We start from the raw sequence: 56,672 nt of genomic DNA on the forward strand, positions 1-56,672 counted from the left end.
GGGCTCGTGGTCAGCGAGCCACCGCAGCTTCGTGACGGTGAAGGACGCCACCGGCACCGAGCCGGTGGCCGCCGCCCACGCGGCCCGGCCGGCCGCGAGGTCCACCGCGCGGTCCGGTGCACGGCCGGCGCCGGCGGTCCGGCCCGCCGCCCGGCCGGACCCTCCGCCCCGGTCCGCCGCGGTGGGGCCGGGCCGGTGGGCGTCGCCCGGCTCGAGCTCGGCGATCAGGTCCTCGGCCGCACGGGCGCTGCGGGTGTCGTTCCACAGCAGGGCGGGGCGGATCACCTCGCCGTCGGCGTCGAGGACCACCATGCCGTGCTGCTGTCCGGCGACCGAGACCGCGGCGACGTCGTCGAGCCCGCCCGCCGCCGCGACCGCGGCCTGGAGCGCGTCCCACCAGACCTCGGGGTCGACCTCGGTGCCGTCCGGGTGCGACGCCCGGCCGGTGCGGCGCAGCGCCCCGGTCCCCGCGTCGCGGACCACGACGGTGCAGGACTGCGTCGAGGAGTCGACGCCCGCGACGAGGGTGGGCTTGCGCACCATAAGGGCCTCCGGTCCTTGACCACGCCGTCGTGCTCGCTCGTCCGACCTTAGGGCTCGGGCACGACGTCGGAACAGGTCCCGACGCCGCCGCAAGCGGACGCGCGAGACCCGCAATTCCGTGGACATCCTCGATCATTGACATCGACAACGGTTGTTCCTAGTGTCTGCGGGGTGAGCGAGAACCAGGGGCCGGTCGGCGAGCAGCCGCGGGACAACATCGGCCTGCTGCTCTCTCTCGCCAGCGCGCGCGGCGTCCTGGCCGCCAACGCCGGGCTCCGGCCGATGGACCTGAACCACAGGACGTACTCCGTGCTGGACGTCCTCGAGCTGCGTGGCGGGATCAGCCAGCGTGAGCTCGCGGACGAGCTGCGTCTCGACCCCAGCCAGATCGTCGCCCTCGTCGACTCTCTCGAGGGGCGCGGCCTGGTGGAGCGCCGGCCCAACCCCCAGGACCGGCGCCAGCGGACGGTCGTGCTGACGACCGCAGGCCGCACGCTCTACCGGCGGGCCCGCCAGCAGGTGGACGGCTCGCTCGACGAGGTCCTCGGGGGCCTCCATGCCGCGGAGCGCGACACGCTCCGCGAGCTTCTCCAACGGATCGTCCGGCCGACGGCCGGCGCGACCACCCCCGCCGGCTAGGCCGGCCCCAGATCCCGCACGCGGGAACACACGAAGGGACCAGCAATGCGCACAAGGATGTGTGTCACCCTCACGGCAGCGGCGCTCCTCACCCTGTCCGCCTGCTCGGGCGGGGGCACGACCGACGACGGCGCAGCCCCGGCCACGGGCGGCGCCACCGGTGGCGGCGGCGAGCTGACGCCGATCACGATGGGCGTGCTCCCCATCGTGCCGAGCGCGGCGCTGCAGCTCGGCATCGACGAGGGCATCTTCGAGGACCATGGCTTCGACGTGACCCTCGAGACCGGCCAGGGCGGCGCGGCCCTGCTCCCCGCCGTCGTCTCCGGTCAGATGCAGTTCGCGATCAGCAACCCGCTGAGCATCATGCTGGCCCAGGGCGAGGGCCTCGACGTCCGGCTGATCACCGGCTACTCCCACTCCCTCAAGGAGGGTGACGACATCACCTCGGTGTGGGCGTCGGCGGACTCGGGCATCGCGTCCCCCAAGGACCTCGAGGGCAAGACCGTCGCGGTCAACACCCTGCGCACCATGGGCGAGGTGTCGATCAAGAAGATCGTCAGCGACGACGGCGGGGACCCGAACGGCGTCGAGTTCGTCGAGCTGGGGTTCCCGGACATGCCGGCGGCGCTGTCGGCCGGGAACATCGACGCGGCCTGGGTGCCCGAGCCGTTCCAGACGATCCTCAAGGACGGCGGCAACGAGCTGATCTCCTACAACTACCAGGAGACCATGCCGGGAGTGCCGACCATGTCGGTCATCACCGCGGGCACCCTGGCGGAGCAGGACCCGGAGATGGTCGACGAGTTCGTCGCGGCCGTCGACGAGGTGACGGCCTTCGCCCAGGAGAACCCCGACAAGGTCCGCGAGACCCTGACGACGTTCCTCGAGATGGACGACGCCCTGGCGCAGAAGGTGCTCATCGAGGACTTCGGCGCACAGATGGACGAGGAGGCCATGCAGGAGCTGGCGGACCTCTCGCTGGAGTACGGCCTGGTCACCGAGCCGGTCGACATGGAGAAGCTGATGCCCTGAGGGCACGGCCACGGTGGGTGGCGGGACGGCAGGACCCGCCCCGCCACCTGCCGGGGACAGGCGTTAGGATGGGGACTCACCGCTACCTGCCGGGCCCGCTCGCGACGACGACGTGCTCCGGCGTCGGTGGCCGGCCCGCGTACGGTGGGCCGGAGTTGCAGGGTGAGCGGGCCGCTTCCGTCCGACGCGTCGATCTCTTCGTGGATCCGTGGGGCCGGCTCACCTCCCGGACGGGCAGTCCAGGCCGCCCGTCCGAGTCCATCGTCCCGGCCCCGGGGCCGTGTGCGGATCGTCACCGCCACGGTGACCGGACGGGAGCGCAAGAGGAGGACCCCGTGGCTCGAGGAGCCCAGCGCCAGCCCGGCGCGCGCCGTTCAGCCCCCCGCGACCAGCGGCGAGCTCGCACCCGCCCCCGCGACAACGACGGCATCATGCCCGTGCTGGCCCAGGTCGTGCGCGACGTCGAGGCCGCCGTCCAGCGCGGCCGCGTGGTGCCTTCGGTGAAGACGAAGTTCCAGGTCGTCGCGCTGCTCGTCCGCGAGGAGCGTGCCCGCCTGAAGGCGGACACGTCCATCGGTGAGGCTCGCCGCGGGGAGCAGCTCAAGCGCCTCGACGGCATCGCGGTCATCCTCGCCAAGACTGCGGCCCGCAACACCTCCTTGCTCGCGCTGCTGGACGACGACGCCGTCATCTCCGACGCCGCCAGGTCGCTCCGGCGGGAGCTGCTGCACGCGGCGGGCGTGGAGGTCGCCCCGGACGAGGTCGAGCCGCCCGAGCCTGTGGCCGCGTCCGGCCCCTCCCCTCGCCAGGTGGTGCCGCAGTCGGTCGTGTCGCGCCAGCTCGCCAACCCCTTCCTCGCACCCGACTACTCCTCCGTCGCGAAGCGGCAGGCGCGGCCGCGCCGCCTCGCCGGCTGGGAGCTGCTCGGGCCGCTGTTCAAGTCGTTCGAGATGGGCGGGGACTCGTCCTGCATGGACCTGCCCGAGCCGTCGTCGGTCCGCGTGGCGGGCGGGCTCGAGCTGATGCCCCACCAGGCCCGGGTGGTCGCCGCCGCGGCGGCGGGGCACCGGACCTTCCTGCTCGCCGACGAGCCCGGCCTGGGCAAGACCGCCCAGGCGCTGCTCGCCGCGCAGGCTGCGAACGCCTACCCGCTGCTCGTCGTCGTGCCCAACGTCGTCAAGACGAACTGGGCGCGCGAGGTGGGCCTGTGGACACCGCACCGCCGCCCGACCGTGATCCACGGCGACGGTGACACCGTCGACGCCTTCGCCGACATCGTCATCGTCAACTACGAGGTGCTCGACCGGCACGTGGGGTGGATCGGCGAGCTCGGTTTCCGCGGCATGGTGGTCGACGAGGCGCACTACATCAAGAACAAGAAGTCGCAGCGCTCCCAGCACGTGCTGCAGATCGCCGACCGGATCCGATTCCGCACGGGCAACCCGCTGATGGTGGCCCTGACGGGGACGCCGCTGATCAACGACATCGAGGACTTCCGCGCGATCTGGCAGTTCCTCGGCTGGATCGACGACAAGCGGCCGCTCGGCGAGCTCATGGAGGCGCTCGAGGAGACCGGCCTGACTCCCGCGGACCACGCCTTCTACCCGGCGGCACGCTCCAGCGTCGTCGAGCGGGGGATCGTCCGGCGGCGCAAGATCGACGTGGCGGCGGACATCCCGGCCCGCCGCGTCGCCGACCTGCCCGTCGAGCTCGACGACGCCGCCGCCAGCTCGATCCGGGCGTCCGAGCAGGCGCTCGCCCGCCGCCTCGTGTCGTACTACGAGCGGGCGCTCGAGGCCCGCGGTCCCGACGTCCCCGCGGGCATCGACCTCGAGCTCGCGCGTCAGGTCGCCCGGCGGGAGCTCGCGGCCAAGGCCACGAAAAAGTCCGACGAGAACGTCTTCAGCATGATGCGGCGCATCGGCCAGGCGAAGGCAGGGCCCGCGGCGGACTACGCCGCACAGCTGGTGCGCAGCGTCGGCAAGGTGGTCTTCTTCGCCAAGCACGTCGACGTGATGGACGCGGCCGAGGAGGTCTTCGCCGGGCGCGGCATCCGGTTCGTGTCGATCCGTGGCGACCAGTCGTCGACGGCACGCCAGAAGGCCATTGACGCGTTCACCAACGATCCCGAGGTCGCCGTCGCGGTGTGCTCGCTCACCGCCGCCGGCGTGGGACTCAACCTGCAGGCGGCGTCCAACATGGTCCTCGCGGAGCTTTCGTGGACCGACGCGGAGCAGACCCAGGCGATCGACCGCATCCACCGCATCGGTCAGGCGGAGCCCGTCACCGCGTGGCGGATCATCGCGGCCCAGACCCTCGACGCCCGGATCGCGGAGCTGATCGACAGCAAGGCGGGGCTCGCCGCGCGGGCGCTCGACGGGTCGGACGAGGAGATGTCCTCGTCGACCGACGTGCAGCTGGACGCGCTCGTCGCACTGCTCACCGACGCGCTGTCGGAGCTGCAGATCACCGCCTAGGCACGGACGAGGCCCTGACCGGCGACCGCCGGTCAGGGCCTCGTGCGCGTCCGGGACGCGGCCGCCTCAGGACGCGGCTACCACTTGATCATCGTGCCGTGGGCGATGTTGTAGTACATACCGATGTGCGTGTAGTAGTTCATCGCGCCGAAGAGTGCGAACGCGAGCCCGCCGACGGCCCAGGCCCGAACCGCCCACCGCAGGAGGCCCGGACGGTCCGTCCAGAGCGCGACGGCGAAGAGCAGCGCGCCCACGGCGACGACGCCCCACAGGCCACCGAGGAACAGCGCCTCCAGGAGCGGCAGGTGGCCGAAACGGCCGGTGATCGGCTCCTCCGGCGGGGCCGCACCGAGCTGGTAGCGGACGAACGACACCGCGAGGACGGCCATCCCCAGGCCGAGCACGCCGACAAAGATGCCTGTGGGCCGGAGAGAGTCCAGCGTCCTGGCGTTCGCGGCGTCGATGTCACCGTCATAGAGCGACCGGTGACGCCACAGGTACACCGAGGCCCCGAGCAGCAGCGCGCCGAAGCCTGCGGCCGGCTGACCGAAGGCGAGGTTGGCGTACTCGAACCCGTCACCGCCGTAAGGCCAGGTCACCGTGGTGTGCAGCCCCAGGACGAACAGGAGCAGACCAGCAACTCCGAAGAACGCCGCCCACCCCTCGCTGTTGATCCGCTCCTTGCGGGTCAGATGCGAGAGGAACTTCGCAAAGCCGAGCAACCCTGCTCCCGCCGTGATGGCGATGAGCTCGTTGTAAACGACCACGTCTGTACTTCCTTTCTCGTGCCGGCGACCATCCACGCCGGTAATTGAATGCTCAACCACTATAGGCACGGTCGGTGCCACAGCCCTATTTCTCGAGGACCCTCGGCGGACGACTGGCCGCACCGAGGCGCGAGCGGGCCCCGGAGCCCACACCGGCGGAGACTCCACTCGTGCGTCCGCCGCCCGAGCGCGCACGTGTGCACCTGGCGGTGGCGGGGAACGAAGAAGGCCCGGAACCGTTGCGGTTCCGGGCCTCTCTCTGTGCGCCCGAAGGGACTCGAACCCCCAACCTTCTGATCCGTAGTCAGATGCTCTATCCATTGAGCTACGGGCGCGTGGCCTTGTGGGCCGAAGAAGACTCTAGCGCGCCGGGCGCGGCGGTCCAAACGCGGGGACGGTGAGCCGCGTCACCGGAGGACGCACCAGCACTCACCTGCCGCCCCGGTCCCGCACCGTCCCGCCCCGGTCCGTGCCACGCTCGGAGCACGCAGGTCCGCGTCCGCCGGAAGAGGTGACGACGATGGGGTTCGAGGTCGAGGTGCGCAACGTCGACGGGCAGGTCACCGCCCTGGGCAGCGCCGGTCCGCACACCGTGGTGGTCGACCGGCCGCCGGAGGCCGGCGGTGGAGGCAGGGGGTTCAGCGGCGGCGAGCTGCTGCACCTCGCCGTAGCCGGCTGCGTGTCCAACGACCTCTTCCGGGAGGCGGCCGCGCGCGGGATCGCCCTCGAGCGCGTGGTGGTGCGGGTCGACGGCGGCTTCGCCGGCGAGCCGGCCCGCTCCACGGGGATCAGCTACGACGTCGAGATCTCCGGCGGCGCCGACGACGAGGCGCTCCGGGCGCTCGTGGAGCACGTCGAGGCCGTCGCCGAGATCCCCGCGACGCTGCGTGCCGGCACCCCGGTCACCCTGGCGCACGTCGCGGTCACGGCCGGGACGCGCAGACGGCCGGGGCACGCTGTGGGACGCCAGGATGATCTCGGCCGCGACGGGGGATGAACTCGCTCCCGCACGGCACCGGAGCCTTGACCGGGCACGGCACCAGATCTAGCGTCGAGTCGCCGGTCGGTCGATGGTCGCCCGACCCGCACGGGAGGCCGCCATGCTCTCCGCCTACAGCCCGGTTCCCGCCCTCGCCGTCAAGGACCTCTCCGCCGCGCGGTCCTTCTACGAGGGCACGCTCGGCTTCGCGCCCGGGAGGGAGGAGGTCGGCGGGATCATGTACACCGCCGGGTCCGGGCAGTTCCTCGTGTACGAGTCGTCCTACGCGGGGACCAACAAGGCCACGGCCATGGCCTTCGAGACTCCGCAGGCCGACTTCGACACAGAGGTCCAGAGCCTTCGCGACAAGGGCGTGAAGTTCCAGACCTTCGAGATGGAGGGCATCGAGTGGGACGGCGATGTCGCGACGTTCGGCGACGGGCGCGGCGTGTGGTTCGACGATCCCGACGGCAACATCATCAGCCTGGGCACCGGGATCATGTGAGCACTCGTCGCCACGCCCGACAGCATGACCGCGCTCCGGACATCGCCGTCCGTGCCAGCGCGGAAGAAGCCCGGCCCCTCGAGCTGAGGGACCGGGCTTCTTCCTGACGTCCTGCGACGTCACACGAGCGGAGACGGTGGGATTTGAACCCACGGACGGGTTACCCCGTCACATCCTTAGCAGGGATGCGCACTAGACCAGACTATGCGACGTCTCCAGGTCACCGAACAGGTTACCCGGCCACCGGCTCACGGGCCAAAACGGGCCGGACGGCGGAGGGCAAGGGATTCGAACCCTTGGTGGGTCGCCCCACAACGGTTTTCAAGACCGTCACATTCGGCCGCTCTGTCAGCCCTCCCTGCCCCGGCGTCCACAGGGCAGCCGACGGCGCCCACCAGTGTAGGCGAGCCGGACGGCAGGCCCGGCGCAGGGCCTGCCGGTCAGCCCCGGGCTCCGCCCCTCCCACCGCGTCCGGCACGATGGGGCCATGCGCGCCATCACAATCACCGACGACTCAGACCTGCTGCTCAGCGACGTCCCCGACCCCCGACCGGGCCCCGGCGAGGTGCTGGTGCGAGTGTCCGCCGCCGGCGTGAACCGGGCTGACCTGCTCCAGCGCGCCGGGCACTACCCGCCCCCGCCGGGTGCCAGCGAGCTGCTCGGCCTCGAGGTCTCCGGCACGGTCGCCGCCGTCGGCGGCGGCGTCACCGGCTGGGCCGAGGGCGACGAGGTGTGCGCCCTGCTCGCTGGCGGCGGCTACGCCGAGCTGGTCGCCGTGCCGGCCGGTCAGCTGCTCCCGGCACCCGCCGGCATGGATCTCGTCGACGCCGCCGCGCTCCCCGAGGCCGTGTGCACCGCGTGGTCGAACCTGGTCGGCACCGGCGGGCTGCGCGAGGGCGAGACGGTGCTGATCCACGGCGGCTCCGGCGGCGTCGGGTCGGCGGCGATCCAGCTCGCCTCCGCCGTCGGGGCCCGGGTGCTGACGACGGCCGGCGGGCCGGATCGGGCGGCGCGGTGCCGGGAGCTCGGTGCCGACGTCGCCATCGACCACCGCGCGCAGGACGTCGTCGCCGCCGTGGAGGAGGCGACGGACGGGAGGGGCGTCGACGTCATCCTCGACGTCCTGGGTGCCGGCGGTCTGGACCAGAACGTGCGCAGCCTCGCGACCGGCGGCCGGCTCGTGGTCATCGGCACGCAGAAGGGTCGCAAGGGCGAGATCGACCTCGGCCGGCTCATGACGAAGCGGGCCAGCGTGCACGCCACCACGCTGCGCGCCCGGCCGCTCGCGGAGAAGGCGGCGATCGTCGCGGACGTCCGCGGGCGCGCCTGGCCCCTGCTCGACGACGGACGCCTGCGCCCCGTGGTCGCCGAACGGCTCCCGCTCGCCGAGGCGGCCCGGGCTCACGAGCTTCTCGACTCCGGGGCCGTGTTCGGCAAGGTGCTGCTCCTCCCCTGACCGAGGTGGGCCGGGGTGCCACGAGGGGGACGTCACGTTGCGCCGAATACCCCCTCGGGTATCGTGGGACCGGCAGGCGCCGGACGGCGCCGTCTTGTCCCCCAGCTCAGGAAACGGATTCGTGACAGCGCTCAACACCGACATGACGACCCCCGCCCGCTCGGCCGTGCTCGACCCGCAGACGCTGGCCGAGCGGCTGGGCTCCGCGACGCCGCCCCGGCTCATCGACGTCCGCACCCCCGCCGAGTTCGAGACGGTCCACATCCCCGGGGCGTACAACGTGCCGCTGGACACCCTCCGGGAGCACCGGGAGGAGATCGCCCGGCGTCTGGACGAGGACGTCGTCCTGATCTGCCGCTCGGGGCAGCGTGCGAGCCAGGCCCGCGAGGCGCTGGCCGCCGCCGGGCTGCCGAACCTCCACCTTCTCGAGGGCGGCATGCAGGCCTGGCAGTCCGCCGGCGGGGAGGTGAACCGGGGGCGGAGCAGGTGGGACCTCGAGCGGCAGGTTCGCCTCGTCGCCGGATCGGTCGTGCTCACCAGCATCCTGGCCAGCACCCGCGTCCCCGGGGCCAAGTGGCTCGCCGCCGCCCTCGGCGGCGGGCTCACGGCGGCCGCGCTGACCAACACGTGCGCCATGGGCGCGGCGCTGTCCAAGCTGCCGTACAACCGCGGCGCCTCCCTGGACCCGGCCGACGCCGTCGCCCAGCTCAGCCCGTCCGGCCCCGCCGGCCGGTGAGTGCCCCCGCCGCCCGTGGGCGGCGGTGACGAGCAGGAGCCGCCCCGTTCCCCCGCGGGGCGGCTCCTCCGTGCGTGAACGTCAGCCGGCCCACGTCCCGCGGACCGCGGGAGCCACGGCTCCCACGGGTTCGCCCGCGAGGAACCGCAGGACGTCGGCGCGGACGCGACCGCTCATGAACGGGCCGACGTGCCCCATGCGCGGGTACAGCCGCAGCCGGCCGCCCGGGATGCCGGCCGCCGTGCGGCGGAACAGTTCGGGGCTGTAGAAGCCGTCGCGGGCCCCGGCGACCACGAGCGTCGGGGCGCGGACGGCGCCGAGCCGGTCGCACACGTCGAACGCGTCCTCGGCGTCGATGGTCCTGAGCAGGTCGGTCGGGTCCGCCGGCACCATGGAGCGCCCGGCGAGCCGGAGGACGGCACCCATGACGAGGGCGCCCGCCGCCGTCGCCGTCATCACCGGTGCGAGCTCCGCGACGCCCCGCGCGTACTCGCCCGCCGCGGCGTGCTCCGCGAGACGCCGCTGGGCGGCGCGTCCACGGTCGGAGAGGCGGCACGCCGCCGACTGCAGCACGAGCCGGCGCACTGCGTCCGGATGGTCGACCGCCAGCTGCAACGCGACCGAACCGCCGGTGGAGGAGCCGAGCACGTCGACGGGCTCGCCGAACCGGTCCGCGAGCGCCCGGGCGTGCAGGTCCGCCAGGCCCGCCATGGTGACACCGGCAGTCAGGCCGGGCGGGCGCCGCACCACGTGCACCCGGAAGTGCTGCGCGTACCCGCGCAGGCCGCGCAGCTCCTGGGCACGGGTCGCCCCGGTGGGGTTGGCGTTCTCGGCCTCCAGGCCGGCCAGCACGACGAGCGCCGGTCCCCCGCCGAACGCCAGGTACGGCAGTCCACCGGTCAGCGTTCCCTCGACGATCTCCATCGTCACTCCCGTCCCCGCGGCTCGGGCCCGCCGCGTCCCGGGCGCCCGCGACGTCGCGTTCCGCCACGCCGAGCATCCCGCGCACGAGGGGGCCGGGCAAGGGCCGCCGGTCCCGGCTGACACACTGTCTGGGTGCCGGCCGGTGCCTCCGCGACGCTCAGCAACCAGGTGCTGGGCCGCTCCACCCTGCAGCGCCAGCAGCTGCTCGCGAGGGCAGCGATCCCGGTGCCGGAGCTGCTCGAGCACCTTCGTCGGACCGCAGGGGCGAGCTGCTCGACCTGCCGCAGGGCGGCCCGGGCGGGGCGGTCGGCACGCCGGTCGACGCGGCCGTCCGCGCCGCCTGGACGCTGCGGCGGTGAGGGGACGGCTTCATACTGACGGTCCGCCCGAGGTCCGCGTTGCCGCGGGGCCACGACGACGACGTCGTCGCCGAGGCGACGGCGCTCGGCGTCTTCCTGACGGTGGACGCGCACGTCCGTGTGGAGATCGCCCCGCCCGCTGCCGGCTGACGGACGACGACGGAGCGCGCCGGCACCGGGACGAGCGCCGTCCCCGGGAAGAGGCCGCCGTTCCCGGCAGGAGACATCGCCGTGAGCAGGCCGAGGGCCCGCCCGACCACGAAGGTCGGACGGGCCCCGGGGTCCCGGCTCAGCCCTTGACGGACCCCGCGAGGAGGCCGCGCACGAAGTACTTCTGCAGGGCCAGGAACACGATCAGCGGCACGATGATCGACACGAACGCCCCGGAGGTGAGCAGGTGCCAGTCCTGCCCGCGGGAGCCGGCCATCTCCGCCAGGCGCGCGGTCAGCGGCTGGACCGCGTTGTTCCCGCCGGTGAAGGTCAGGCCGACCAGCAGGTCGTTCCACACCCACAGGAACTGGAAGATCGCGAAGCTGGCGATCGCCGGGACGAGCAGCGGGAGCATGACCTTCAGGAACACGGTCACGTGCCCGGCACCGTCCACCCGCGCCGCCTCGATCAGCTCGCGCGGCACCTCCGCCATGAAGTTGTGCAGGAGGAACGTGGCCAGCGGCATGGCGAAGCACGCGTGCGCCACCCACACGGCGAGGTACGGGAACGCCTCGAGCGCCGCCGAGCCGGCGAAGATCCGCAGCAGCGGGATCAGCGCCATCTGCAGCGGCACGATCTGCAGGGCGAAGACGATGACGAAGACGGTGTCCCGCCCGCGCCACTTCAGCACGGAGAACGCGTACGCCGCCATGGTCGCCGCGACCAGCGGGATGAGGGTGCCCGGCACGGTGATCACCAGCGAGTTGACGAAGAACGTCGACAGCTGCCCGGAGGAGGCTCGCCCGAACAGCACCTCCTGGTAGTTCGCGGTCGTGAAGGCGGGGTTCGCGAAGAACGTCCACCAGCCCGAGGTGCGGATGTCCCCCTCGGGCCGCACGGAGCTGACCAGCATGCCGACGATCGGAACCGTCCACAGCAGGGCGATGACGATGGCGACGGCGGAGCCCACGCGCGAGCTGAGCATCTGCCTCGCCCTGGCCGGGCCGCCGAGCCGCGGCTCGGCCGAGCCCATCGGGTCCGGCAGGGTGCGGGAACGGCCCTCGACGGCGACGGCCGGGTTGGCCGGCGTGGTTCCGCTCATGCTCCTCGCACCTCCCGGTTCTTGATCATCTGACGCACGTTGAACACGACGATCGGGATCACCAGCAGGAAGATGACGACGGCGAGCGCCGAGCCGGTGCCGGTGTTGCCGAACGTGAAGGACTGGTCGTACATCATGTTCGCCAGCACCTGGGTGTCGAACCGGGCGCCGGTCATGGCCCGCGGGATGTCGAAGATCTTCAGCGTCGCGATGGTGATGGTGGTGACCACCACGACCAGCGTGGGCCGGATGCTCGGCACCGTGATGTTGCGGAACATCTGCCAGGCGTTGACGCCGTCGAGGCGGGCGGCCTCGACGATGTCGTCCGGGATCGCCTTGATCGCCGCCGAGAGCAGCACCATGGCGAAGCCGGCCTGGATCCAGATCATCACGATGATGAGGAAGAACGTGTTCCACGGCGCGTCCTGGAGGAAGCGCAGCGGCTCGAACCCGAGGCCGACGATGATCGCGTTCAGCAGGCCGATCTGGTCCTGGGCGGCGCCGCGGTACTCGTAGACGAACTTCCAGATGATCCCCGCGCCGACGAACGAGATGGCCATCGGCACGAACAGCAGCGTCTTGGCGATCTTCTCGAAGCGCGCCTTGTCGACGAGGATCGCGTACAGCAGCCCCACGGTGGTCGACACGGTGGGCACGAGCACCACCCACCAGAAGGTGTTGATGAACGACTGCAGCGAGTCGGGGTTCGTGAAGACCCACTCGTAGTTGGCCCAGCCGACCCAGTTCTGGCTGGTGCGGTCCATGAACGACATGACCGTCGTGCGGATCGCGGGGTAGATGAGCCCCAGCGTCAGCAGGAACGCGGCCGGGCCGCCGAAGCAGAGCACCATCCAGAGCGTGCGCGAGCGGCCGGCGAACCGGTCCGCCAGGCTCGCGAGGAAAAGAATGATCCCGACGACCACCGCGAGCACGATGACGGCGAAGATCATCTGCCCGAACTTGGAGTAGAGGAAGAAGTCCACCCCTGGTACCTCCCTTGATGCCAAGACGGGGGCACGGCGTGAGCCGTGCCCCCGTCGTACGGTCAGATCAGCTGGCCGGCCAGGCGGCCTCGATCTGGTCGAGCACCGCGGAGGTCTCCGCGCCGTTGATCCAGTCGACCATGCCGGTCCAGAACGCCCCGGCGCCGACCTCGGAAGGCATGAGGTCCGAGCCGTCGAAGCGGGCGACGGCGTCCTCCTGCTGGAGCAGCTCGATCGCCAGGCGGAGCACGTCGGACGAGGCGAGCTCGGGGTCGACGCCCTTGTTCGCGGACGTCACGCCGCCGATCTCGACGCGGGTGTTCGCCCACTCGGAGGACGCCATGAACGTCTGGACGGCGTCGATGGCCTCGCTCTCGTTGAACTTGGCGACGAACTCGCCGGCCACCAGAAGCGGGGTCTCGTCCGCCGTCTCGCCCGGCAGGTAGAACGCGAAGACGTCACCGTCGGGGCCGACCTCCGTGCCCTCGGGCCACTGCGCCTCGTAGAAGGAGGCCATGCGGTACATGAAGCACTCACCGTCGAGGATCGGCAGGCCACCGTCGTTGAAGGACGTCGTGGCGATCGAGCGGGAGTCGCCGATGCCACCGTTGACGTAGTCCTCGTTCTTGAGGATCGCGCCGGCCATGTCCACGGCCTCGACGATCTGCGGGTCGTTGAACGGGATCTCGTGGCCCACCCACTGGTCGTAGACGTCGCCGCCGCCGGTGCGCAGGACCACGTCTTCGATGAAGTCGGTGGCCGGCCAGCCGGTCGCGCCGCCGGACTCGATGCCGGCGCACCAGGGCTTGACGGTTTCGGAGCCCTGCTCGTCGGCGATGGTCTGCGTGAGGGTCATCAGCTCGTCCCACGTGGTGGGGACCTCGTAGCCGTTGTCCTCGAACGCCTTCGGGGAGTACCAGACGAAGGACTTCACCGACGCCATGAGCGGGGCGGCGTAGAACTCGCCGTCCACGGTGCCGTAGCCCTTCCAGTCCTCGGACCAGCCCTCGTCCACGTTGGCGACGACCGACTCGGCCGGGGCCTTGACGTAGCCGTCACGCACCATGCGCTGGAGGAGACCCGGCTGCGGGATGATCGCGAGGTCCGGGGCGTTGCCGCCCTCGGCCTGCACCACGAGCTGCTGCTCGAACTCGCCGGAGCCGTTGTGCACGACCTCGATGCCCGTGCACTCGCTGAACTCGGCGAAGGAGTCCTGGAGCTGGTCGGCCTCGACCTCGCGGATGGAGGAGAAGATGTCGACGCTCTCCCCCTCGAACGTGCCGTACTCCTCGAACGCGGAGCAGTCGGTCCCGCCGGCGGTGCTGTCGCCGCCGCCACCACCGCCGCCACCGCCGCCGAGGTCGTCGGCGCCGCCGCACGCGGCCAGGGTCAGGGCGAGCGCAGCAGCGCCAGCCAGGCTCGCCGTCATCCGGCGTCGGTTCGTCATCGTCACTGAAGTACTCCTCGTCACCTCATCGTCACGAGCGCTCGGGCGCTCCCACACCCCACTCAAGACCTCCGCGGCGTGAGATTCAACATATCGGGGGGCGCTGACGGTAACGATCCTGCAACGTTTGCACGTCGTTGCATCGACGTGACGGCCGTCGACGACCTCGGGCCGGCCCGACGCCTCGGAGCGCACCAGGCCATGGCCCGGAGGCGGCGGCGCCTCGACCGGACCGGCCCTGCCGACGGCCCCTGCCGGGCGACCCCTTTGACAGGTCCGAAGCTCCGGTGCCAGAGTTTGCCGAATCGATTCGGCAACTCGACGTGGAGGAACCAACATGCGCAGCAGAATCATCGCGGCGGCCCTGGCCGCGCCTCTTCTCGTGCTCACGGCGTGCAGCGACGCCGGCGGGGACAGCGGCGACAGCGGCGGTGCGGCCGCGGACGAGATCACCGTCTGGGCCCACCAGGGCCAGGAGGCGGAGGTCGAGGCGCTGCAGCAGGCGATCGACGAGTTCAACGCCCTCGGTGAGGGCACGGTGAGTCTCCAGTTCGTCCCCGAGGCCGACTACACCTCCACCGTGACGACGACCTCCCCCGAGGATCTGCCGGACGTCCTGGAGTTCGACGGACCGATGATGGCCTCGCTGGCCTACGCCGGGAAGCTCGCCCCGCTGGGCGACGTCGTCTCCGCCGAGACCGTGGAGAACCAGACGGACTCCGTGCTCGCGCAGAACACCAACCCCGCCGACGGCGAGCTCTACGGCGTCTCCCAGTTCGACGCCTCCCTGGGCGTCTACGGCAACAAGGCCCTCCTCGACGCCGCCGGGGTGGAGTACCCCACCGGCCTGGACGACGCCTGGACCGCCGAGGAGTTCGAGGCCGCGCTCCAGGCGCTCGCCGCGAAGGACGACGACGGCAAGGTACTCGACATCAAGGAGAACTACGGCGCGGAGTGGCCCACGTACGGCTTCCTCCCCGTCGCCTGGTCCGCCGGTGAGCAGATCATCGTCGACGGCGCCGCCGACGGGCACCTCAACAGCCCGGCCGTCGTCGAGGCGGTCGAGCGCTTCGCCGGCTGGCGCGACCTCATCGACCCGAACACCGACGACGCCGCGTTCGTCGACGGCCGCGTCGCCCTGAGCTGGGTGGGGCACTGGGTCTACAACCCCTACTCGGAGGCGCTCGGCGAGGACCTCGTCGTGCTGCCGCTCCCGGACTTCGGGTCCGGCCCCAAGAGCGGGCAGGGCTCGTGGGCCTGGGGCGTCAGCCCCGAGAGCGACAACCCCGAGCTTGCGGGCCGCTTCCTCGACTTCCTGACCTCGGACGACGCCGTCGCCGCCATGACGGACGCCAACGCCGCACCGCCCGCCACCCGCACGGTCACCGAGTCCTCGACGCTGTACGGCGCCGACGGGCCGCTGGCGATCTTCGCCGAGTCCCTCGCACGCACCTGCGGCGACGCCGCCCCGACCACCGACTGCGTGGCCACGCCGCGGCCGATCACCCCGGCCTACCCGGTGATCAGCCAGCAGTTCTCCGAGGCGTTCTTCGGTGCGTACGAGGGCGGTGACGCCCAGGAGCTTCTCGACCAGGCGGCACGGACCATCGACCTCGACTTCCAGGACAACGACGGTTACGGCCAGAGCTGACGGCACCGCCACGAGCCCGGGGCGCGCCGCCCGCCGGCGCGCCCCGGGCACCGCTCTCGAGGGGACCAGTCATGACCACCACCACCCAGACACCACAACAGGCTCCACCGCTGGCACCGACGCGCCGACGCCGGAGGCTGCGCCGGGACGACCGCGCCGCCTGGGCGATGTTCCTGCCGGCCGCGGCCGGGCTGCTCATGTTCGTCGTCGTCCCCTTCGTGATGGCCGGCTGGCTCTCGCTGCACAACGTCAGGCTCGACTCGCCGACCCCGCCGAACTGGATGGGCCTGGAGCAGTACCGGCGGATCCTGCTCGACCCGGACTTCCGCGGAGAGTTCTACCGCGGCCTGCTGAACAACGTGATCTTCGCCGTCGTCGTGGTCCCGCTCCAGACGGCGCTGGCCCTCGCCCTGGCCCTGCTGCTCAACCGCCCGCTGCGCGGCATGCCGGTGTTCCGAACCTTCTTCTTCATGCCGGTCGTCTTCCCCATGGCCCTGGTGGCCGTGGTGTGGAAGGTCATCTACGCGCGCGGTGAGCTGGGCATGCTCAACGCCGTCCTCGACACCGTCTCCTTCGGGCACCTCGGCCCCTACGACTGGCTGGGCGACACCGCCACAGCGCTGCCGGCGATCATCATCATGTCGATCTGGCAGGGCGTGGGCCTGCAGATGGTGATCCTCCTGGCGGGGCTCCAGGGCATCCCGAAGGACCTGTACGAGGCGGCGTCGCTCGACCGCGCGGGCCGGTGGCTCCAGTTCCGGCACGTGACGCTCCCCGGCCTGCGCAACACGCTCATCTTCGTCGTGATGGTCACGACGATCCTCGCGTTCCGGCTGTTCGACCAGATCTACATCATGACCCAGGGTGGCCCGCAGCAGGCGACCACGACGGTGATGTACCAGGCCGTCACCACCGCCTTCGACGCCAACAACGTGGGCCGCGCGTCCGCGATCACCGTCCTGTTCTTCCTCATCGTGCTGGCGATCACCCTCGTCCAGCGCCGGCTGCTGCGCGAAGACCGGGAGATCTCATGAGACAGCTGCGCACCACCCTGACCTACCTCGCCCTGACCCTGCTGGCGCTCGTCTTCGTCGCGCCGGTGGCCTACCTCGTCGTCGGCAGCCTCAAGCCCTCCGGCGACGTCATCGACGGCCTCGCCGGTTTCGTCCCCAAGGACGCGTCGCTGGACAACTACACCGGGATGCTGGACCGCTTCTCCAGCCCGGCCACCGGCTACTTCAGCGACTTCTACCTCACCTCGCTGCTCGTCACGGCCGTCGTGGTGCTGGCGGGCCTGCTGGTGAACTCCATGGCCGCCTACGCCCTGGCCCGGCTGCGCTGGCGCGGGCGGGACGCGGCGCTGCTGACCGTGGTGGCGCTGACGATCCTGCCGTTCGAGGCGATCGCCGTGCCGCTGTTCTACCTCCTCAACGACCACCGCAACACGTACTACATCCAGTTTCTGCCGTTCGTGGCGAGCGCCTTCTCGATCTACCTCTTCTACTCCTTCTTCGTGGGCCTGCCCCGCGAGCTCGAGGAGGCGGCCCGCATCGACGGGGCGGGGACGTGGCGGACGTTCTTCCGGATCGTCGTGCCCATGTCGAAGCCCGTCTTCGCGACCGTGACGATCCTGACCTTCCTCACCACGTGGGGGTCGTTCCTGTGGCCGGTCATGATGGTCGACCAGCCGCAGCGACGACCGCTGCCGCTCGCGATCGCCGTGTTCCAGGGCCAGCCGCCCTACGACTGGGGGCAGATCTTCGCCTTCGGCGTGCTCATGGTCCTGCCCGTGCTCGTGGTGTTCCTCGCCTTCCAGCGCTGGTTCGTCCAGTCGCTGGCCTCCTCCGGACTGAAGGGCTGATCCTTGGGACTGCGACTTGACGACAGGTGGCTGTGGGACTTCTGGTTCGCCGTCGACGGACCGGACGTCCACGTCTTCTACCTCCAGGCGCCGCGCTCGCTCGGCGACCCGGACCTGCGCCACCACCGCGCCACGGTGGGCCACGCCGTCTCCCGCGACCTGGTGTCCTGGCGGGTGCTGCCCGACGCGCTGAGCGCCGGGCCGGCCGGGGAGTTCGACGACCTCGCCACCTGGACCGGGTGCGTCGTGCGGCACGGCGACCGCTGGCAGATGTTCTACACCGGGGTGTCGCGCGCGGAGGAGGGACGCGTCCAGCGGGTCGGCCTGGCCAGCTCCGCCGACCTCGTTCACTGGGAACGGCAGGGGGTGGTGCTCGAGGCCGACCCGCGCTGGTACGAGCTGCTCCACCCCGGTGTGCGCGAGCAGGCGTGGCGCGACCCGTGGGTCTTCCGTGACGAGGCCACCGGCCTGTACCACATGCTCCTCACGGCCCGGGTGCCGCACGGCCCGGTGGACGGGCGCGGCGTCGTCGGGCACGCCACCTCCGCCGACCTCGTGACCTGGGAGGCCGGGCCGCCCCTGTCCGAGCCGGGCGACTTCTACCACCTCGAGGTCCCCCAGCTCGTGAGCGTCGGCGACGCCTGGCAGGTGCTCTTCTGCGCCACCGCCGCCGACCAGAGCGCGGCGCGCACCGCGCGCGGCGTCGCACCCCAGGGCGGCACGCACTACCTCCGGGCCGAGACCCCGACCGGCCCCTACACACTCGCCGACGGGCCGTTCCTGCTCGGCGACGACGTGGCCAGCCGCTACGCGGGCCGGATCCTGCGGCACGACGGCGAGCACCACTTCTTCGCCTGGGAGAACGTCGGTGCCGACGGCCGCTTCGTCGGCGCGCTGAGCGACCCCCTCCCGGTCTCGGCCGCGCCGGGCGGCGGTCTGGCGGTCCTGCGGTCTGCTGCGGCACGATGAGTGCTCCCACCGCCCCCACCGGGTCGCCCGGCCCCGCGACGAGCAGGAGAGCGTGAGTCCTCGAGCCCGCATCAGCGACGTCGCCCGGCTGGCCGGCGTGGCCCCGTCCACCGTCTCGGCCGTCCTCAACGACGTCCACGGGGCCCGGGTGAAGGAGAGCACCCGTGACCGGGTGCGCCGCGCCGCCGACGAGCTGGGCTACGCCCCGAACGCGCTCGCCCGCGGGCTCCGCACCCGGCGGTCGGGCACCCTCGCGCTGATCAGCGACGTCATCGCGACGACCCCGTACGCGGGCCAGCTCATCCAGGGCGCGCAGGACGCGGCGTGGGAGGCCGGGCACGTGCTCATGGTCGTCAACACCGGCGGGGACGCGGCCATCGAGCGGCGCGCGATGGCGGTCCTGCGCCAGCAGCAGGTGGGGGGCGTGCTCTGGGCGACGATGTCCCACCGCGTGGTGCCCGCCCCGGTCCCCCCGAACGGCACCCCCCTCGTCCTCCTCGACGCGCGCGACGAGGCGGGGGCCGTGCCGTCCGTGGTCCCCGACGAGGAGGCCGGCGCCCGGGCCGCCGTCGCGGAGCTCGCCTCGCACGGCCACCGGCGCATCGGGTTCGTCCTCGACCGGAACGACAGCCCGGCCTCCGAGGGCCGGACAGCCGGGTACCGGGACGCGCTCGCCGAGCGGGGCCTCCCCGTGGAGGACGCCCTGGTGGCGCGCGCGCAGTCCGACTCCACGGGCGGCGAGGCCGCGGCCGGGGTGCTGCTGGACCGGCCCGACCCCCCGACGGCGATCTTCGCCTTCACCGACCAGATGGCCGTGGGGGTCTACCGCGCCGCCGCCGCGCGCGGGCTGCGCATCCCCGCCGACCTGTCGGTGGTCGGGTTCGACGACCTCGCCGTCCTCGCCCAGGAGCTACGGCCCGGCCTGAGCAGCGTCGCGCTGCCCCACTACGCGATGGGCGAGACCGCGGCGGCGACCCTGCTCCGGCTGGTCGAGGACCCGGCCGCGGAGGTCCCCGCCCTCCAGCGCGTGCCCACCCGGATCGTGCGGCGCGCGTCCGTGGGGCCCGCCCCGCGCGCCTGACCCCGGCGCCGGATCGGTCGACGTCCCGCCCGGCCCCGGCTACCGTGCCGTCCACCTGCCCCCGGCGAGGAAGGACGTGCGCGGTGGACATCATCCTGGTGCCCGGGCTGTGGCTGGACGCCTCCTCGTGGGAGCGGGTGGTGCCCGCGCTCGAGGCGGCGGGCCACCGTGCCCACCCGCTCACCCTGCCGGGCATGGGGTCCGAGGACGCCGACCGCTCGGGCGTCGGGCTGCGGGACCACGTCGACGCCGTCGTCGCCGCGATCGACGCGTGCGGCCCCGCGAAGGTGCTGCTCGTCGGGCACTCGGCCGGGTGCGGCATCTGCCACGCCGCGGTGGACGCGCGCCCGGACCGGGTGGCGCGGGCGGTGTACGTGGGCGGCTTCCCGACCGGTGACGGCGGCACCCTCGCCGAGGACTTCCCCGCCGAGGACGGCGACGTGCCGCTCCCGGACTGGTCCGCCTTCGGGCCGGAGGACCTCACCGACCTCGACGACGAGGCGCTGGCCCGGTTCCGCGAACGGGCCCTCCCCTCCCCGGCCCGGGTGGTCCGCGAGCGCCAGCGGCTCTCCGACGAGCGCCGCTACGACGTCCCGGTCACCGCGGTCGCGACGGAGTACACGACCGAGACGCTCCGGGGGTGGATCGCATCGGGGGCGGAGCCGGTGCGAGAGTTCACGCGCCTCAGGGTCGACCACGTCGATCTGCCGACGGGGCACTGGCCGCAGCTCACGCGCCCCGACGACCTCGCGCGCGTGATCCTCGACGCCGCGGCGAGCGGGTGACGCCCGCTCAGCGCTCCAGCAGCGCCCGCAGGACGACGGCGGCGCCGTCCTCCAGGACCTCGCCGGTGACGGCGTCGGCCACGGCGTGCACGTGCGGGCCGGCGTTGCCCATGGCGACCCCGTGGGCGGCCCACTCGAGCATCTCGAGGTCGTTCCCGCCGTCGCCCATGGCGACGGTCGCGCCGGGGTCGATGTCGAGGCGGCCGCGCAGCATCTCCAGGGCGCTGGCCTTGTTCACGCCCTCGGGCGAGATGTCGAGCCACGCCGTCCAGCCGACGGCGTACCCCACCCCGTGCAGTCCGATCCGGTCGACGAGGGCGTCGAAGTCCGAGGAGTCGAGGTGCGGGGCGCGTAGCGTCACACGGGTGGCCGGGGCGTCGAGCAGCTCCTCGAACGGGACGATCTGGACCTCACCGGTCAGCTCCCCCATGGGGAACGGCGCGGTGACCTTGTAGCCCCTGCCGAGGTCCTCGACGGCGAAGAGCCCGTCGGGCAGCTCCTGGCGCAGCAGCCGCAGCGCGGGGCCCGGGTCGAACGTGACGACGTCGGTGATCTCGTACCCGAGCTCCTCCTGCGGGTCGATGCGCACGCAGACGGCGCCGTTGGAGCACACCATCATCCCGTCGGTCAGGCCGAGCTCGACGGCGACGGGGATCGTCGCCTGCACGGAGCGGCCGGTCGCGAGGACCACGTGCGCGCCGGACGCGCGCAGGTCCGTGACGGCGCCGCGCACCTCCTCGCCCAGGCCGCCGTCGTGGGTGAGGAGCGTGCCGTCGATGTCGAGGGCCACCATCAGGTCCGGGCCGGCGGCCGGCACGGAGTCGGGCACGAGGCGCCGCCAGCGGGCGGCGCGCTCGGCCACGGGCGCGAGGCGGTCGGTCTCCCTCATGCGGGCTCGATGACCTCCAGGCCCCCGAGGTAGGGCCGCAGGCCGGCCGGCACGCGCACGGAGCCGTCCGGCTGCTGGTGGTTCTCGAGGATGGCCACGATCCACCGCGTGGTCGCGAGGGTGCCGTTGAGCGTGGCCACCGGACGCGTCTCCCCCGACGCCGTCCGTTCCCGGACCCCGAGCCGGCGGGCCTGGTACGTGGTGCAGTTCGAGGTGGAGGTGACCTCCATGAACCGGTTCTGGGTGGGCAGCCACGCCTCGCAGTCGAACTTCCGCGCGGCGGACGTCCCCAGGTCCCCGGCCGCGGTGTCGATGACCCGGTACGGCAGCTCGACCTTGGCGAGCATCTCCTCCTCCCAGGCGAGGAGGCGCTCGTGCTCGGCCTCCGCCTCCTCGAGGGGGACGTAGGAGAACATCTCCACCTTGTTGAACTGGTGCACGCGGATGATCCCGCGGGTGTCCTTGCCGTGGGAGCCGGCCTCGCGCCGGTAGCAGGAGGACCAGCCGGCGTAGCGCAGCGGGCCGTCGGAGAGGTCCAGGATCTCGCCGGAGTGGTACCCCGCCAGCGCCACCTCCGAGGTGCCGACGAGGTAGAGGTCGTCGGCCTCGAGGCGGTAGATCTCGGCGTCGTGGGCGACGTCGAACCCGGTGCCCTGCATCGTCTCCGGGCGCACCAGGGTCGGCGTGATCATCGGGACGAACCCGGCCGCGGTGGCCTGGTCCATGGCCGCGTTGAGCAGGGCGAGCTCCAGGCGGGCGCCGATGCCGGTGAGGAAGTAGAACCGCGCCCCGGAGACCTTCGCGCCGCGGGGGACGTCGATCGCGCGCAGCGACTCACCGAGGTCCAGGTGGTCCTTGGGCTCGAACCCCTCGGCGGCGAAGTCGCGTGGGGTCCCGACGTGCTTGAGCACGGCGTAGTCGTCCTCGCCCCCGACCGGCGCGGCCGGGTGGACCACGTTCGGCACCGTCCGGGCGACGTCGTCGAGCGTGGCCTGCGCGGTGCCGGCCTCGGCCTCGGCGGCCTTGACCTGCTCGGACAGCTCCTTGGCCCGCGCGAGCACCGTCGCCCGCTCCTCGGGGGAGGCCTTGCCGACGGACCGGGAGACCTGCTTCTGCTCGGCGCGCAGCTCCTCGAACCGGGCCAGGGAGGCACGGCGGCGGGCGTCTGCCTCCAGCAGGGCGTCCACCAGGGTCTCGTCCGCGCCGCGGGCGCGCTGGCTGGCGCGGACCTGCTCGGGGTCCTCGCGCAGGGCTCGAAGGTCGATCATGCGTCCGAGCCTAACGGCCGCCCGTCGGCTCACCCGCCCGGCCGGGGCCGTCCGCGCCGCGTGCCCCGTCCGCCGGCCCGGCGGGCGGGGTGCGCCCGCGCGCCGGTAGGTTGCGCCCATGACGTTGGAACAGTGGGTCGCCGTCGCGGCGGTCGCAGCGCTCGTCCTCGCGCTCGCCGCGGTGATCATCGGCCTGCTGGCCTGGCGCGCGGTGAAGCAGCGCACGCCGTCGTTCTCCGCGGAGGAGGAGGCCGAGAAGCTGCCGCCGGCGCCGCGCTCGGGCCCGCCCGCGGTGATCGTCAACCCGTCGAAGTCCGTGGACGTGGAGTACCTGCGCGACCTGGTCCAGCAGACCGCCGCGGAGGTGGGTCTCGAGCAGCCGCTGTGGTTCGAGACCACCGTGGAGGACCCGGGACTCGGCCAGGCCCGTGAGGCGGTCGAGAAGGGCGCGTCCGTCGTCGTCGCCGCGGGCGGCGACGGGACGGTGCGCGCGGTGGCCGAGGCGCTGGCCGGCACCGGCGTCCCGATGGGGCTGATCCCGCTCGGGACGGGCAACCTCCTCGCCCGCAACCTCGACCTGCCCCTCGGCAGCCAGCGCGAGCTCGTCGCGACCGCGCTGACCGGACGGGACCGGCCGATGGACCTCGGGTGGCTGCGCACCGAGCCGCTCTCCCCCGAGGACGAGGAGAAGGTCCGCGGCCGCGCCGACGCCTCGACGGCGAGGTCGGCCGAGAAGACCGACTCCGGCGAGGCCGCCCGTGGTCCCGAGCTGGACGCCGCGATCCCGGAGGAGGGCGCCGCCGCCAAGGGGGTCCAGCCGCCGGACGCCGGCGTCATCCCGGACGACGACCCGGACAAGGAGCACGTCTTCCTCGTCATCGGCGGGCTGGGGTTCGACGCTGCGATGGTCTCCGCCGCCGACGACGAGCTCAAGGCGAAGCTGGGCTGGATGGCCTACTTCGTCGCCGGCGTGAAGCACCTGACCGGCCGGAAGATCCACGCCTCCACCAAGCTCGGGGACTCCGAGGCAAGCGAGCCGTTCACCGCCCGGACCATCCTGTTCGCCAACTGCGGCCGCCTGCCGGGCAACATCGTCCTGTTCCCCGACGCCCAGCTCGACGACGGCTGGCTCGACATCGCCGCGATCGACACCCGCGGCGGCCTCATCGGGTGGGCGGACCTGCTGCGCAAGGTCACCCTGCAGGGGCTGGGGATCCGCAAGGACCTCGTGCCCTACAGCACCGGCACGATCGAGTTCCGCCGCGCCCGCTCCGTCATGGTGCGCACCGAGGAGCCCGAGCACGTCCAGGTCGACGGCGACCTCGTCGGCTTCGCGACGACGATCCACGCCCGCGTCGAGAAGGGCGGCCTGGTCGTCCGCACCATGTGAGCGGCCGTCAGTCGCCCTCGACGCGCGAATAGCCGGACAGCAGGCTGCCCACCCACTCCCGGGCGGCGCGGAAGTCCGCGTCGTACGTGCCCGGCCGCACGTGCGGGCGCTGGCCGTCGGCGCGCGGGTAGGACCCGAGGAAACGCACGGTCGGGCACACGCGGTGCAGGCCGATGAGGGTGGCCTGGACGCGCTCCTCCGCCACGTGCCCCTCCGCGTCGATGCTGAAGGAGTACCGGCCGAGCGAGTCCCCGATCGGCCGGGACTCGATGCGGGAGAGGTTCACCCCGCGGGTGGCGAACTGCTCCAGCATGTTCAGCAGGGCGCCCGCCTCGTTGTCGGCCAGGTGGACCATCAGGGTCGTCTTGTCGGCCCCGGTCGGTTCCGGCAGACGGCCCGGGCGCGCGACCAGGACGAACCTGGTGACGGCGTGCGGGTTGTCCGCGACGCCCGCGGCGAGGACCTCGAGGCCGTACTGGCGGGCGGAGAGCTCGGAGCACAGGGCGGCATCGAAGCCTGGCTCCGGCTCTCCCGACGCCAGCAGGGCCGCGGCGGCGGCCGTGGACGTGGCCGGGACGTGGACCGCGCCGTCCAGGTGCTCGGTGATCCAGCGCCGGCACTGCGCCCAGGCGTGCGGGTGGGTGGAGATGCGCCGCACCTTCTCCAGCGTCATGCCCGGCCTCGCGCACAGGGTGAAGGTGACCGGCACGAGCATCTCGCCCACGATCACCAGCGGCGCGCCGGTGGAGAGGGTGTCGAGAGTGACGTTCACCCCACCCTCGACCGAGTTCTCGATCGGGACGACGGCGAAGTCCGCGTCGCCGGAGCGCACGCGTTCCAGCGCGGTGACGACGTCGCTGCACGGCTCGAGGTCTGCCTCGTCCGCGCTGGTGACCTGCAGCAACGCGGCCTGGGTGAAGGTGCCCTCGGGGCCGAGGTAGGCGTAGCGGGGGCGGCGCGCCTGCCCCTCGTCCGGCCGGGCGGTCCCGGCCACGTCGTCCGGTCTGGGTTCGGCTTCCACGCCCCGCAGCCTATCCGCGCGGCCGGGGCGGGCCGGGCGCCGCCCACGGCGGGCCACGTAGGCTGCCCGCGTGGGAACCAGGCGCAGCAGGAGGCAACGGCGGATCGTCCTCGTGCTCGCGGTCGTGGTGGTATTCGGCCTCTTCCTGCCGCTGATGCTCCCGATGCTCACCGCGCCCGCCGCCTCCCACGAGCCGGTCACCGGGACCGCAGGCGCCGCCGCCCCCGGGGCGGTCACCGGGACCGCCACCGCCACAGCCGGCGCGGCCACCCCCGGGGCGGTCCCGGCCGACGAGGAGCGGCCGCTCGTCGTCGTGGGTACCACCGGGCTGCGCTGGGAGGACCTCTCCGCCCTGGCCACACCGCACCTGTGGGAGTTCTCCGGCGGCGGCGCGGCCGCGAACCTCGTCGTGCGCTCCGTCCGCTCGACCACCTGCCCGGCCGACGGCTGGCTCGCCCTCTCCGCCGGGCGCCGGGCCGCGGACGTCCCCATGGAGGAGTACGGGGCCTGCCGCCGGCTCGAGAGCGCCGGCGAGGACGGCACGGTCCCGGCGTGGGAGACCTACGTCGACGCCGCGGCGGACGCCTCCTACGACGCCACACCCGGGCTCCTCGGCGACCTCCTGACCTCCTCGGGGACCTCCTCCGTCGCGGTCGGGCCGGGAGCCGCCGTCGCGCTGGCGACCTCCGACGGCACGGTGGCCGGGGACCACGCCTTCGGCTACTCCAGTCCGGCGCAGCTCGGGGCGCAGGTGGCCGACGCCCTGCCCGGCCACGCGCTCGCCGTCGTCGACGTCGGCTCCGTCCGGGACCGGAACCGCCCCCTGGTCGGGGCGGAGACGTTCACCCAGGAGCCGGCGCCGGAGCCGGACCCCTCCGAGACCCCCAGCCCCTCCACGGGCGAGGCGTGGCTGCTGCGCTCCCCCGCACGCAGCCAGCAGGTCTCGGCCATCGACCAGCGCGTCGGGGCCGTGCTCGAGGCCGTGCGGGACGTCGCCCCGGACGCCACCGTCCTCGTCGCCTCGCTGGCGGACTCGGGCACCCGCTCGCTCCTCCAGCTCGCCGTCGCCGACGGTCCCGCGCTGGGCGACGTGCCGGCCGACGGTGCGCTCCTCGGGAGCCGCTCGACCCGCCAGCCGGGCATGATCCAGTCCACCGACCTGACCCCGACGATGCTCGCCATGCTCGGCGTCGAGGCCCCGAACAGCCTCGTCGGGTCCCCGCTGGACGTCGTGCCGGACGGGCGCACGGGTGCGGCCCGGTTCTCCTACCTCACCGACGTCAGCGACCACGCCGTCGCCGTCCGCCCCCTCAAGGGCCCCTTCCACTCGGCGCTGGTGCTGGTGAACCTGCTGCTGTACGCGACGGTCACGGTCGGCCTCAACCGCCGCAACCTCGACCGCGCCGCCGGCTGGCTCGGCCGGCACGAGTCCCCCACCGCCCGCCGGGCCGCCACCGCCCTCCGCTCGCGGCGGCCCGCGACGGCGCTGCGCGCGATCCGCGCCGTCGCCGTGACGGTCGGGTCGATCCCGATCGCCTCCTACCTGGCCAACCTGCTGCCGTGGTGGCGCGGCTCGAGCCCGGGGGCCTTGCTGCTGACCGCGACGGCGCTGCTCGCGGTGGCGGTCGCGGCCGCCGCGCTCCTGGGCCCGTGGCGCAGGAGCCTGCTCGGCCCCGTCGCGGTGGTCGCCGGGCTGACCGCGGTGGTGCTCGCCGTCGACGTCGTCACCGGGGCGACGCTCCAGATCTCCTCGCTCATGGGCGTCGAGCCGCAGGTCGGCGGGCGCTTCTACGGCTTCAACAACTCCTCGTTCTCCCTCTTCGCCGCCTCGACGATCCTGGTGGCCACGTGCGTCGCGGACCCGCTCGTGCGTGCCGGACGGCGCCGCCTGGCCGCCGCCGCCGTGGGGGTGATCGGGCTGATCGCCGTCGTGCTGGACGGCGCGCCGACCATCGGCGCGGACTTCGGCGGGCCGCCGGCCCTCATCCCCGGGTTCCTCGCCCTCGCCCTGCTGGCCGCCGGGGTGCGGCTCACGTGGCGGCGGATCCTCCTCGTCCTGGGCGTCACCGGCGTCCTCGCGCTGAGCTTCTCCGTCATCGACTGGCTCCGCCCGCCCGCCGAGCGCTCGCACCTGGGCCGGTTCGTCGAGACCGTCCTCGACGGCGGGCTGTGGTCCGTGGTGGGACGGAAGGCCTCCCAGAACCTGGCGAACCTGTTCGGCTCGACGCTGACGCTGCTGGCGATCGGCGGGATCGTCGTCGTGGTGGTGCTGCTGACCCGGCCGCTGCGCAACGCCGCGCGCCGCGGGCAGAACGACAGCTACGGCTGGCTCGTCGGCGGCGGGTCGGTCGGCCGGATCGACGGCGACATCCCGATGCTGCGGCCGGCCGTCCTGTCCCTCGCGGCGACGTTCACGATCGCGTTCCTGGTCAACGACTCGGGGATCGTGCTGCCCGCCATCGGGATCTCGCTGGCGGTGCCGCTGCTCGTCTCAGTCCTGGCGGGGTGGCTGCTCGCGCGCGGCGAGCCGGCTCAGGCCCCGGTCGCGCCCTCGTCGGTGCGGGCGGCGGGGGCCTCCGTCGTCGACCCCTCGGCGGCCGGGGCGTCGGACCAGGCGCGGTAGGGCCGCCCCGGGCGCTGCCGCGCGGGGTTGTCCCCGCGGCGGGTGGGCGGCACACGCACCCCGCGCATCTTGCGGGCGCTGACGGCGAGCGCCACGTCGCGGTACTGCGCGCCGCGGTGGAGCTGGCCGGACAGGTCGTCCGCGGAGGGCCGGTGGCGCAGGTCGCACGGGACCTCCTGGAGGGTGTACCCGGCGACGAGGAGGTCGATCGTCATGCCGGTCTCCACGCCCCAGCCGCGCGAGAGCGGGGTGGCGGTGTCGAACGCCTCGCGGGTCAGGCAGCGCTGCCCGGACAGCGGCTGCGTCGGGGACCAGCCCGTGGCCCTCAGGATCGAGCGCCGGGCCAGGCCGGTGACGATGCCGCGCCCGCCGGCGCCGGGCTGCGGGGGCAGGACGGCGATGGTGCAGTCGGCCCTGCCCTCGAGGACCGGCGGGACCAGCGGTGCGGTAGCGACGGCGGTCTCGCCCAGGTCGGCGTCGAGGAAGAGCAGCAGGCGGCGCGGGGCGCCCTCGACGTCGCGCATGGCGACGACGGACGCGCCCGTCTCCATCGCGGACGCCTTGCCGCGGTTGACCGAGTGGCGCACGACGACGGCGCCCGAGCGGCGGGCGACGTGCTGGGTGTCGTCCTCGGAGCCGTCGTCGACGACGAGCACGAGGTCCACGTGGGGGATGGCGCGTGCGGCACGGACGGTGGCGGCGATGCGGTCGGCCTCGTCCTTCGCGGGGATCACGACGGCGACCCGCTGGGACCTCGCTCCTTGCCTCACGTGGTAAAGCCTATCTACGTTCCGGACCAACCGCGTACCGAGGCCGCGACGAACCTTGACCTGGACATGACGGAGCGGGGGCGGGCCGTGACGGAGCGGGGGCGGGCCGCCGCCCCCGCTCGCCGGGTCCTCAGCGCAGGCTGACCTGGCGGGAGACGATGCCGGCCCGGGCGCGGCGCTCGTCGGCGTCGAGGGGCTCGGTCCGGGCCAGCGCCTCGTCGAGCTTCTTCTCGAAGGCGGCCAGCGGCGCGGTGAGCTCGTCTGCCTCGGTTCCGGGCGCGAGCTCCCACACCGGGATGAGGATGCCGCAGGAGCGGAAGGCTCCGACGAACTTGGCGCCGTCGTCGATGGCGGACTCGCGCGCGGCGTGCAGGCGAGCGATGGCGTCGAGGACCTTCTCCTGGTCCTCGGGCCGGGCCCAGCGCAGGAACTCCCGGCCCATGCGGCACCAGTAGGCGGACTGCACGCCGTCGACCTTCACCGTGGGGACGATGTTGCTGTTGGCCTGCTCGAGCGCGGCGGCCACCTCGCTCTCCTTCGCGGCGTCGTCGGTGAGCCAGAAGGCGAAGCTGTCGTGGACGGTGAGGTCGAAGGGGCCGTCGAGGTCGAGGACGTCCTGCAGGCGCGGCCCCGGCTCGGGCAGCCCGGTGCCGGTCAGGGCGGACCCCGGCTCGAGCTCGAGGGCGGCGAGCAGCGCCGCGGCGACGTCGCGGGAGGCGTCCCCGGAGTGGGCGGTGGTCTGGAGGGCCACGAGGAGGGTGCCGTCCTCGCGGTGCAGCGCGGGCAGCATGTCCGGCAGGAGCGTGACGAGCTGGACGTCGCGGGCGCCGTGCTCGGCCGTGGTGCGCACCGCGACGGAGGCGGCGGGGACGACCTCACGCATCGCCACGAGGTCGGTCTCGGCGGGCAGCCCCTCGAAGGGACGCTCGACGAAGGGGACCTCCTGCCGCTTCGGCTTCGGGGTGCCCTCGGGACGGACCTGGCGCTTGCTGCGGCTCTTCTTACCCATGGCGCCCAAGAGTACGGGCACCGCCGTCACCGACGCCGCCCGGGCCAGCCGCCACCCGTCGCGGCCGCCCTGCCGACCGCCACCGTCACGGCCGCCCGTGGGCGCTCCTCGCCTGGGCCGTCAGGAGGAAGTGCATCTCAGCCGGGCAAGTGCATCTGGAACGACTTCATCTGCGCAGGAGCACTTAGTAGTGCGGTCACGCGCAGCCGCGAGGCGGCGGTCGGCGCGGATCGGGGGCCGGGGCAGTCGCCCACGCGGGCCGATGCACGGGAGCACGTAGTGGTGCGGTCAGCCGAGGCTGCTGTCGACGCCTCGCGGTCGTGCACGCGGACACCGACGCCGCCCGGCGAGCCCCGGCCGGCCGGGAGGTCAGAGAACGGCGGCGGCCCCGCCGTCGTCCCTCGTCACCGGAAGGCCAGCGGCCTCCCAGCCCTTCATGCCGCTGACGAGGTTGTAGGCGTCGAAGCCGGCCTGGTTCAGCCACGCGACCGAGCGGGCCGACCGGCCGCCGGAGCGGCAGACCACGACGAGCTCGCCCTCGGGGATGTCGTCCATCCTGGCGGGCAGCTCGCCCATGGGGATGTGGACAGCGCCGGGCGCGTGGCCGGCCTCCCACTCGTCCTGCTCGCGCACGTCGAGCAGCACGTAGCCGTCGGGGATCGGGTTCGAGGCGTCGAGGTCCTCGACGGTGACGTTGGTGCCGGGGGTGTCGGGAATCGCCATGCGGCCAAGGGTAGGACGGGGCGACGGCGCCCGCGCGAGCCGTCCGGCGCGAGGCCGCGGCCGGGGACGTGGCCGCGGAGGTGGCGTCCGGCCACCGGGACGACACCCCGTGTCCATGCCCCGGTCGACCAGCGGTGGCAGGATCGGGCCATGCACGAGCGCGCCGGTACCCCAGCCCTGCCCGAGGACCTCATCGACGTCGACGAGGTCGTCTCCGCCTACTACGACCGCACGCCCGACCTCGACGACCCCTCCCAGCAGGTCGTCTTCGGCACGTCGGGGCACCGCGGCTCGAGCCTCGACGGCGCGTTCAACGAGGCCCACATCGTGGCCACGACGGCCGCGATCGTGGAGTACCGCCGGTCGCAGGGCTACGACGGCGCCCTCTACCTCGGCCGCGACACCCACGCCCTGTCCGAGCCGGCGTGGCGCACCGCGATCGAGGTGCTCGCCGCCGCCGGCGTCGAGACGCGCATCGACGCCCGGGACTCCTGGACGCCCACCCCGGCGGTCTCCCACGCGATCCTGCGGGACAACGGCGCGGGCACCTCGGGCGGCGTCCGGACCGAGGGCCCGGGACTGGCGGACGGCATCGTCGTCACGCCGTCGCACAACCCGCCCCGCGACGGCGGCTTCAAGTACAACCCGCCCCACGGCGGCCCGGCCGACTCCGACGCCACCAGCGTCATCGCCGCCCGCGCCAACGAGATCCTGCGCGAGGGCTGGGAGAAGGTCGCGCGGATCCCGTTCGAGCGCGCCGTCGCCGCCGAGAGCACCCGCCGCAACGACTACATCACCGCCTACGTCGACGACCTCGCCAACGTCCTCGACCTCGAGGCAGTCCGCCGGGCCGGCGTGCGCATCGGGGCCGACCCGCTCGGCGGCGCGGCCGTGGAGTACTGGGCCGCGATCGGCGAGCGCCACGGGCTGGACCTGACGGTCGTCAACCCCGCCGTCGACCCGCGCTGGTCCTTCATGACGCTGGACTGGGACGGCAAGATCCGCATGGACTGCTCCTCCCCCTCCGCGATGGCGTCCCTGCGCGAGAAGATGCGCGGCGACGGCGGGGCGACGCCCTTCGACGTCGCCACCGGGAACGACGCCGACGCCGACCGGCACGGCATCGTCACCCCCGACGCGGGGCTGATGAACCCGAACCACTACCTCGCCGTCGCGATCGAGTACCTCTTCTCGCACCGCCCCGACTGGCCGGCGACCGCGGCCATCGGCAAGACCCTCGTCTCCTCCGCGCTCATCGACCGGGTGGCCGCGGGGCTGGGCCGCAGGCTCATCGAGGTGCCGGTGGGCTTCAAGTACTTCGTGCCGGGGCTCATCGACGGCTCGGTCGGCTTCGGTGGCGAGGAGTCGGCGGGGGCGTCGTTCCTGCGCAAGGACGGCACCGTGTGGACCACCGACAAGGACGGCATCCTGCTCGCGCTGCTCGCCTCGGAGATCATCGCGGTCACCGGGAAGTCCCCGAGCCAGCTGCACGCCGAGCTGGTGGAGCGGTACGGCGCCAGCTCCTACGCGCGCATCGACGCCGCCGCCACCAAGGCGCAGAAGGCGAGGCTGGGCAAGCTCCAGCCCGCCGCGGTGGCCGCGACCGAGCTGGCCGGCGAGCCGATCGTGGACCGGCTCGTGGCCGCGCCGGGCAACGGCGCCGCCATCGGCGGGCTGAAGGTCACCACCGAGAACGCCTGGTTCGCGGCGCGCCCCTCAGGCACGGAGGACGTGTACAAGATCTACGCCGAGTCCTTCCGAGGCGACGACCACCTGGCCCAGGTGCAGGCGGAGGCGAAGAAGGTGGTGGACGCGGCGCTGGCAGAGTAGGGGAGGGTCCTCTCCGGATCCTCCGCCGTTCCGCGGATTTCCGACCGCGGTCGGCGGTATGGTCCCGGCACAGCGCTTGTGACCGGGAGAAGGCCAGATGCGGGCAGCGGACGTCGTCACGCACGTCCCGGCCGAGCTGTGGTCCGAGGTCCTGGCGAGCGACCCTGGAGCCACCCTCTACCAGACGCCCGCCTGGGCCCGGGCGGTACGGCGCGCGACGGGCATGACGGACGTCAGCCGCCTCTACGTCCTCGAGGACGGACGCCGGATACTCCTGCCGATGGTGCGCGCCGCTCCGGTGCCCGGTCTCGCCGTCGACGCCTCCTACCCGTCCGGGTACGGCTCCGGCGGCCTGCTGGCCTCGGGAGGACTGCGGGACTCGGACGTCCGGCTGGTGCTCTCCGACCTGCTGCGCTCGCCGGCCCTCAGCACCCGCATCCGGGCGAACCACGACACCGCCGGCCGCTGGGACGCCGGGCTGGTGCCCGGCGTGACGAGCACGCCGCGCCGCGTCGAGGTGCTGGACCTCGACGGCGGCTTCGCGCACGTGTGGTCGTCACGGTTCCAGTCCTCGGCCCGCCGCGCTGTCCGCAAGGCCGAGCAGTCGGGTCTCGTCGTCGAGAAGGACACCTCGGGCCGGCTCGTGCCGGCCTTCTACGACCTGTACCTGCGCTGGACCCGGCGCCGCGCGGAGGAGTCGGGACTGCCTACCCGTCTCGCCGAGGCGCTGGCCCGCCGGCGAGTGCCGCTGAGGACGTTCGAGGCGGTGGCCGCCGAGTGCGGGGAGAGCTGCCGCCTGTGGGCGGCGTGGCACCGCGGGGAGCTGGCCGCCGCGATCATCACCCTCGTCCACGGCGACCACGCGACGTACTGGCACGGCTACAGCCACAAGACGGTCGCTGGTCCGACGAGGGCGAACAACCTGCTCCACCGGCTCGCCATCGAGGACGCGATCGACTCCGGGTGCCGCTACTACAGCATGGGCGAGTCCGGCGGCGTCGCTGAGCTCATCAGGTTCAAGCAGACCCTCGGGGCCACGCCCCGGCGGGCGGTGGAGGTGCGGATCGAGCGGCTGCCTCTGACCGGGCTGGAGCGCCTGGGGCACCGTGGCCGGGCGTACGCCGCAGGCGCCCTGTCCCGGCTCACCCAGCTGGGGCAGACCCGGAACCCGTGACGGATCCGGCGGCGACCGCCCGGCTCACTACTCGCTCGGCATGACGATCCACAGGATCGGGTAGACGACGAGCGGGCTGCCCGGCAGCACGAAGAGCAGCACCAGGAACAGCACCCGGGCCACCCACGGGTCCAGGCCGAACCGTCGGCCGAGCCCGGCGCAGACGCCGGCGATGATCCGTCCGTTCCGGGGGCGGACGAGGCCCTGCGCCCGGAGCGAGTCGTGCACCTTCATGGTTCTCCTTCGATCGAGGGGACGCGCTTACCGACAACGTTGCCCGCAGGAGGCCGCCCGCGCATCGGGGGAAACCCTTGTTCCGCCCCTGACCTCAGCCGGCGGCACGGAGCACGGGGGCGACCTCCCCCGCGAACCGCTCGACGGAGGACTCGACCATCCCCCTGGGCATGCCGCCGAAGTCGACCTGGCCCAGGAACCGGTCGATCCCCAGCTGATCCGCCAGGTCGAGGAGCTTCGCGGCCACCTGTTCCGGTCCGCCGATCAGGAGCGCCCCGCCGCGCTCGGACAGGTCGTTCATCTGGTCGCGGCTCACGACCCAGCCGCTCGAGCGGCTCGTCGGGGAGGAGACGTACCGGCGGTAGTACGGGTAGGCGTCGTCCCGGGCCGACGCCGTGGCGGCACCCACGTAGAGGTGGGCGGCGAGGCCGACCTCGAGCGTCGCGGGATCGTGACCCGCCTGCTCACCGGCGAACCGGTAGGTCTCCACCAGGCGACGGGCGTTGTCGAGCGTGCCACCGATGAACCCGAGCATCATCGGCAGGCCGAGGTCGCCGGCGCGCAGGGCGCTGGTCGGCGTGCCGCCCACACCCACCCACACCGGCAGCCGGTCCGCGTAGGCGCGCGGCGAGATCTCCTGGTCGAGCAGAGCGGGGCGGGACGATCCCGACCACGTCACGCGCTCGTGGTCCCGGCACTGCAGCAGCAGGTCGAGCTTCTCCGCGTAGATCTCGTCGAGCCGGTCCGGATCGACCCCGAAGAGGGCGAAGGGCTCCGCGAACGCGCTGCGCCCCGCGACGATCTCCGCACGGCCGTGGCTGAGGAGGTCCAGCGTCGCGTGGTCCTGGTAGACGCGGACCGGGTCGAGCGTGGTCAGCACCGTGGCCGTCGACACGAGGCGGACACGCTCCGTGGCCCGCGCCACCGCCGCGAGCGCCACCACGGGTGACGACACGGCGAAGTCGTGGCTGTGGTGCTCCCCGATGCCGAAGAGGTCCAGCCCCAGCCGGTCGGCGAGGATCCCGTAGGCCACGACGTCGTCCATGCGCTGGCCGGGCGTGGGGCGCGTCCCGCCCTCGACGGCCGCGTGGATGTCGGTGAGCGAGAAGACGCCGAGCTCCATGGGACGCTCCGTCCGGACGACAGCGGGCCGTTGCCCGGCCCATCGTTTCCAGTATGGAATTCGGGGCCGGTCCGGCTCCTGGGTCCGAAGGCCCTTGCCCGTCCGGAGGCCGCGGACTCAGTCCGCGAGCTGGCGCACCACCCGTGCCGGGTTCCCCACCGCGACGACGTTCGCCGGGAGGTCCTTGACGACGACGGCGCCCGCGCCGACCACCGTGTTCTCCCCGATCGTCACGCCCGGGCAGACGATGACGCCGCCACCGAGCCAGACGTTGCTCCCGATGGTGATCGGCTCCGCGGCCTCCCACTTCTGCCGCCGCGGCTCGGGCTCGATGGGGTGGGTGGGGGTGAGCAGCTGGACGTTCGGGCCGATCTGGACGTCGTCGCCGATGGTGATCGGGGCGACGTCGAGCGCCACCAGCCCGAAGTTGGCGAAGGTGCGGGCGCCGACGGTGATGTGCGAGCCGTAGTCGACGTAGAACGGTGGCCGGATCTCCGTGCCCTCGCCGACCGAGCCCAGCAGCTCCTCGAGGAGCCGGCGGCGCAGCGGCCCCTGACGCACGGTCGTGGCGTTGTAGGCGTCCATCAGGTCCAGGGCGGCCCGGCTCTGCTCGGCCAGCTCGGGGTCGTCGGCGATGTAGAGGTCGCCGGCGAGCATCCGTTCGCGCATGGTCCGGGTGTCGTCGGTCATGCGCAGCAACGTACCGGCGGACGACGGCGACCCGCGCGGCGCACCCTGAGGTGCAGGACCGGAGGGCTAGCGTGGCCGCCCGTGGGCACCGTCGAGCCCGGGCGCCGGCTGACCGCCGGCGTTCACAGGCACCCTGGGTTCCGGCGTCTGTGGGTCGCAAACCTCTGCAACGAGACCGGCAACCAGTTCGCCGTTCTGGCTCTGAGTGTCACGGCGGTCGTCGTGCTCGACGCGACCCCTCTGCAGGTCGGGATCCTCACCGCCCTCGGGCACGCCGCCTATCTCGTCCTCGGCATCCCGGTGGGCGTATGGGTGGACCGGGGCCCCAAGCGTCCGATCCTGGTCGCCGCCGACGTCGTCCGTGGCGTCGCCGTCCTCACCGTGCCGATCGCGTACTGGGCCGGTGCGCTCACCGTCTGGCAGCTCATGGCGGTCGCGGCGGTCATGAGCGCGGCGACGGTCTTCTCCGACACCGCCCACACTGCGATCCTCCCGCCGCTGGTCGGGCGCTCACGGGTGTCCGAGGCCAGCGCGCGTCTGCAGACCACCGACTCCACGATGCAGGTGGTCGGGCCCTCCCTCGGCGGCGTGCTGCTCACGCGCGCGGCGGCACCGGTGCTGTACGTCATCACCTCGGTGGCGGCGCTGGTCTCGGCGCTGCTGACGGCCACGATCCGCCTCGACGAGCCACCTCCCGCGCACCGCGAGCGTGAGCCGTTCGGCCGGTCCGTCGCGTCCGGCGTGCGCTTCGTGGCGCGCCAGCCGGCGCTGCGGACGTACATGCTGACCAGCGCCGTGAACAATCTCGGCGCCGGGATGTTCATGGCCACCGCGACGGTCTTCGTCCTCCGCGACCTCGAGATGGGCCCCGCGGCCTACGCCCTGGCCGGCGCCGTCGGGGCGACGGGCGGAATCGTCGGCTCGCTGGCGGGGCTGCGGGTCCGCCGTCGTCTCGGCGAGATCCGCACCATGGTCGCCTGCTACCACCTGCGGCCGCTGGCGTTCCTGACCCTGCCCGCGGCGGTGATCACGTCCGTTCCGGCCGTGGCGCTGCTGGCCGTCAGCGACTTCGCCTTCGGCTTCCTCACCGTGGTCAGCTCGATCAGCTCCACGGGCGTGCGGGCCCGGGTCACGCCGCACCATCTCATGGCCAGGGTCTCGGCCGCCAGCCGCTTCGTCACACTCGGGATGATCCCGGTGGGCGCCGTCCTCGGCGGCTGGCTCGCGACCGTGTTCCCGCGCGCCGGTGTGCTCGTGGCCGCGGCCGCGGTGGCGGCCCTCGCGGCTCCGATCATCCTGGCGTCACCGCTGCGGCCGCACCGCGACGTCCCGCGGGAATGGGAGGAGGCGGCCGAGCGTGAAGATCAGCTCCGGCCCGAGGGCTGAGCGGGCGCCCTCCCTCATCGCCCGTGAGCGACGTGCTCGGCGTCGAAGAACTCGAGCACTCGGGCCAGGAAGGCCTCCGGCTGCTCCTCGGGGATGTAGTAGCCGGCACCGGGGACGTGCGTCTGGGTGAACTCGTCGGCGTAGTCCTCGTAGCCGAGCAGGACCTCCGGCAGCCGGTGCGCCTCGTCCCCGCCGCCGTAGAGGACGACTCCGTAGAGGCCGAGAGTCGGTGTGCGCAGCCGGGTGCCGCGGTACTCACCGGCGACGCTTCGCCGTGCCTCGACCATGACCATGCTGCGGTACAGGGCCGCGGCGGCCCGCGCCCGGTCCGGGTCGCGCAGCCTGCTCGTGTACAGGTCGAGGTCCTGCTCCGACCAGACGCCGGGGTCGGAGGTCTCGGAGGTCATCAGGTGACGGGGGAACCGCTGCCGGCCCGCGGACAGAAGAAAGGGTCCGAGCACGGGCGTGGCGGTGGCGAACATGGGCCACATCCGCCACAGGTGCAGCAGGACCCGAGAAGACAGCCGGGGGTAAGGATGGGGCGCCGCGACAGCCACCAGCTGCCGGACCCGGTCGGGGTGAGCCAGGCACACGCGGAACCCCAGGATGCCGCCGACGTCGTGCCCCACGAGGCGGACGCTGTCGACCTCGAGCGCGTCCATCAGCGCGACGATGTCAGCCACCAGCTGGTCGCTCTCGTACCCGTCGCGCGGGGCGTCCGTCCATCCGGCGCCCCGCAGATCGGGGCAGATCACCCGGTAGTGGGCGGCCAGGCCGGGGATGACCTTGCGCCACGCCCACCAGTGCTGGGGGAAGCCGTGCAGCAGAAGCACCGGTTCGCCGGCGCCGGCCTCGGCGACGTGCATGCGCAGGCCGGGGAGGTCGACGTACCGGTGCCGCACCCCCTCGACCTGCGGCAAGGGACGCCGTCGCGGCGTCGTGGTCGTGGCCCCTGCGCCGCGCGGGCGCCCGGCGCGCTCCATGTCTCCAGACGCTACTGCTTTTCACGCGCCACTGTCACTACTTCTATAGTTACCGACATGACACCGACGAAAGCGCGCGCGCTGGACGCGGCGATCGAGCTCCTGGGGACGGAGGGGCTGCGGTCGCTGACGCACGCCCGCGTCGACGAGAGGGCTGAGCTGCCGAAGGGCTCGACGTCGAACTACTTCCGCACCCGCCAGGCGCTCGTCTCCGGCGTCGTCGCCCGGATCGTCGAGCTCGAGGAGGCGGAGATCGGCGCCACCTTCGCCCCGCCCGGCAACGCAGCGGAGTTCCTCGACGGTCTCTGCGCGCTGTTCGACCACCTCACCCGTACGAGTCGCACGCAGACGACCGCCCGGCTCGTGCTGTTCATGGAGGCCAGCCACGACGCCGAGCTCAGGGAGGTGCTCTCCCGGGCGCGGACGGGCATGGCACGTTCGGTCGTCGCCACGATGGCCTCGCTGGGAGCCAAGGATCCGGAGGTCGCCGCGGCCGCCGTCGTCGCCTGCTTCGAGGGCCTGCTCCTGCACCGCGTCGCCCGCCACGACGACACCGATCCGCGCCCGGTGTTCACCCAGGTGGTCACGGGCGTCCTGCCCTGACCCGTCCGCAGCACGATGGTCGGCGGCGGAAGCGCTGGCCGGCCGGTCAGGCCGGTGGGACAGTGGCACATGGCACGGCTCAACGACGCGGCCCGGGCGCTGATCGGGTCCGGGGCGCTCGGTCACCTGGTCACGATCAACCCTGACGGTTCGCCCCAGGTCAGCGTGGTCTGGGTGGGCCTCGCGGGCGAGGAGCTGGTCACCGCCCACCTCGTGGCGGAGCAGCGCAAGCTGGCCAACGTCCGCCGCGACCCGCGGGTGGCGATCTCGTTCGAGGGAACCGGCGCGAACGCCGTCGGCATGCAGGACCATCTCGTCGTCCACGGGCGCGCCCGCCTCACGGAGGGAGGCGCCCCGGAGCTCCTGCACCGTCTCGCGCAGGTCTACGTCGGCCCGGGGACGACGTTCCCGCCGATGCCCGACCCGCCGCCCGGGTTCGTCATGCACATCGCCGTGACGCGGATCGGCGGACTGGGACCCTGGCTGGGGTGAGCCTCAGTCCTCGCCGATGTCCTCGTTCCAGAGCGCCGGCTCGGCAGCGATGAAGTCCCGCATGAGACCGGCGCAGTCCGGGTCGTCCAGCACCACGACCTCCACGCCCCGCGAGCGCAGGAGGTCCTCCCCGCCGACGAAGGTGCGGTTCTCCCCGACCACCACCCGGGGGATCCCGTAGAGCAGGATCGCGCCGGTGCACATGTCGCACGGCGAGAGGGTGGTGACCATGGTGGCGCGGGCGTAGACCCGGGCGGGCAGCCGCCCGGCGTTGGCGAGGCAGTCCGTCTCGCCGTGCAGGATCGGGCTGCCGTCCTGCACCCGGCGGTTCCGCCCGACGGCGAGCACCTCGCCGTCGACGACGAGCGCCGCCCCGATCGGGATGCCGCCCTCCGCCCGGCCGGCCCGCGCCTCGGCGAGCGCGACGGCGAGCGCCTCGCCGTCGGAGCGCACGCTGCGGCCGGCCCGGGGCCGTCCGCCGTCGTCCTGCGTCATGTCCGCCATCCTGCCAGCGCACCCGCGCGGACCGCCGCTCACCGCCCCGCCGCGTACCCCTGCGCGCCGCGCGGGTTCGCGGCCGCGCCGAGGAGCCCGGTGGCGGGGTCGACGGTGACGGCGGAGAGCCGGCCGAGCGACCAGTCGCCGGCGCGGGTCACGCGGTGGCCACGGCGCTCGAGCTCGGCGATGACGTCGTCACCGAGGCGGTCCTCCACGACGGCGCCGCCCGGGGTCCAGGTCCGCGGCCAGAACGAGCCGGGGACGGATGTGGTGTGCAACGCCGGGGCGTCGATCGCCTGCTGCGGGGTGTACCCGCCGACGATCGTGCGCAGCAGGTAGAGCAGCTGCCACTGGTCCTGCTGGTCCCCGCCGGGCGAGCCGAGCGCGGTGACGGGCCGGCCGTCGCGGAGCACCAGCGTGGGCGTCAGGGTGGTGCGCGGGCGCCGCCCGGGGGTGAGCGTCGCGGGCGAGCCGTCCTCGAGCCACGTCATCTGCAGCCGCGTGCCGAGGCAGAAGCCGAGCTCGGGGACGGCGGGCGAGGACTGCAGCCACCCGCCCGAGGGGGTCGCGGAGACGATGTTGCCCCACCGGTCGACGACGTCGAGGTGGCAGGTGTCGCCGCGGGTCTCGCCCGTCGGCGAGACGGTGGGCTCCCCGAGGCCCGCTGCGGAGCCGCCGGCGGGTGGGGCGTAGTCCTCCCGCAGCGGCGGCAGGAACGGCTCGACGCCGGGAATCCGCCCCGGCCGGAACTCCGCCGAGGCGCGGTCGGTGATCAGGGCGCGGCGCTGCGCCGCGTACTCCGCGGAGAGCAGCACGTCGAGCGGGACGTCGCGGTCGCCGTAGTAGGCCTCGCGGTCCGCCATCGCCAGCTTCTCCGCCTCGAGGATCGTGTGCGCGCCCAGCGCGGTGGAGGGGTCGAGCCGCTCGTCGTCGAACCCGTCCAGGATCGCGAGCATCTGGAGCAGCACCGGGCCCTGCCCCCAGGCGCCCGTCTTCGCGATCGTGTGCCCGCGGAACTCGATCGTCACGGCCGGCTCGTAGCCCGCCCCGAAGGCCGCGAAGTCCTCGACGGTCATGACGCCGGCGTGGTCGGCCCCGTCGGAGTGGCGGTGCGGGCGGGCGGCGAACGCCGTCGCGGCCTCGGCCACGAAGCCCTCGCGCCAGGCCCGGCGGGCGGCCTCGATCCGCGCCACCCGGTCGTCGGCGACGCCCGGCTCCCGGCCCGCCTCGACGAGGCGTTCCAGGGTGCGGGCGTAGGCCTCGTTACGGACGATCTCGCCCGCGTGCGGCGGCCGCCCCTCCGGCATCCACAGCGCGGCCGAGGTGGTCCAGTGCTCGGTGAAGAGGTCGGCGACCTGCGCGACGGTGTCCCCCACCCGGCCGACCACCGGGTGGCCGTCGCGCGCGTAGCCGATCGCCTGGGCCAGCACGTCGGCCAGCTCCCAGGTGCCGTGGTCGCGCAGCAGGACGAACCAGGCGTCGACGGCGCCGGGGACGGCGGCCGCCAGGGCGCCCGACCCGGGCACCAGCTCCAGCCCCTCGGCGAGGAGGTGCTCCCTCGTGGCGCCCGCCGGGGCCGGCCCCTGGCCCATGAGGACCGTCGGCGTCGGGTCCTCCGCCGTCGCGAACACCGCCGTCATGTCCCCGCCGGGGCCGTTCAGGTGCGGCTCGACCACGTGGAGGACGAAGCCGGCGGCGACGGCGGCGTCGAAGGCGTTCCCGCCACGCTCGAGGACCGACTGGGCGCACGCCGTCGCGATCCAGTGCGTGGTGGCCGACATCCCGAACGTGCCGCTGAGCGTGGGCCGGGTGGTGAACGAGGCGGGCGTGGTGAAGGGGACGGGCGGCATGGTCACGGAGGCTAGCGACGCCGACGGGCCGCGCGCACGGTCCCACGCGGGTTTCACGGTTCGAGCGTCCGTTCTGCGAACCTTGCCCCGCATATCGGACGTGGTGTGCTTCACTACCCCGACTTTTTCCTCCGGGGCGCGGCGCGGCCGAGCCCCTCGACGACGAGCTGGAGCAGGCGTGACCGACGAAGCCGTGAGGACGGACGAGAGCACCCACCCGGTCAGGGAGGGGCACACGCCCCAGATCTCCCTCAAGAAGTGGCAGATCATCGGCCCCGGCCTCGTCGTGGCAGGGACAGGCGTGGGCGCCGCCGACCTCGTGGCGACCCTGACTGCGGGCTCCCGCTACGGCTACGCGCTCCTCTGGGCGGTCGTCGTCGGCGTCGTCATGAAGATCGTCCTGGTCGAGGGCGCGGGGCGGTACTCGCTCGCCACCGGCCGCACGATCTTCGAGGGCTGGCGCTCCCTCGGCAGGTGGACCACCTGGTACTTCGCGCCGTACATCATGCTCTGGGGGCTGATCTACGGGGCCTCGGCGATGACGTCGGCGGCGCTGCCGATCGTGACCCTGTTCCCGGGCGTCAACCTCGAGCTCACGGCCGCGGCCACCGGCGTCGTCGCCTTCCTGATGGTCTGGTTCGGCCGGTACCGCACGTTCGAGAAGATCGTCAGCGCGCTCGTGCTGCTCATGATGGTCACCGTCGTCGGCATCTCGACGCTGGCCCTGCCCAACCTGGGCGAGATCGCCCGCGGCCTGATCCCGATGGTGCCGGACGGCTCGACGATCTACGTGCTGGGCCTCGCCGGCGGGGTCGGCGGCACCATCACCCTGGCCGCCTACGGCTACTGGCTGCGCGAGAAGGGCTGGGCCAGCGCCGGGTGGATGAAGGTCATGCGCCTGGACAACACGATCGCCTACGTCGTCACCGGCATCTTCGTCGTCGCGGTCATGATCATGGGCGTCGAGCTGCTCTACAGCGCGCAGCTCGCCATCTCCTCGGGCGACAACGGCCTGATCGACCTCTCCGAGATCCTGCGCGACCGCTACGGCGACGTCGTCGGCACCCTGTTCCTCGTCGGCTTCTGGGCGGCCTCCTTCTCCTCGATCGTCGGCGTGTGGAACGGCGTCTCCCTGATGTTCGCGGACTTCGTCGGCAACCTGAAGAAGCTGCCCCGCGACCACCCCGACCTGCACACGGGCGGCAAGTACTTCAAGTGGTACGTGCTGTGGCTGACCTTCCCGCCGATGCTGCTGTTCCTGCTCGAGCAGCCGACCGGCCTCGTCATCGCCTACGGCGCGCTCGGCGCGCTGTTCATGCCGTTCCTCGCCCTCACGCTGCTGGGCATCCTCAACGGCTCCCGCACGCCCGAGGAGTGGCGCAACGGCTGGGTCAGCAACGTGCTGATGGGCATCTGCACCCTGCTCTTCGTGGCGCTCGGCGTGAACCAGTTCGTCAACGCGTTCTCCTGACGCCGGGCCCGTGGTGCCCAACGTCACCGCTCCCGGGCCACCCGGGCTCGCGGAGCGGTGACAAAATCGCCCGGTGCCCAACCCGTACCGCGACATCCTCGGCCTGCCCGGGACGCTCGCGTTCTCGGCGGCCGGCCTGCTCGCCCGCTTCCCCGTCTCGATGGTGGCCATCGCCGTCGTCCTGATGCTCTCGAGCATCACCGGCTCCTACGCCACCGCGGGCACCGTCTCCGCGACCTTCGTCGTCTCGCAGGCCGTCTGCGCCCCGCAGCTGGCCCGGCTCGTGGACCGGCACGGGCAGGCGCGCGTCATGACGCCGGCCGTGACCCTCTCCGGCCTGGCCCTCGCCGGGCTCGTCGTGGCCGCCGTCGCCGGCGCACCGCTCTGGACCGTCTACGCGTGCGCCGTCGTCTCGGGCGCCAGCGTCGGGTCCGTCGGCGCCCTGGTCCGGGCGCGCTGGACGCAGGCCGTCCGCACCCCGAAGGACCTGCACCGGGCGTACTCCTGGGAGTCCGCCCTCGACGAGTCCACCTACGTCCTCGGCCCCGTGATCGCCACGGTCCTGGCCACCTCGGTCACGCCGTGGGCCGGCGTGGCAACGGCCGCGGTCCTCATCGTGGTGGGCGGGTACGCGTTCCTCGCGCAGCGCGGCACCGAGCCGCCGGCACAGCCACGGCACGAGACCGGCGCGCACCGCGGCTCGGTGATGCGGTCCGGGGCGCTGGTGGGGATCGTCGTCGTCTTCCTCTTCGTCGGCGGGGTCTTCGGCGCCACCGACGTCGCGGTCGTCGCGTTCACCGCGGAGCACGGCCGCCCGGCGGCCGCGGGCGTCCTGCTCGGCATCTTCTCCCTCGGGTCGGTGCTCGCGGGCCTGCTCTACGGCGCGCGCACCTGGACCGGCCCGGCGTGGCGGCGCTTCGTCGCCGGGGTGGCCGTCCTGGCGGGCGGCACCGCGCTGTTCCTGCTGGTCGAGAGCCTCGCCGTCATGGCCGCGGTGATGTTCGTGACCGGCTTCGCGATCTCCCCCACGATCATCAACGGCAACTCGATGGTCCAGCACCTCGTGGACCGCCGTCGCCTCACCGAGGGCCTGACCTGGCTGAGCACGGGGATCAACGTGGGCGTGTCGGTCGGCTCCTCGGTGGCCGGGGTGTTCATCGACGACAACGGGTCCGTGGGCGGGTTCACCATGGTGGCCGCCAGCGGCGGCGTCGCCGTGGTGACCGCCCTCGCCGTCGCCCCGCTCCTGCGGCGCCGGGACCACGGCGACCCGGTCCACCTGCCCGAGAGATGAGGTGGCCGGCCCGACCTGCGGCCCGGCCGCTCCGCGGGCAGGATCGGACGGACCGCGATCACACCAGGAGGCTGCCGTGGCCCGCTCCGTCGCCGAGTTTCTCGTCAACCAGCTGGTCGCCGCCGGCGTGAGCCGCCTCTACGGCATCGTCGGCGACTCGCTCAACCCCGTCGTCGATGCCGTCCGGCGCACGCCCGGGATCGACTGGGTGCACGTCCGTCACGAGGAGGCCGCCGCGTTCGCCGCCGCCGCCGAGGCGGAGGTCACCGGACGGCTGACCGCCTGTGCCGGGTCCTGCGGGCCGGGCAACCTCCACCTCATCAACGGCCTCTACGACGCGAACCGCTCCCGGCTGCCGGTGCTGGCCATCGCCTCGCACATCCCGAGCGCGCAGATCGGCACGACGTTCTTCCAGGAGACCCATCCGGACCGTCTCTTCACCGAGGCCTCGGTGTTCTCGGAGATGATCTCCACGGCCAAGCAGGTCCCGCGCGTGACCCGCACCGCGATCCAGCACGCCCTGACGGCCCCGGGCGTCGCGGTGCTCACGCTGCCGGGTGACGTCGCGGACCAGGAGGTGCCCGACGACGACGCCCCCATCCTCGTCCCGGGCGCGTGCCCCGCCCGGGTGGTCCCGAACCGCGAGGACGTCACCGCGCTCGCCGACGCCGTCAACGCGGCCAAGAAGGTCACGCTCTTCGTCGGCGCGGGCGCCCGCGGCGCGCGCGAGGAGGTCCTCAAGCTGGCCGACCTCGCGGCCGCGCCGGTCGGTCACTCGCTGCGCGGCAAGGAGATCATCCAGTACGACAACCGCTTCGACGTCGGCATGTCGGGCCTGCTCGGCTACGGCGCCTGCCAGAGCGCGATGGACGACGCCGACCTCCTGATCCTCGTCGGCACCGACTTCCCGTACGACTCGTTCCTGCCCGCCGACGTGCCGACCGCCCAGATCGACATCGACGCCTCGCACCTGGGCCGGCGGACCAGGCTGGACCTGCCCGTCCACGGCGACGTCGGCGAGACCCTGCGGCTGCTCAACCCGATGCTCACCCGCAAGACCGACCGCAAGTTCGTGCGCGCGATGACCAAGAAGCACGCGAGCCTCATGACCCGGGTGGTCGGCGCCTACACGCGGAACGTGGAGAGGACGACGCCGATCCATCCCGAGTACGCCGCCGTCCTGCTGGACGAGGCCGCCGCGGAGGACGCCGTCTTCACCGTCGACACCGGGATGAACAACGTCTGGGCGGCCCGCTACCTCACGCCCAACGGGCGACGGCGCGTGCTCGGCTCGTTCCTGCACGGGTCCATGGCCAACGCCCTGCCGCACGCGATCGGCGCCGCGATGGCCGACCGGTCCCGTCAGGTGGTGGCCCTGGCCGGCGACGGCGGGCTGTCCATGCTGCTCGGCGAGCTCATCACGGTGCGGGCGTACGACCTGCCGGTCAAGGTGGTCGTCCTCAACAACGCCTCGCTGGGCATGGTCAAGCTCGAGATGCTCGTCGAGGGCCTCCCCTCCCACGCCACCGACTCCCCGCCGGTGGACTACCGCAACGTGGCGCTGGCCCTGGGCATCCCCGCCGTGCGGGTGGAGGACCCGAAGGACCTGCGCAAGGCGCTGACCGACGGGCTGGCGCGGCCCGGCCCCGCGCTGATCGAGGTGGTCACCGACGCCAACGCCCTGTCCATCCCGCCCTCGATCTCCTCCGGCCAGATCCGGGGCTTCGCGACGGCGATGACCAAGGAGATCCTCGGCGGCGGGATGGGTGAGGTCATGGCGATGGCCCGATCGAACCTGCGCAACGTCCCCCGCCCCTGACCCGTTGCCCCTGCGGCGTGGGCCGTCTCACTCAGGCAACTGACGGCAAGGCCTCATCGCCGGCCGCGCCGGGTGGCACCGTTGGTGGTATTCCTGGCCCGGCCCGACGACGGAGAGATCGTGACGACTGACAAGCGCAACCACCTGGTGCTCATGGGCGTCGCCGGGTCCGGCAAGACCACGATCGCCGAGGAGCTGGTCGAGCGCCTCGGCTGGGTCAGCGCGGAGGCCGACGAGTTCCACTCCCAGGCCAACATCGACAAGATGGCCTCGGGCACGCCGCTGACGGACGAGGACCGCTGGCCGTGGCTCGCCTCGATCCGCAGCTGGCTCGACGCGCAGTCCGCGGCCGGGCGCAAGGCCGTGGTCACCTGCTCCGCGCTCAAGCGGGTGTACCGCGACGTCCTGGAGGGCGAGAGCGACGACGTCTGCTTCGTCCACCTCGGGGGTTCCAAGGACCTGATCGCCGGCCGCATGGCGCAGCGCAAGGGTCACTTCATGCCGACCTCGCTGCTGGACTCCCAGTTCGACACCCTCGAGCCGCTGGGCGCGGACGAGCCGGGCATCTCCGTGGACATCTCGGGCACGCCGGACGAGATCGCGGACGACATCATCTCCCGCCTGCAGCTCACCGCCTGACGGTCGGCTCCGCGGGCCCGGGCCCGACGGAGCCGTCATCATCGACGGCCTCCCGGCACCGGTGCTGGTCACGCCGTCGACGATCCTGCCTGGCGCGCCGTCTCTCGCCGAGCCGTCTGCCCCGCCCTGCCCTATGGTCCTGGGTGCAGCACCAGGGCCCCGCCACGCTCGCACGCCGCCAGGCGCGGTCCCTCAACCGACAGGACGGCCGTCACCCGAGGACGAGTTCGACGGCCCGGCAGGACGGAGACCTCGTGGAGATCGAAGGTTGGAGCCAGACCCTGGGAGCCGGAGCGCTCCTGGGCATCGCAGCCGGGGCCATCGCACTCATCCTGGTCCTGGTCATCGTCTTCAAGATGCACGCGTTCCTCACGCTGGTGCTGGTCTCGCTGCTCACGGCGTTCGCCACGGGCATCCCGGCCGGCCAGATCGTGCCGACCCTGGTCACCAGCTTCGGCACCACGCTGGGCAGCGTCGCGCTCCTGATCGGGCTGGGCGCGATGCTCGGCAAGATGGTCGAGCACAGCGGCGGGGCGAGAATCCTCGCCGAGAAGATGGTCAGTGTCTTCGGGGAGAGACGCGCACCCTTCGGGCTCGGCCTGGCGTCGCTGATCATGGGCTTCCCGATCTTCTTCGACGCCGGCCTCGTGGTCATGCTGCCGATCATCTTCGCGGTGGCCCGCCGGCTCGGGAACAACGTGCTGCTCTTCGGGATGCCCGCCGCCGCCGCGTTCTCCGTCATGCACGTCTTCGTGCCGCCGCACCCGGGGCCGGTGGCCGCCACCGAGCTCTACGGCGCGAGCCTCGGCCTGGTGCTGCTGGTCGGCCTCCTCATCGCCTTCCCGCTCTGGTACGTCACCGGCTACCTCTGGGGCACCTATGTCGGGCGGCGGTACATCTTCCCCGTGCCGGCTCTGTTCGGCTCCGTCGACGACGACGTCCAGACGAACCCCCCGGGCGTGGGCACGGTCATCGCGATCCTGCTGCTGCCGCTGCTGCTGATCTTCATGAACACCGGGCTGGACTTCCTCGACGGCGCGGGTGTCGTCGACGCGGAGAACGAGACCTGGGTGCAGGTGCTCTCCACGATCGGGTCCGCCCCCGTCGCCCTGCTGATCTCGGTGCTGGTGGCCACGTTCGTGCTCGGCAACCGCCGGGGCGAGCACGGCACCGCCCTGGAGAAGGTTCTCGACTCCGCCCTCGGGCCGGTCTGCTCCGTCATCCTCATCACCGGCGCGGGCGGCATGTTCGGTGGCGTCCTGCGGACCTCCGGCATCGGCGACGCGCTGTCCGACTCGCTCGCGGACATCGGCCTGCCGGTGATCGTGGCGGCCTACGTCATCGCGCTGATCCTTCGGGTCGCCCAGGGCTCGGCCACCGTCGCGCTGGTCACCGCCGCGGGGCTCATGGCCCCGGCGGTGGCCGCGGGCGGCTACACGGTCCTGCAGATCGTGGCGATCACGCTGGCCACGGCGGCCGGGTCGGTCTTCGCCAGCCACGTCAACGACTCCGGGTTCTGGCTGGTCGGCCGGCTCATGGGCATGGACGTCAAGACCACGCTGAAGACCTGGACGGTCCAGCAGGCGCTGGAGTCTGTGGTGGGCTTCGCCATCTGCCTCGTCATTTTCTGGATCGGGTGAGCCCGGGACGTTCCGCATCGGCCGGGCGGGCAGCCGCGCCCGGCCGCCCGGCCGGCAGGTAGTCCGCGCGGCGCCCCGGGACCGGGCGTCAGGCCCCGACGTCAGGCCCGGCGACGCCCGGTGCGGCGGCCCCGGCGTCGGGCGGCGCACCGGCGCGGCGGGAGGGGTCACCGATCTCCAGCCACACCTCCGCCACGACCGCCCGCGACGCCGCCTCCGCCGTCTCCTCCTGGCCTTCGACGACGGCCCGCGCCACGGCCTCGTGGTCGTCCAGGGACCTCGGCGCCGGCCACGGCGGCGTGAGCCCCAGGCGTGTACGCCCGGCGAGGACCTCGGCGATCGTCCGCTGCAGGCCGAGGAACATCTCGTTCCCGCTCGCCCGGATCAGCAGGGTGTGGAAGGCGACGTCGGCCTCGAGGTACTCGGCCGTGTCGCCCAGCCCCTGCTCGCCCAGCTCGCGCAGGCGTCCCGCAAGCCGCACGAGCTGGGCGCCGTGCCCGCCGCCGCGCGCCTGCGCGGCGAGCCTGGCGGCGGTCGGCTCCACCGCGTGACGCAGCTGGGTCAGGCTGCGCAGCTGGGCGTCCCGGCCCGGGCCGGCCAGGCGCCACCCGATCACCCGGGGGTCCAGCACCGACCATCCCGCCACGTCCTGCACGACCACGCCCACCCGCCGTTTGGGCACCACCATGCCGAGGGACTCCAGCACGCGTACGGCCTCCCGCACGACGGTGCGCGAGACGCCGAACCGCTGCTCGAGCCGGGCCAGCGTGAGCACGCCGCCGGCGGGGTGCACGCCGGCCGTGATCTCCCGGCCAAGGGTGTCGAGCAGGTCGCTGTGCAGCACCGGTGCCGCCATGCCGCCTCCGCGCGGTTTTGTCAAAGATGTGATCTTTCTGTAAGGGTATCGGACAGAAGCCCCGGCGCGCACCGCGACCACGGCAGGCCGCACAGCCGGCGCCGGTCCGCCCCGTCGGCGGCTCTCCCACGCCGCACCCGGCGGCACCTCTATCGATGGAGACACTCATGGAAGATTGGACCCAGACCCTGGGAGCGGGGCCGCTCCTGGGGATCGCGGCCGGCGCGATCGCGCTGATCCTGATCCTGGTCATCAGGTTCAAGATGCACGCGTTCCTCACGCTCATCCTCGTCAGCCTGCTCACCGCCTTCGCCACCGGCATCCCGGCGAACGCGATCGTCGACACCCTGGTCAGCAGCTTCGGCGGGACCCTGGGCTCGGTGGCCCTCCTCGTCGGCCTGGGCGCGATGCTCGGCAAGCTCGTGGAGCACAGCGGCGGCGCCAAGGTGCTCGCCGACAAGCTGGTCGACGTCTTCGGCGAGAAGCGAGCGCCGTTCGCCCTCGGCCTCGCCTCGCTGATCATGGGCTTCCCGATCTTCTTCGACGCCGGCCTGGTCGTCATGCTGCCGATCATCTTCGCGGTGGCGCGCCGGCTCGGGAACAACGTCCTGCTCTTCGGCATCCCCGCCGCCGCGGCCTTCTCGGTCATGCACGTCTTCACGCCGCCGCACCCCGGCCCCGTCACCGCGACCGAGCTCTACGGCGCGAACCTCGGCCTGGTGCTGCTCGTCGGGCTGATCATGGCCTTCCCGCTCTGGTACGTCTCCGGCTACCTCTGGGGCCTGCGCGTCGGCAAGAAGTACGTCCTGCCGATCCCGCCCCTGTTCGGCACCCTCGACGAGGACCAGCCCGCCAACCCGCCGCGGGTGGGCACCGTCATCTCGATGCTGCTGCTGCCGCTCGTGCTGATCTTCATGAACACCGGCCTGGACTTCCTGCGCGCGGCCGGCACGGTCGACGCGGAGCAGACCTGGTTCCAGGTGCTCTCCGCCCTGGGCGAGTCGCCCATCGCGCTGCTCATCTCCGTCCTGGTGGCCACCTGGGTGCTCGGCACCCGGCGCGGGGAGCACGGCACGGCGCTGGAGAAGGTCCTCGACTCCTCCCTCGGCCCCGTCTGCTCCGTCATCCTCATCACCGGCGCCGGTGGCATGTTCGGTGGCGTCCTGCGCGCCTCCGGCATCGGCGACGCACTGTCCGACTCCCTCGACGCCCTCGGCCTGCCGGTCATCGTGGCGGCCTACGTCATCGCCGTGGTCATGCGCGTGGCGCAGGGCTCGGCCACCGTCGCCCTGGTCACCGCCGCCGGCCTCATGGCCCCGGCCGTCGCCGCGGGCGGCTACGGCGCCATGGACGTCGTGGCCATCACCCTGGCCACCGCGGCCGGCTCGGTCTTCGCCGGCCACGTCAACGACTCCGGCTTCTGGCTGGTGGGCCGGCTCATGGGCATGGACGTCAAGACCACCCTCAGGACGTGGACCGTCCAGCAGACCATCGAGTCGGTGCTGGGCTTCGTCCTGGCCCTGCTGGTGTTCGCCATCTTCTAGGCGCAGCTCGTCCAGCACCGACGCGTCCGTCGGTGCGCAGCAGGAACGGCCGCCGGGCCCCGCGCCCGGCGGCCGTCGCCGTTCGCCCTTGCAAAAGGTGTGACCTTTGTGCGAGGGTCGGTCCGAGGCACAACGAGGCAGGCACAACGTCAGGGACGACGGAGCTGGAAGGCACCGCCGCCCAGGGACCGCCCGGACCCACGACGTCGTGCCGCCTCGCCGGTGCTCGCCCCTCCCCTCCCCGGCAAGGAACTCAGATGGTCAACTCCCTCTTCGACATCACCGGCAAGCTGGCGTTCGTCACCGGCTCCTCACGCGGTCTCGGCAACGCGCTCGCCGTCGGCCTGGCCGAGGCGGGCGCCCGGGTGGTGCTGCACGGCCGCGACGCGGCGGCACTGGCCGCGGCGCAGGAACGCCTCACGACGATCAGCGGGGAGCAGACACCGGTCGTCACCTTCGACGTCACCGACCAGGCGGCGGTCCGCGACGGCGTGGCCGCCCTGGTCGCCGAGCACGGCGTCCCCGACGTCCTCGTCAACAACGCCGGCGTCCAGCGCCGCGCGCCGTTCAACGACTTCGACCCCGCCGACTGGGACGACATCGTGGCCGCCAACCTCTCCAGCGCGTTCTACGTCTCCCAGCAGATCACGCGCAGCATGGCGGAGCGCGGCTCGGGCAAGGTCATCAACATCGGCTCGGTGCAGTCGATGCTCGCCCGGCAGACCATCGCCCCGTACTCGGCCACCAAGGGCGGCCTGGTCATGCTGACCAAGGGCATGGCCGCGGACCTCGCACGCTTCAACATCCAGGTCAACGCCATCTCCCCCGGCTACTTCGCCACCGAGATGAACAAGGCGCTCGTCGAGGACGAGGCGTTCAACGCGTGGGTGATCAACCGGACCCCGGCGCAGCGGTGGGGCAAGTTCGAAGAGCTCGTCGGCACGCTGGTCTACCTCGCCTCGGACGCCTCGAGCTTCGTCTCCGGCCAGAACATCTTCGTCGACGGCGGTATGACCTCCGTCGTCTGACCGCCACCCGTCAGCGCACCAGAACCACCCCGAACCTGAGAGAAGCGTCATGAGAGCGATCGTCATCCACGGCAAGCAGGACCTGCGCGAGGAGGAGGTGCCCACCCCGGAGCCCGGCGAGGGGCAGGTGCGCCTGCGCATGGCCTTCGGCGGCATCTGCGGCTCCGACCTGCACTACTACTTCGAGGGCGCCAACGGCGAGTACGTCGTCCGTGAGCCTCTGGTGCCCGGCCACGAGGTGTCCGGCACCGTCGACCTCGACCCCTCCGGCGAGCTCGCCCCCGGCACCCCGGTCACCGTCCACCCCGCCACCTTCGGCACGTCCGAGCCCGGTCTGGAGAACCACCGGCACCTGTGGCCGAACGGTGCCTACCTCGGCAGCGCGTCCACCTGGCCGCACACGCAGGGCGGGATGAGCGAGTACCTCATCGTCACCAAGGACATGGTGCGGGTGCTGCCGGAGAGCCTGCCCCTTCGCCGGGCCGCGCTGGCCGAGCCCCTCGCCGTCGGCCTGCACGGCATCAACCTGGCCGGCGGCGTCGAGGGCAAGAAGGTCCTCGTCTCCGGCTCCGGGCCCATCGGCCTGCTCACCGCCGCCGGCGCGCTCGCGAAGGGCGCCGCGGAGGTCGTCGCCACCGACGTCCTGCCAGGGCCGCTCGAGCGCGCCCGCGCGCTCGGCGTCCACCGCACCATCCAGGTCACCGAGGAGGAGATCCCGGCGACGGCGTTCGACGTCGTCCTCGAGTGCTCCGGCGCGCCCGCGGCCATCAACGCCGCGATCGTCGCGGCCCGCCGCGCCGGCACCTACGTCCAGGTCGGCATGGTCCCCAACGAGCCGAGGGGCATCAACCTCGCGCCGCTGGTCTCCAAGGAGGTCACGATGCACGGGTCCTTCCGCTTCGACGACGAGATCGACGAGGCCGTCGCCCTGCTCGACGCCACCCCGGGCATCGAGGACGTCATCACCCACGAGCTGCCCGCCGACCGGGCCGTCGACGCGTTCGCCGCCGCGAAGGACTCCCAGTCCTCCGGCAAGGTCGTCGTCTCCCTGTGGCAGGACGCCGCGCGGGCCTGACGGGCCGGTGACGTCCGGCGGCCGGTGACCCACGACGTCGTCGTCGGCCGCCGGACGCGCCGGTCGCTGGCCGCCGGGTGCGCCGGTCGCTGGCCGCCGCCCGCCGGCCGCCGGCCGTCAGCGGGCCTCTGGCACGGCGCGCACCGGCTTGCGGACACCGCCCACAGAGTGGACGGTTGACCAAGCTGGTACGGACTCATGGTGGTATGCCCCACACTGTTTCCACCCCGCGCGAGACCCGGAGGCCGACGATGAGCGCTCGTTCCATCCGCACCGCAGCCCTGGCGGCCGGCGCCGCACTGCTCCTCGCCGCGTGCGGCGGGGGCGGCGACGGCGGAGGCGAGACCCCGGCGGGCGACACCGGCGCCGGCGGCGACGCCGCGGCCGAGTTCGACCTCGTCGAGGAGGGCACCCTGACCGCCTGCTCGGAGGTGCCCTACCCGCCGTTCGAGGTCGAGGACGGGAGCAAGCCCAGCGGCTACGGCGGCTTCGACATCGACCTCCTTCAGGCGATCGCCGACAACCTCGGGCTGGACCTCAAGGTCGCCGACGTCAGCTTCGACGCCCTCCAGTCCGGCACCACCCTGGTGGCCGGGCAGTGCGACGTCGGCGCCTCGGCCATCACCATCACCGACGAGCGCAAGGCGAACCTGGACTTCACCGACCCCTACTACGACTCCCTCCAGTCGCTCCTGGTCCCGGCGGACTCCGACATCAAGGGCATCGACGACCTCGCCGGCAAGAACGTCGCGGTCCAGCAGGGCACCACCGGGCAGGCCTACGCCGAGGAGAACGCCCCCGAGGCGAAGCTCTCCGCCTTCCCCGGCGACGGCGAGATGTGGCCCGCGCTGCAGGCCGGGCAGGTCGACGCGATCCTGCAGGACCTGCCGGTCAACGTCGAGCACGCCAAGGCGGACGAGAACTACGTCATCGTCGAGGAGTTCGACACCGGCGAGCAGTACGGCTTCGCCCTGGCCAAGGGCGAGAAGCCCGAGCTGCTCGAGGCGATCAACACCGAGCTGCAGAACCTGCGCGACGACGGCACCTACCAGGAGATCTACGACTCCTACTTCGCCGCCGACGGCTCCTGACCCCCATGCGCAGGACCACCCGCCAGCGCCTGTACCGGGGCGTCAACTACGCGATCTTCGCCGCGGTGGTGCTCTTCGTCGTGCTCGCGACGGACTGGGAGCGCATCCTCAACCAGTTCTTCCGGTGGGACATCGCGCGCGAGCAGCTGCCCGAGATCGTCACCATCGCGCTGAAGAACACCATCCTGTTCACGATCATCTCCTTCGCCGGCGGCCTGGTGCTCGGCGTGGTCATGGCGCTGCTCAAGCTGTCCTCGGTGGCCCCGTACCGGTGGTTCGCCACCGCCTACGTCGAGCTCTTCCGCGGGGTCCCCGCGCTGCTGACGATCTTCGCGATGGCGTACATGCTCCCCATCGCGCTGGGCGTGCGGGTGCCTGGCGGCCAGGTCGGAGCGGGGCTGGTCGGCCTGATCCTCGTGGCCTCCGCCTACATGGCGGAGGTGATCCGCTCGGGCATCCAGGCCGTCCCCAAGGGGCAGACGGAGGCCGCGCGCTCCCTCGGCATGTCCCCCGCCCGCACGATGTTCTGGGTGGTCCTCCCGCAGGGCTTCCGGATCGTCATCCCGCCGATGACCAACGAGTTCGTCCTGCTGCTCAAGGACACGTCCCTGCTGTTCATCGCCGGCTCGACCGTCTTCACCAAGGAGCTGACCACCTTCGCCCGCGACGGCCTGACCACGAACGCGAACGGCACCCCGCTCGTCATGGCGGCGATGCTGTACCTGCTGGTCACCATCCCGCTGACCCGGCTGGTCGCGTGGCTCGAGCGAAAGATGGCGAAGAGCCGATGAGGGACAACGCCAGGCCGGTGCCCGGGGCGCCGGCGATCGACATCCGCGGGCTGCGCAAGAGCTTCGGCGCCGTCGAGGTGCTCAAGGGCATCGACCTCACCGTCCGGGCGGGCGAGGTGGTCTGCGTGGTCGGGCCGTCCGGGTCCGGCAAGTCGACCCTGCTGCGCTCGGTGAACATGCTCGAGCCGCCCACGGGTGGGGACATCCTCATCGAGGGCGTCGACATCCTCGACCCCGACGTCGACATCGACCGGATCCGCACTCGCATCGGCATGGTCTTCCAGCAGTTCAACCTGTTCCCGCACATGACCGTGCTGCGCAACCTCACCGTCGCCCAGGAGCGCGTGCTCGGCCGACGGCGCGCGGAGGCGGAGCGGGTCGCGAGGGACATGCTGGCCCGGGTCGGCCTGTCGGAGAAGGCCGCCGAGCACCCCGGCCACCTCTCCGGCGGCCAGCAGCAGCGCGTGGCCATCGCCCGCGCGCTGTGCATGAACCCGGACATGATGCTCTTCGACGAACCCACCTCCGCCCTCGACCCCGAGCTCGTGGGAGAGGTCCTCGAGGTCATGCAGGCCCTGGCGTCCTCGGGCATGACCATGATGGTGGTCACCCACGAGATGGGGTTCGCCCGCGAGGTCGGCGACCGGCTGATCTTCATGGACGACGGCGTCATCGTGGAGGAGGGCGACCCCACCGAGGTCCTGGCCAACCCCCGGCACGGACGTACGCAGGCGTTCCTCTCCAAGGTGCTGTAGCCCCGGACCGCCACGGAGGTTCCGGGGAGCAGGATCGCGCGACCGCCGCTCGGCCCGGAACAGATTGCCGGCCGTGCGCAGGCGGCCGTAGGTTGTCCGCCGTGACGACGGCGGACGAGGCGGTTCCCGACGCGACAGCGAGCTCCGGCCGGGACGTCGCGGGGCTGGCCGACGACGTGGCGGACGCCGGGGGCGAGATGCTGGCCGGCGGCGTCGCGAACGCCGGGGCCGTGGTCCGGATCGGCGACGAGGTCCGGCGGCCTGCGACCGAGCGGTCGGAGCTGGTGTTCGCGCTGCTCCGCCACGTCAGGGCCAACGGGTTCCTGGGCGTCCCGGAGCCCCTCGGGTTCGACGAGGCGGGCCGGGAGCGCCTGCGGTTCATCCCCGGCGACGTCGCCGTGCCGCCCTTCCCGAGCTGGTCGCTGGACGACGGGCTCCTCGCCTCGACCGCGCGGCTGCTTCGCGAGTTCCACGAGGCGGTGCGCGACTTCGTCCCGCCGCCGGGCGCGCAGTGGAACTCCGAGCTCGCGCACCCCGGCGGCGGGCCGATCGTCGGGCACAACGACGTGTGCGTGGAGAACGTCGTCGTGCGGGACGGTCGCGCCGTCGCCCTGATCGACTTCGAGTTCGCCGCCCCGACCCGACCCCTGCACGACCTGGCGGTCCTGGCCCGGCACTGGGTGCCGGTGGAGACCGACCAGGACGCCCGGGTCTACGGGCGCTCGGGCTTCGACGTGCCCTCCCGGCTGCGCCTCGTCGCGGAGTCGTACGGGCTGCCCCGAGGCAGTCAGCGCGAGGAGCTCCTCGACCACGTGGTGGCCGGCGCCCACCGGGGCGGCACGTTCGTCCTGGCGCGCATCGCCCGCGGGGAGCAGGCCTTCATCGACATGTGGGAGCGCAGCGGCGGGCAGGAGCGCGTGGACCGGCGCAGGAAGTGGATCGACTCGGTCAGGACGGAGCTGCTCGCCGCGCTCGACGCCCCGGCCGGCTAGAGACCCGCCGCACGCCGCCCCGCGGTGCGGGCGGCGGAGCAGCGCGCCCGGAAGTCGGACTCCAGCTCCTCGAGCGACCGTCCCGACGTCTCCGGGATCATCCGCCGCGCGAAGACGATCGCCCCGACGTTGACCAGGGCGAACATGAGGAACGTGGTCGCACCGCCGGCCACCTCGACGAGCACCGGGAACGCGAACGAGATGGCGGCGTTGACGCACCAGTGCAGGAAGACCGCGATCCCCATGCCGAGACCCCGCATCCGCAGCGGGAAGACCTCGGAGAGCATCACCCAGGTCACCGGCGAGAGCGCGGCCTGCTGGAAGAGCAGGAACACGAGCATGAGGGCGAGCACGGTCCAGCTGGCGGCGGCCGGCGGCATCTCGCCCGCGGCGAGGGCGGGCTCGACCGCGACGGCGAAGGCGGCGCTGAGCGCCAGCAGCGCCGCGAGGATGCCAGCCTGCCCGACCAGCAGCATGGTGCGGCGTCGCAGTCGCCGCACGATCCGCAGCCCGATCAGGGCGCCGACCACCGAGACGACGCCGTTGGCGATCGTGGCCGTCAGGGCGGCGTCGGTGGCCAGGCCGGTGAGCTCGAGCAGCAGCGGGGCGTAGTACATGATCGTGTTGACGCCGCTGACCTGCTGGATCACGGCGACGCCGATGCCGACCACGAGC

Annotated in this window: 52 protein-coding genes and 3 tRNA genes (2 of these 55 running past the window's edge); 32 read left to right on the forward strand and 23 right to left on the reverse strand. The window is 72.9% G+C overall.

The features are described 5' to 3' along the window. Positions 1–543 carry the start of an FGGY family carbohydrate kinase gene (locus ABD774_RS14610; protein ID WP_345042615.1) on the reverse strand. Its footprint begins 1,023 nt before the window's first position, so 543 of the gene's 1,566 nt are visible here — the first part of the coding sequence; it begins with the start codon at positions 541–543; its stop codon lies beyond the left edge, outside the window. A gap of 171 nt (positions 544–714) precedes the next feature. Between ABD774_RS14610 and ABD774_RS14615 the strand changes: the two genes are divergently transcribed. The 3 genes from ABD774_RS14615 (at position 715) to ABD774_RS14625 (ending at position 4,691) form a co-directional block, all read left to right on the forward strand. Beyond that, positions 715–1,182, forward strand: a complete 468-nt coding sequence (locus tag ABD774_RS14615; RefSeq protein WP_345042618.1) for a MarR family winged helix-turn-helix transcriptional regulator — start codon at positions 715–717, stop codon at positions 1,180–1,182. A gap of 57 nt (positions 1,183–1,239) precedes the next feature. Continuing rightward, the gene (locus ABD774_RS14620; protein WP_345042620.1) at positions 1,240–2,214 is read left to right on the forward strand and encodes an ABC transporter substrate-binding protein; all 975 of its coding nucleotides are present in this window, start codon (positions 1,240–1,242) and stop codon (positions 2,212–2,214) included. Positions 2,215–2,549: 335 nt separating this feature from the next. Then, on the forward strand, positions 2,550–4,691 hold the full coding sequence (locus ABD774_RS14625; RefSeq protein ID WP_425554562.1) for a DEAD/DEAH box helicase: 2,142 nt from the start codon (positions 2,550–2,552) through the stop codon (positions 4,689–4,691). A gap of 77 nt (positions 4,692–4,768) precedes the next feature. On the opposite strand, the gene ABD774_RS14630 is transcribed toward ABD774_RS14625, so the two are convergent. Beyond that, entirely contained in the window at positions 4,769–5,458 is a 690-nt protein-coding gene (locus ABD774_RS14630; protein ID WP_345042623.1) for a DUF981 domain-containing protein, read from the reverse strand. Between the two features lie 262 nt (positions 5,459–5,720). Continuing rightward, positions 5,721–5,793: transfer RNA gene (locus tag ABD774_RS14635), tRNA-Arg, on the reverse strand. Positions 5,794–5,978: 185 nt separating this feature from the next. On the opposite strand from ABD774_RS14635, the gene ABD774_RS14640 reads away from it, so the two are divergent. Further along, positions 5,979–6,455 (forward strand): OsmC family protein, encoded by a 477-nt coding sequence (locus ABD774_RS14640; protein ID WP_345042625.1) that lies wholly within the window; start codon positions 5,979–5,981, stop codon positions 6,453–6,455. Between the two features lie 73 nt (positions 6,456–6,528). Next, a complete protein-coding gene (locus ABD774_RS14645; RefSeq protein ID WP_345042627.1) occupies positions 6,529–6,942 on the forward strand; it encodes a VOC family protein in 414 nt (137 codons plus the stop codon). A gap of 128 nt (positions 6,943–7,070) precedes the next feature. Here ABD774_RS14645 and ABD774_RS14650 read toward each other — a convergent pair. Together ABD774_RS14650 and ABD774_RS14655 are read right to left on the reverse strand one after the other, a co-directional pair. Continuing rightward, positions 7,071–7,159, reverse strand: a tRNA-Ser gene (locus ABD774_RS14650). 56 nt (positions 7,160–7,215) lie between these two features. Beyond that, positions 7,216–7,300 (reverse strand) — tRNA-Ser (locus ABD774_RS14655). 129 nt (positions 7,301–7,429) lie between these two features. On the opposite strand from ABD774_RS14655, the gene ABD774_RS14660 reads away from it, so the two are divergent. After that, positions 7,430–8,398: an NAD(P)H-quinone oxidoreductase gene (locus ABD774_RS14660; protein WP_345042630.1), complete on the forward strand. Its 969-nt coding sequence runs from the start codon at positions 7,430–7,432 to the stop codon at positions 8,396–8,398. Between the two features lie 142 nt (positions 8,399–8,540). Further along, positions 8,541–9,134 carry a rhodanese-like domain-containing protein gene (locus tag ABD774_RS14665; RefSeq protein ID WP_486327325.1) on the forward strand — a complete coding sequence of 198 codons (594 nt, stop codon included), beginning with the start codon at positions 8,541–8,543 and terminating at the stop codon, positions 9,132–9,134. Between the two features lie 81 nt (positions 9,135–9,215). Here ABD774_RS14665 and ABD774_RS14670 read toward each other — a convergent pair whose 3' ends face one another. From ABD774_RS14670 to ABD774_RS14685, 4 genes are all read right to left on the reverse strand, one after another. Continuing rightward, complete coding sequence (locus tag ABD774_RS14670) at positions 9,216–10,058, reverse strand: alpha/beta fold hydrolase (protein WP_345042635.1); 843 nt, start codon at positions 10,056–10,058, stop codon at positions 9,216–9,218. Positions 10,059–10,706: 648 nt separating this feature from the next. Further along, the gene (locus ABD774_RS14675) at positions 10,707–11,669 is read right to left on the reverse strand and encodes a carbohydrate ABC transporter permease (RefSeq protein ID WP_425554563.1); all 963 of its coding nucleotides are present in this window, start codon (positions 11,667–11,669) and stop codon (positions 10,707–10,709) included. Next, the gene (locus ABD774_RS14680; protein WP_486327326.1) at positions 11,666–12,619 is read right to left on the reverse strand and encodes a carbohydrate ABC transporter permease; all 954 of its coding nucleotides are present in this window, start codon (positions 12,617–12,619) and stop codon (positions 11,666–11,668) included. The genes ABD774_RS14675 and ABD774_RS14680 overlap by 4 nt, the downstream gene beginning before the upstream one ends. 100 nt (positions 12,620–12,719) lie before the next feature. Beyond that, positions 12,720–14,099, reverse strand: a complete 1,380-nt coding sequence (locus tag ABD774_RS14685; RefSeq protein WP_345042755.1) for an ABC transporter substrate-binding protein — start codon at positions 14,097–14,099, stop codon at positions 12,720–12,722. Between the two features lie 337 nt (positions 14,100–14,436). Here ABD774_RS14685 and ABD774_RS14690 point away from each other — a divergent pair, with 337 nt between their 5' ends. The 6 genes from ABD774_RS14690 to ABD774_RS14715 all read left to right on the forward strand — a co-directional run bounded on the left by ABD774_RS14690 (position 14,437) and on the right by ABD774_RS14715 (position 20,446). Further along, complete coding sequence (locus tag ABD774_RS14690) at positions 14,437–15,750, forward strand: ABC transporter substrate-binding protein (protein WP_345042639.1); 1,314 nt, start codon at positions 14,437–14,439, stop codon at positions 15,748–15,750. A 71-nt stretch (positions 15,751–15,821) separates the two neighbouring features. Next, complete coding sequence (locus ABD774_RS14695) at positions 15,822–16,784, forward strand: carbohydrate ABC transporter permease (protein ID WP_345042641.1); 963 nt, start codon at positions 15,822–15,824, stop codon at positions 16,782–16,784. Continuing rightward, positions 16,781–17,611, forward strand: a complete 831-nt coding sequence (locus ABD774_RS14700) for a carbohydrate ABC transporter permease (RefSeq protein ID WP_345042644.1) — start codon at positions 16,781–16,783, stop codon at positions 17,609–17,611. The genes ABD774_RS14695 and ABD774_RS14700 overlap by 4 nt, the downstream gene beginning before the upstream one ends. Positions 17,612–17,614: 3 nt before the next feature. Continuing rightward, positions 17,615–18,580, forward strand: coding sequence for a glycoside hydrolase family protein (locus tag ABD774_RS14705; protein ID WP_345042646.1), 966 nt, complete (start codon positions 17,615–17,617; stop codon positions 18,578–18,580). Between the two features lie 52 nt (positions 18,581–18,632). After that, entirely contained in the window at positions 18,633–19,661 is a 1,029-nt protein-coding gene (locus tag ABD774_RS14710; protein ID WP_345042648.1) for a LacI family DNA-binding transcriptional regulator, read from the forward strand. Positions 19,662–19,744: 83 nt separating this feature from the next. Then, the gene (locus ABD774_RS14715; RefSeq protein WP_345042651.1) at positions 19,745–20,446 is read left to right on the forward strand and encodes an alpha/beta fold hydrolase; all 702 of its coding nucleotides are present in this window, start codon (positions 19,745–19,747) and stop codon (positions 20,444–20,446) included. 7 nt (positions 20,447–20,453) lie between these two features. On the opposite strand, the gene ABD774_RS14720 is transcribed toward ABD774_RS14715, so the two are convergent. Both ABD774_RS14720 and serS read right to left on the reverse strand, forming a co-directional pair. After that, complete coding sequence (locus ABD774_RS14720) at positions 20,454–21,335, reverse strand: HAD family hydrolase (protein WP_345042653.1); 882 nt, start codon at positions 21,333–21,335, stop codon at positions 20,454–20,456. Beyond that, positions 21,332–22,603 carry a serine--tRNA ligase gene (serS, locus tag ABD774_RS14725; protein WP_345042656.1) on the reverse strand — a complete coding sequence of 424 codons (1,272 nt, stop codon included), beginning with the start codon at positions 22,601–22,603 and terminating at the stop codon, positions 21,332–21,334. Before serS ends, ABD774_RS14720 begins: the two co-directional genes overlap by 4 nt. Positions 22,604–22,721: 118 nt before the next feature. Here serS and ABD774_RS14730 point away from each other — a divergent pair, with 118 nt between their 5' ends. Beyond that, entirely contained in the window at positions 22,722–23,993 is a 1,272-nt protein-coding gene (locus ABD774_RS14730) for a diacylglycerol/lipid kinase family protein (protein WP_345042658.1), read from the forward strand. A 7-nt stretch (positions 23,994–24,000) separates the two neighbouring features. Here ABD774_RS14730 and pheA read toward each other — a convergent pair whose 3' ends face one another. Then, positions 24,001–24,987 carry a prephenate dehydratase gene (pheA, locus tag ABD774_RS14735; protein ID WP_345042756.1) on the reverse strand — a complete coding sequence of 329 codons (987 nt, stop codon included), beginning with the start codon at positions 24,985–24,987 and terminating at the stop codon, positions 24,001–24,003. Between the two features lie 97 nt (positions 24,988–25,084). Between pheA and ABD774_RS14740 the strand changes: the two genes are divergently transcribed. After that, positions 25,085–27,637, forward strand: a complete 2,553-nt coding sequence (locus ABD774_RS14740) for a hypothetical protein (protein ID WP_345042660.1) — start codon at positions 25,085–25,087, stop codon at positions 27,635–27,637. On the opposite strand, the gene ABD774_RS14745 is transcribed toward ABD774_RS14740, so the two are convergent. The 3 genes from ABD774_RS14745 to ABD774_RS14755 all read right to left on the reverse strand — a co-directional run bounded on the left by ABD774_RS14745 (position 27,547) and on the right by ABD774_RS14755 (position 30,139). Continuing rightward, a complete protein-coding gene (locus tag ABD774_RS14745) occupies positions 27,547–28,407 on the reverse strand; it encodes a glycosyltransferase family 2 protein (RefSeq protein WP_345042663.1) in 861 nt (286 codons plus the stop codon). The two genes, ABD774_RS14740 and ABD774_RS14745, sit on opposite strands and share 91 nt — an antisense overlap. Positions 28,408–28,537: 130 nt before the next feature. Beyond that, positions 28,538–29,416, reverse strand: a complete 879-nt coding sequence (locus tag ABD774_RS14750; RefSeq protein WP_345042665.1) for a DUF5926 family protein — start codon at positions 29,414–29,416, stop codon at positions 28,538–28,540. A 369-nt stretch (positions 29,417–29,785) separates the two neighbouring features. Further along, entirely contained in the window at positions 29,786–30,139 is a 354-nt protein-coding gene (locus ABD774_RS14755) for a rhodanese-like domain-containing protein (RefSeq protein ID WP_345042668.1), read from the reverse strand. A gap of 150 nt (positions 30,140–30,289) precedes the next feature. Between ABD774_RS14755 and pgm the strand changes: the two genes are divergently transcribed. Together pgm and ABD774_RS14765 are read left to right on the forward strand one after the other, a co-directional pair. Further along, positions 30,290–31,969, forward strand: a complete 1,680-nt coding sequence (pgm, locus tag ABD774_RS14760) for a phosphoglucomutase (alpha-D-glucose-1,6-bisphosphate-dependent) (protein WP_345042670.1) — start codon at positions 30,290–30,292, stop codon at positions 31,967–31,969. A 97-nt stretch (positions 31,970–32,066) separates the two neighbouring features. Further along, positions 32,067–33,143 carry a GNAT family N-acetyltransferase gene (locus ABD774_RS14765; protein ID WP_345042672.1) on the forward strand — a complete coding sequence of 359 codons (1,077 nt, stop codon included), beginning with the start codon at positions 32,067–32,069 and terminating at the stop codon, positions 33,141–33,143. 27 nt (positions 33,144–33,170) lie between these two features. Here the strand turns inward: ABD774_RS14765 and ABD774_RS14770 are convergent, their stop codons facing one another. From ABD774_RS14770 to ABD774_RS14780, 3 genes are all read right to left on the reverse strand, one after another. Beyond that, complete coding sequence (locus ABD774_RS14770) at positions 33,171–33,377, reverse strand: PspC domain-containing protein (protein ID WP_345042675.1); 207 nt, start codon at positions 33,375–33,377, stop codon at positions 33,171–33,173. A 94-nt stretch (positions 33,378–33,471) separates the two neighbouring features. Next, a complete protein-coding gene (locus tag ABD774_RS14775) occupies positions 33,472–34,500 on the reverse strand; it encodes an LLM class flavin-dependent oxidoreductase (protein WP_345042677.1) in 1,029 nt (342 codons plus the stop codon). Between the two features lie 117 nt (positions 34,501–34,617). After that, positions 34,618–35,190, reverse strand: coding sequence for a sugar O-acetyltransferase (locus tag ABD774_RS14780; RefSeq protein WP_345042679.1), 573 nt, complete (start codon positions 35,188–35,190; stop codon positions 34,618–34,620). A gap of 81 nt (positions 35,191–35,271) precedes the next feature. Between ABD774_RS14780 and ABD774_RS14785 the strand changes: the two genes are divergently transcribed. Beyond that, on the forward strand, positions 35,272–36,576 hold the full coding sequence (locus tag ABD774_RS14785) for an MFS transporter (protein WP_345042682.1): 1,305 nt from the start codon (positions 35,272–35,274) through the stop codon (positions 36,574–36,576). A gap of 14 nt (positions 36,577–36,590) precedes the next feature. On the opposite strand, the gene ABD774_RS14790 is transcribed toward ABD774_RS14785, so the two are convergent. Then, a complete protein-coding gene (locus tag ABD774_RS14790) occupies positions 36,591–37,559 on the reverse strand; it encodes an alpha/beta fold hydrolase (protein ID WP_345042684.1) in 969 nt (322 codons plus the stop codon). 57 nt (positions 37,560–37,616) lie between these two features. Here ABD774_RS14790 and ABD774_RS14795 point away from each other — a divergent pair, with 57 nt between their 5' ends. Beyond that, positions 37,617–38,162 carry a TetR/AcrR family transcriptional regulator gene (locus ABD774_RS14795; protein ID WP_345042687.1) on the forward strand — a complete coding sequence of 182 codons (546 nt, stop codon included), beginning with the start codon at positions 37,617–37,619 and terminating at the stop codon, positions 38,160–38,162. A 69-nt stretch (positions 38,163–38,231) separates the two neighbouring features. Next, a complete protein-coding gene (locus tag ABD774_RS14800; RefSeq protein WP_345042689.1) occupies positions 38,232–38,654 on the forward strand; it encodes a PPOX class F420-dependent oxidoreductase in 423 nt (140 codons plus the stop codon). A 3-nt stretch (positions 38,655–38,657) separates the two neighbouring features. On the opposite strand, the gene ABD774_RS14805 is transcribed toward ABD774_RS14800, so the two are convergent. Continuing rightward, on the reverse strand, positions 38,658–39,149 hold the full coding sequence (locus tag ABD774_RS14805; RefSeq protein WP_345042691.1) for a nucleoside deaminase: 492 nt from the start codon (positions 39,147–39,149) through the stop codon (positions 38,658–38,660). A 38-nt stretch (positions 39,150–39,187) separates the two neighbouring features. Next, positions 39,188–41,002, reverse strand: coding sequence for a gamma-glutamyltransferase family protein (locus ABD774_RS14810; protein WP_345042694.1), 1,815 nt, complete (start codon positions 41,000–41,002; stop codon positions 39,188–39,190). Positions 41,003–41,180: 178 nt separating this feature from the next. Between ABD774_RS14810 and ABD774_RS14815 the strand changes: the two genes are divergently transcribed. The 5 genes from ABD774_RS14815 (at position 41,181) to ABD774_RS14835 (ending at position 47,865) form a co-directional block, all read left to right on the forward strand. Next, the gene (locus tag ABD774_RS14815) at positions 41,181–42,473 is read left to right on the forward strand and encodes an Nramp family divalent metal transporter (protein WP_425554564.1); all 1,293 of its coding nucleotides are present in this window, start codon (positions 41,181–41,183) and stop codon (positions 42,471–42,473) included. Between the two features lie 73 nt (positions 42,474–42,546). Then, positions 42,547–43,767: an MFS transporter gene (locus tag ABD774_RS14820; protein WP_345042696.1), complete on the forward strand. Its 1,221-nt coding sequence runs from the start codon at positions 42,547–42,549 to the stop codon at positions 43,765–43,767. A 76-nt stretch (positions 43,768–43,843) separates the two neighbouring features. After that, the gene (locus ABD774_RS14825) at positions 43,844–45,586 is read left to right on the forward strand and encodes a pyruvate dehydrogenase (protein WP_345042698.1); all 1,743 of its coding nucleotides are present in this window, start codon (positions 43,844–43,846) and stop codon (positions 45,584–45,586) included. A 120-nt stretch (positions 45,587–45,706) separates the two neighbouring features. After that, positions 45,707–46,225: a gluconokinase gene (locus ABD774_RS14830; RefSeq protein ID WP_345042700.1), complete on the forward strand. Its 519-nt coding sequence runs from the start codon at positions 45,707–45,709 to the stop codon at positions 46,223–46,225. 260 nt (positions 46,226–46,485) lie between these two features. After that, positions 46,486–47,865, forward strand: coding sequence for a GntP family permease (locus tag ABD774_RS14835; protein ID WP_345042761.1), 1,380 nt, complete (start codon positions 46,486–46,488; stop codon positions 47,863–47,865). Positions 47,866–47,953: 88 nt separating this feature from the next. Here ABD774_RS14835 and ABD774_RS14840 read toward each other — a convergent pair whose 3' ends face one another. Next, positions 47,954–48,721, reverse strand: a complete 768-nt coding sequence (locus ABD774_RS14840) for a FadR/GntR family transcriptional regulator (RefSeq protein ID WP_345042703.1) — start codon at positions 48,719–48,721, stop codon at positions 47,954–47,956. 167 nt (positions 48,722–48,888) lie between these two features. Between ABD774_RS14840 and ABD774_RS14845 the strand changes: the two genes are divergently transcribed. From ABD774_RS14845 to ABD774_RS14875, 7 genes are all read left to right on the forward strand, one after another. After that, positions 48,889–50,265, forward strand: coding sequence for a GntP family permease (locus ABD774_RS14845; RefSeq protein WP_345042705.1), 1,377 nt, complete (start codon positions 48,889–48,891; stop codon positions 50,263–50,265). A gap of 257 nt (positions 50,266–50,522) precedes the next feature. Then, positions 50,523–51,293: an SDR family oxidoreductase gene (locus tag ABD774_RS14850; RefSeq protein ID WP_345042707.1), complete on the forward strand. Its 771-nt coding sequence runs from the start codon at positions 50,523–50,525 to the stop codon at positions 51,291–51,293. 49 nt (positions 51,294–51,342) lie between these two features. After that, a complete protein-coding gene (locus ABD774_RS14855; RefSeq protein WP_345042709.1) occupies positions 51,343–52,368 on the forward strand; it encodes an L-idonate 5-dehydrogenase in 1,026 nt (341 codons plus the stop codon). A gap of 251 nt (positions 52,369–52,619) precedes the next feature. Continuing rightward, entirely contained in the window at positions 52,620–53,459 is an 840-nt protein-coding gene (locus ABD774_RS14860) for a transporter substrate-binding domain-containing protein (protein WP_345042712.1), read from the forward strand. Positions 53,460–53,464: 5 nt separating this feature from the next. After that, positions 53,465–54,250, forward strand: a complete 786-nt coding sequence (locus tag ABD774_RS14865) for an amino acid ABC transporter permease (RefSeq protein ID WP_345042714.1) — start codon at positions 53,465–53,467, stop codon at positions 54,248–54,250. Then, on the forward strand, positions 54,247–55,005 hold the full coding sequence (locus ABD774_RS14870; RefSeq protein WP_345042716.1) for an amino acid ABC transporter ATP-binding protein: 759 nt from the start codon (positions 54,247–54,249) through the stop codon (positions 55,003–55,005). The genes ABD774_RS14865 and ABD774_RS14870 overlap by 4 nt, the downstream gene beginning before the upstream one ends. A 101-nt stretch (positions 55,006–55,106) precedes the next feature. Continuing rightward, on the forward strand, positions 55,107–55,997 hold the full coding sequence (locus tag ABD774_RS14875; protein ID WP_345042719.1) for a phosphotransferase: 891 nt from the start codon (positions 55,107–55,109) through the stop codon (positions 55,995–55,997). On the opposite strand, the gene ABD774_RS14880 is transcribed toward ABD774_RS14875, so the two are convergent. Then, positions 55,994–56,672, reverse strand: the 3' end of a protein-coding gene (locus ABD774_RS14880) for a sugar porter family MFS transporter (protein ID WP_345042721.1). Its footprint extends 827 nt past the window's final position; the window shows 679 of its 1,506 coding nt (coding positions 828–1,506); its start codon lies beyond the right edge, outside the window; its stop codon occupies positions 55,994–55,996. The genes ABD774_RS14875 and ABD774_RS14880 overlap by 4 nt on opposite strands.

Source organism: Georgenia daeguensis, from assembly GCF_039537705.1.
Lineage (GTDB): Bacteria > Actinomycetota > Actinomycetes > Actinomycetales > Actinomycetaceae > Georgenia > Georgenia daeguensis.

Bases quoted from the DNA above. Each gene is read 5' to 3' on its own strand.
- ABD774_RS14620 (WP_345042620.1), top strand. From the start codon at position 1,240: ATGTGTGTCACCCTCACGGCAGCGGCGCTCCTCACCCTGTCCGCCTGC.
- ABD774_RS14640 (WP_345042625.1), top strand. From the start codon at position 5,979: ATGGGGTTCGAGGTCGAGGTGCGCAACGTCGACGGGCAGGTCACCGCC.
- ABD774_RS14645 (WP_345042627.1), top strand. From the start codon at position 6,529: ATGGTCGCCCGACCCGCACGGGAGGCCGCCATGCTCTCCGCCTACAGC.
- ABD774_RS14660 (WP_345042630.1), top strand. From the start codon at position 7,430: ATGCGCGCCATCACAATCACCGACGACTCAGACCTGCTGCTCAGCGAC.
- ABD774_RS14665 (WP_486327325.1), top strand. From the start codon at position 8,541: ATGACGACCCCCGCCCGCTCGGCCGTGCTCGACCCGCAGACGCTGGCC.
- ABD774_RS14670 (WP_345042635.1), bottom strand. From the start codon at position 10,058: ATGGAGATCGTCGAGGGAACGCTGACCGGTGGACTGCCGTACCTGGCG.
- ABD774_RS14675 (WP_425554563.1), bottom strand. From the start codon at position 11,669: ATGAGCGGAACCACGCCGGCCAACCCGGCCGTCGCCGTCGAGGGCCGT.
- ABD774_RS14680 (WP_486327326.1), bottom strand. From the start codon at position 12,619: ATGATCTTCGCCGTCATCGTGCTCGCGGTGGTCGTCGGGATCATTCTT.
- ABD774_RS14685 (WP_345042755.1), bottom strand. From the start codon at position 14,099: ATGACGAACCGACGCCGGATGACGGCGAGCCTGGCTGGCGCTGCTGCG.
- ABD774_RS14690 (WP_345042639.1), top strand. From the start codon at position 14,437: ATGCGCAGCAGAATCATCGCGGCGGCCCTGGCCGCGCCTCTTCTCGTG.
- ABD774_RS14695 (WP_345042641.1), top strand. From the start codon at position 15,822: ATGACCACCACCACCCAGACACCACAACAGGCTCCACCGCTGGCACCG.
- ABD774_RS14700 (WP_345042644.1), top strand. From the start codon at position 16,781: ATGAGACAGCTGCGCACCACCCTGACCTACCTCGCCCTGACCCTGCTG.
- ABD774_RS14720 (WP_345042653.1), bottom strand. From the start codon at position 21,335: ATGAGGGAGACCGACCGCCTCGCGCCCGTGGCCGAGCGCGCCGCCCGC.
- serS (WP_345042656.1), bottom strand. From the start codon at position 22,603: ATGATCGACCTTCGAGCCCTGCGCGAGGACCCCGAGCAGGTCCGCGCC.
- ABD774_RS14730 (WP_345042658.1), top strand. From the start codon at position 22,722: ATGACGTTGGAACAGTGGGTCGCCGTCGCGGCGGTCGCAGCGCTCGTC.
- ABD774_RS14750 (WP_345042665.1), bottom strand. From the start codon at position 29,416: ATGGGTAAGAAGAGCCGCAGCAAGCGCCAGGTCCGTCCCGAGGGCACC.
- ABD774_RS14755 (WP_345042668.1), bottom strand. From the start codon at position 30,139: ATGGCGATTCCCGACACCCCCGGCACCAACGTCACCGTCGAGGACCTC.
- pgm (WP_345042670.1), top strand. From the start codon at position 30,290: ATGCACGAGCGCGCCGGTACCCCAGCCCTGCCCGAGGACCTCATCGAC.
- ABD774_RS14765 (WP_345042672.1), top strand. From the start codon at position 32,067: ATGCGGGCAGCGGACGTCGTCACGCACGTCCCGGCCGAGCTGTGGTCC.
- ABD774_RS14770 (WP_345042675.1), bottom strand. From the start codon at position 33,377: ATGAAGGTGCACGACTCGCTCCGGGCGCAGGGCCTCGTCCGCCCCCGG.
- ABD774_RS14775 (WP_345042677.1), bottom strand. From the start codon at position 34,500: ATGGAGCTCGGCGTCTTCTCGCTCACCGACATCCACGCGGCCGTCGAG.
- ABD774_RS14780 (WP_345042679.1), bottom strand. From the start codon at position 35,190: ATGACCGACGACACCCGGACCATGCGCGAACGGATGCTCGCCGGCGAC.
- ABD774_RS14790 (WP_345042684.1), bottom strand. From the start codon at position 37,559: ATGGAGCGCGCCGGGCGCCCGCGCGGCGCAGGGGCCACGACCACGACG.
- ABD774_RS14795 (WP_345042687.1), top strand. From the start codon at position 37,617: ATGACACCGACGAAAGCGCGCGCGCTGGACGCGGCGATCGAGCTCCTG.
- ABD774_RS14800 (WP_345042689.1), top strand. From the start codon at position 38,232: ATGGCACGGCTCAACGACGCGGCCCGGGCGCTGATCGGGTCCGGGGCG.
- ABD774_RS14805 (WP_345042691.1), bottom strand. From the start codon at position 39,149: ATGACGCAGGACGACGGCGGACGGCCCCGGGCCGGCCGCAGCGTGCGC.
- ABD774_RS14810 (WP_345042694.1), bottom strand. From the start codon at position 41,002: ATGCCGCCCGTCCCCTTCACCACGCCCGCCTCGTTCACCACCCGGCCC.
- ABD774_RS14840 (WP_345042703.1), bottom strand. From the start codon at position 48,721: ATGGCGGCACCGGTGCTGCACAGCGACCTGCTCGACACCCTTGGCCGG.
- ABD774_RS14845 (WP_345042705.1), top strand. From the start codon at position 48,889: ATGGAAGATTGGACCCAGACCCTGGGAGCGGGGCCGCTCCTGGGGATC.
- ABD774_RS14850 (WP_345042707.1), top strand. From the start codon at position 50,523: ATGGTCAACTCCCTCTTCGACATCACCGGCAAGCTGGCGTTCGTCACC.
- ABD774_RS14855 (WP_345042709.1), top strand. From the start codon at position 51,343: ATGAGAGCGATCGTCATCCACGGCAAGCAGGACCTGCGCGAGGAGGAG.
- ABD774_RS14860 (WP_345042712.1), top strand. From the start codon at position 52,620: ATGAGCGCTCGTTCCATCCGCACCGCAGCCCTGGCGGCCGGCGCCGCA.
- ABD774_RS14865 (WP_345042714.1), top strand. From the start codon at position 53,465: ATGCGCAGGACCACCCGCCAGCGCCTGTACCGGGGCGTCAACTACGCG.
- ABD774_RS14870 (WP_345042716.1), top strand. From the start codon at position 54,247: ATGAGGGACAACGCCAGGCCGGTGCCCGGGGCGCCGGCGATCGACATC.